This window comes from Asaia astilbis JCM 15831, assembly GCF_000613845.1.
Taxonomy (GTDB): Bacteria; Pseudomonadota; Alphaproteobacteria; order Acetobacterales; family Acetobacteraceae; genus Asaia; species Asaia astilbis.
Window position 1 is genome coordinate 1 of the sequence record NZ_BAJT01000014.1, and the last position, 57428, is coordinate 57428.

At 57.3% G+C, this 57428-nt stretch carries 54 protein-coding genes, 1 tRNA gene and 5 pseudogenes (1 of these 60 running past the window's edge); 35 read left to right on the forward strand and 25 right to left on the reverse strand.

From position 1 onward, the window contains the following. The 3 genes from JCM15831_RS18465 to JCM15831_RS10990 form a co-directional block, all read right to left on the reverse strand. A partial coding sequence (locus JCM15831_RS18465; RefSeq protein WP_035774354.1) for a hypothetical protein occupies positions 1-304 on the reverse strand: 304 nt, incomplete at its 3' end. A gap of 49 nt (positions 305-353) precedes the next feature. Further along, a complete protein-coding gene (locus tag JCM15831_RS10985; protein WP_156938841.1) occupies positions 354-728 on the reverse strand; it encodes a hypothetical protein in 375 nt (124 codons plus the stop codon). Beyond that, positions 728-1507, reverse strand: a complete 780-nt coding sequence (locus tag JCM15831_RS10990; protein WP_025824305.1) for a HesA/MoeB/ThiF family protein — start codon at positions 1505-1507, stop codon at positions 728-730. The genes JCM15831_RS10985 and JCM15831_RS10990 overlap by 1 nt, the downstream gene beginning before the upstream one ends. Before the next feature lie 266 nt (positions 1508-1773). On the opposite strand from JCM15831_RS10990, the gene JCM15831_RS10995 reads away from it, so the two are divergent. Further along, a complete protein-coding gene (locus tag JCM15831_RS10995) occupies positions 1774-2292 on the forward strand; it encodes a DUF2939 domain-containing protein (protein WP_035774365.1) in 519 nt (172 codons plus the stop codon). A 59-nt stretch (positions 2293-2351) separates the two neighbouring features. Here JCM15831_RS10995 and JCM15831_RS11000 read toward each other — a convergent pair whose 3' ends face one another. Both JCM15831_RS11000 and JCM15831_RS11005 read right to left on the reverse strand, forming a co-directional pair. Next, positions 2352-3464 carry a glycosyltransferase family 2 protein gene (locus tag JCM15831_RS11000; protein ID WP_084490666.1) on the reverse strand — a complete coding sequence of 371 codons (1113 nt, stop codon included), beginning with the start codon at positions 3462-3464 and terminating at the stop codon, positions 2352-2354. Positions 3465-3589: 125 nt separating this feature from the next. After that, positions 3590-3814 (reverse strand): DUF3126 family protein, encoded by a 225-nt coding sequence (locus JCM15831_RS11005; protein ID WP_025824308.1) that lies wholly within the window; start codon positions 3812-3814, stop codon positions 3590-3592. Positions 3815-3972: 158 nt separating this feature from the next. Between JCM15831_RS11005 and JCM15831_RS20340 the strand changes: the two genes are divergently transcribed. Then, on the forward strand, positions 3973-4458 hold the full coding sequence (locus tag JCM15831_RS20340; RefSeq protein ID WP_025824309.1) for a hypothetical protein: 486 nt from the start codon (positions 3973-3975) through the stop codon (positions 4456-4458). A 207-nt stretch (positions 4459-4665) separates the two neighbouring features. Continuing rightward, the gene (locus JCM15831_RS11020; RefSeq protein WP_156938850.1) at positions 4666-5154 is read left to right on the forward strand and encodes a hypothetical protein; all 489 of its coding nucleotides are present in this window, start codon (positions 4666-4668) and stop codon (positions 5152-5154) included. Here the strand turns inward: JCM15831_RS11020 and JCM15831_RS11025 are convergent. The 6 genes and pseudogenes from JCM15831_RS11025 to JCM15831_RS11050 form a co-directional block, all read right to left on the reverse strand. Then, positions 5135-5866: a pyridoxine 5'-phosphate synthase gene (locus JCM15831_RS11025; protein ID WP_025824311.1), complete on the reverse strand. Its 732-nt coding sequence runs from the start codon at positions 5864-5866 to the stop codon at positions 5135-5137. The genes JCM15831_RS11020 and JCM15831_RS11025 overlap by 20 nt on opposite strands. Then, positions 5863-6848 (reverse strand): annotated as a pseudogene (gene pdxA, locus JCM15831_RS18475) (4-hydroxythreonine-4-phosphate dehydrogenase PdxA). The gene JCM15831_RS11025 and the pseudogene pdxA overlap by 4 nt, the downstream one beginning before the upstream one ends. A gap of 68 nt (positions 6849-6916) precedes the next feature. Next, positions 6917-8317 (reverse strand): dipeptidase, encoded by a 1401-nt coding sequence (locus tag JCM15831_RS11035; RefSeq protein WP_025824312.1) that lies wholly within the window; start codon positions 8315-8317, stop codon positions 6917-6919. Further along, a complete protein-coding gene (locus JCM15831_RS11040) occupies positions 8301-11276 on the reverse strand; it encodes a glycosyltransferase (RefSeq protein WP_156938843.1) in 2976 nt (991 codons plus the stop codon). The genes JCM15831_RS11035 and JCM15831_RS11040 overlap by 17 nt, the downstream gene beginning before the upstream one ends. 18 nt (positions 11277-11294) lie before the next feature. Further along, positions 11295-11795: a protein-export chaperone SecB gene (locus tag JCM15831_RS11045; RefSeq protein ID WP_025824314.1), complete on the reverse strand. Its 501-nt coding sequence runs from the start codon at positions 11793-11795 to the stop codon at positions 11295-11297. A 153-nt stretch (positions 11796-11948) separates the two neighbouring features. Continuing rightward, entirely contained in the window at positions 11949-12239 is a 291-nt protein-coding gene (locus tag JCM15831_RS11050) for a hypothetical protein (protein ID WP_025824315.1), read from the reverse strand. 179 nt (positions 12240-12418) lie between these two features. Here JCM15831_RS11050 and JCM15831_RS11055 point away from each other — a divergent pair, with 179 nt between their 5' ends. From JCM15831_RS11055 to JCM15831_RS11070, 4 genes are all read left to right on the forward strand, one after another. Beyond that, positions 12419-12760, forward strand: coding sequence for a lipopolysaccharide assembly protein LapA domain-containing protein (locus JCM15831_RS11055; protein ID WP_025824316.1), 342 nt, complete (start codon positions 12419-12421; stop codon positions 12758-12760). 31 nt (positions 12761-12791) lie between these two features. After that, positions 12792-13496, forward strand: coding sequence for an orotidine-5'-phosphate decarboxylase (gene pyrF / locus JCM15831_RS11060; protein WP_035774355.1), 705 nt, complete (start codon positions 12792-12794; stop codon positions 13494-13496). After that, positions 13493-14137, forward strand: coding sequence for a phosphoribosylanthranilate isomerase (locus JCM15831_RS11065; protein ID WP_025824318.1), 645 nt, complete (start codon positions 13493-13495; stop codon positions 14135-14137). The genes pyrF and JCM15831_RS11065 overlap by 4 nt, the downstream gene beginning before the upstream one ends. Positions 14138-14154: 17 nt before the next feature. Next, positions 14155-14245 (forward strand) — tRNA-Ser (locus tag JCM15831_RS11070). A gap of 408 nt (positions 14246-14653) precedes the next feature. Here the strand turns inward: JCM15831_RS11070 and JCM15831_RS20345 are convergent. The 6 genes and pseudogenes from JCM15831_RS20345 to JCM15831_RS11100 form a co-directional block, all read right to left on the reverse strand. Further along, positions 14654-15046: a hypothetical protein gene (locus JCM15831_RS20345; protein WP_025824319.1), complete on the reverse strand. Its 393-nt coding sequence runs from the start codon at positions 15044-15046 to the stop codon at positions 14654-14656. A gap of 14 nt (positions 15047-15060) precedes the next feature. After that, positions 15061-16668: a hypothetical protein gene (locus JCM15831_RS18480; protein WP_198024306.1), complete on the reverse strand. Its 1608-nt coding sequence runs from the start codon at positions 16666-16668 to the stop codon at positions 15061-15063. Continuing rightward, positions 16611-17060 carry a hypothetical protein gene (locus JCM15831_RS11085; protein WP_035774356.1) on the reverse strand — a complete coding sequence of 150 codons (450 nt, stop codon included), beginning with the start codon at positions 17058-17060 and terminating at the stop codon, positions 16611-16613. The genes JCM15831_RS18480 and JCM15831_RS11085 overlap by 58 nt, the downstream gene beginning before the upstream one ends. An 807-nt stretch (positions 17061-17867) precedes the next feature. Further along, positions 17868-18388: pseudogene (gene infC, locus JCM15831_RS18485) on the reverse strand (translation initiation factor IF-3). A 196-nt stretch (positions 18389-18584) separates the two neighbouring features. Beyond that, positions 18585-20519 (reverse strand): threonine--tRNA ligase, encoded by a 1935-nt coding sequence (gene thrS / locus JCM15831_RS11095; RefSeq protein WP_025824322.1) that lies wholly within the window; start codon positions 20517-20519, stop codon positions 18585-18587. A gap of 39 nt (positions 20520-20558) precedes the next feature. Next, a complete protein-coding gene (locus JCM15831_RS11100) occupies positions 20559-21470 on the reverse strand; it encodes a glycosyltransferase family 9 protein (protein WP_025824323.1) in 912 nt (303 codons plus the stop codon). 151 nt (positions 21471-21621) lie between these two features. Here JCM15831_RS11100 and rbsK point away from each other — a divergent pair, with 151 nt between their 5' ends. Then, on the forward strand, positions 21622-22578 hold the full coding sequence (rbsK, locus tag JCM15831_RS11105) for a ribokinase (RefSeq protein ID WP_025824324.1): 957 nt from the start codon (positions 21622-21624) through the stop codon (positions 22576-22578). 27 nt (positions 22579-22605) lie between these two features. On the opposite strand, the gene JCM15831_RS18490 is transcribed toward rbsK, so the two are convergent. Beyond that, a complete protein-coding gene (locus tag JCM15831_RS18490; protein WP_198024307.1) occupies positions 22606-23337 on the reverse strand; it encodes a tetratricopeptide repeat protein in 732 nt (243 codons plus the stop codon). A 125-nt stretch (positions 23338-23462) separates the two neighbouring features. Here JCM15831_RS18490 and JCM15831_RS11115 point away from each other — a divergent pair, with 125 nt between their 5' ends. After that, positions 23463-24305, forward strand: a complete 843-nt coding sequence (locus tag JCM15831_RS11115) for an SDR family oxidoreductase (protein WP_025824326.1) — start codon at positions 23463-23465, stop codon at positions 24303-24305. A 122-nt stretch (positions 24306-24427) separates the two neighbouring features. Continuing rightward, positions 24428-25492, forward strand: a complete 1065-nt coding sequence (locus tag JCM15831_RS18495; protein WP_232228145.1) for a hypothetical protein — start codon at positions 24428-24430, stop codon at positions 25490-25492. A 31-nt stretch (positions 25493-25523) separates the two neighbouring features. Here the strand turns inward: JCM15831_RS18495 and JCM15831_RS21935 are convergent, their stop codons facing one another. Next, positions 25524-25757: a hypothetical protein gene (locus JCM15831_RS21935; protein ID WP_198024310.1), complete on the reverse strand. Its 234-nt coding sequence runs from the start codon at positions 25755-25757 to the stop codon at positions 25524-25526. Positions 25758-26157: 400 nt separating this feature from the next. Here JCM15831_RS21935 and JCM15831_RS18500 point away from each other — a divergent pair, with 400 nt between their 5' ends. The 9 genes and pseudogenes from JCM15831_RS18500 (at position 26158) to JCM15831_RS18510 (ending at position 33665) form a co-directional block, all read left to right on the forward strand. Beyond that, the gene (locus JCM15831_RS18500) at positions 26158-26547 is read left to right on the forward strand and encodes a hypothetical protein (RefSeq protein WP_306301844.1); all 390 of its coding nucleotides are present in this window, start codon (positions 26158-26160) and stop codon (positions 26545-26547) included. Between the two features lie 49 nt (positions 26548-26596). Further along, positions 26597-28740 (forward strand): annotated as a pseudogene (locus JCM15831_RS18505) (pyrroloquinoline quinone-dependent dehydrogenase). A gap of 127 nt (positions 28741-28867) precedes the next feature. Further along, entirely contained in the window at positions 28868-30049 is a 1182-nt protein-coding gene (locus JCM15831_RS11135; protein ID WP_025824327.1) for a glycosyltransferase family 4 protein, read from the forward strand. Continuing rightward, positions 30046-30234: a hypothetical protein gene (locus tag JCM15831_RS11140; protein ID WP_025824328.1), complete on the forward strand. Its 189-nt coding sequence runs from the start codon at positions 30046-30048 to the stop codon at positions 30232-30234. Before JCM15831_RS11135 ends, JCM15831_RS11140 begins: the two co-directional genes overlap by 4 nt. Positions 30235-30261: 27 nt before the next feature. Then, positions 30262-30555, forward strand: a complete 294-nt coding sequence (locus tag JCM15831_RS11145; RefSeq protein WP_025824329.1) for a putative quinol monooxygenase — start codon at positions 30262-30264, stop codon at positions 30553-30555. Between the two features lie 82 nt (positions 30556-30637). Further along, positions 30638-31189 carry a dCTP deaminase gene (gene dcd, locus JCM15831_RS11150; protein ID WP_025824330.1) on the forward strand — a complete coding sequence of 184 codons (552 nt, stop codon included), beginning with the start codon at positions 30638-30640 and terminating at the stop codon, positions 31187-31189. Positions 31190-31456: 267 nt separating this feature from the next. Continuing rightward, complete coding sequence (locus tag JCM15831_RS11155) at positions 31457-32098, forward strand: gluconate 2-dehydrogenase subunit 3 family protein (RefSeq protein ID WP_025824331.1); 642 nt, start codon at positions 31457-31459, stop codon at positions 32096-32098. Next, the gene (locus tag JCM15831_RS22830) at positions 32095-32589 is read left to right on the forward strand and encodes a hypothetical protein (protein ID WP_232228146.1); all 495 of its coding nucleotides are present in this window, start codon (positions 32095-32097) and stop codon (positions 32587-32589) included. Before JCM15831_RS11155 ends, JCM15831_RS22830 begins: the two co-directional genes overlap by 4 nt. A 17-nt stretch (positions 32590-32606) precedes the next feature. Next, a complete protein-coding gene (locus JCM15831_RS18510; RefSeq protein ID WP_232228147.1) occupies positions 32607-33665 on the forward strand; it encodes a GMC oxidoreductase in 1059 nt (352 codons plus the stop codon). A 27-nt stretch (positions 33666-33692) separates the two neighbouring features. Here the strand turns inward: JCM15831_RS18510 and murA are convergent, their stop codons facing one another. Then, positions 33693-34955 carry a UDP-N-acetylglucosamine 1-carboxyvinyltransferase gene (gene murA / locus JCM15831_RS11165; RefSeq protein ID WP_025824332.1) on the reverse strand — a complete coding sequence of 421 codons (1263 nt, stop codon included), beginning with the start codon at positions 34953-34955 and terminating at the stop codon, positions 33693-33695. Positions 34956-35062: 107 nt separating this feature from the next. Next, positions 35063-35692: a Crp/Fnr family transcriptional regulator gene (locus JCM15831_RS11170; RefSeq protein WP_025824333.1), complete on the reverse strand. Its 630-nt coding sequence runs from the start codon at positions 35690-35692 to the stop codon at positions 35063-35065. 273 nt (positions 35693-35965) lie between these two features. Between JCM15831_RS11170 and JCM15831_RS11175 the strand changes: the two genes are divergently transcribed. The 16 genes and pseudogenes from JCM15831_RS11175 (at position 35966) to JCM15831_RS11255 (ending at position 53323) form a co-directional block, all read left to right on the forward strand. Continuing rightward, positions 35966-36769 carry an OmpW/AlkL family protein gene (locus JCM15831_RS11175; RefSeq protein ID WP_025824334.1) on the forward strand — a complete coding sequence of 268 codons (804 nt, stop codon included), beginning with the start codon at positions 35966-35968 and terminating at the stop codon, positions 36767-36769. Positions 36770-36931: 162 nt separating this feature from the next. Next, positions 36932-39330 (forward strand): annotated as a pseudogene (locus JCM15831_RS18515) (TonB-dependent receptor). A gap of 131 nt (positions 39331-39461) precedes the next feature. Next, positions 39462-40559: a glycerophosphodiester phosphodiesterase family protein gene (locus JCM15831_RS11185; protein ID WP_025824335.1), complete on the forward strand. Its 1098-nt coding sequence runs from the start codon at positions 39462-39464 to the stop codon at positions 40557-40559. Positions 40560-40640: 81 nt separating this feature from the next. After that, positions 40641-41006 (forward strand): annotated as a pseudogene (locus tag JCM15831_RS24015) (HAD family hydrolase); the annotation flags it as partial. Positions 41007-41086: 80 nt separating this feature from the next. Then, positions 41087-41314 (forward strand): HAD family hydrolase, encoded by a 228-nt coding sequence (locus JCM15831_RS24020; RefSeq protein WP_232228149.1) that lies wholly within the window; start codon positions 41087-41089, stop codon positions 41312-41314. An 8-nt stretch (positions 41315-41322) separates the two neighbouring features. Then, positions 41323-41721, forward strand: coding sequence for an NUDIX hydrolase (locus JCM15831_RS11195; protein WP_025824336.1), 399 nt, complete (start codon positions 41323-41325; stop codon positions 41719-41721). A gap of 76 nt (positions 41722-41797) precedes the next feature. After that, a complete protein-coding gene (htpG, locus tag JCM15831_RS11200) occupies positions 41798-43666 on the forward strand; it encodes a molecular chaperone HtpG (protein WP_025824337.1) in 1869 nt (622 codons plus the stop codon). Positions 43667-44365: 699 nt separating this feature from the next. Continuing rightward, a complete protein-coding gene (locus JCM15831_RS11210; RefSeq protein ID WP_025824338.1) occupies positions 44366-45481 on the forward strand; it encodes a glycosyltransferase family 9 protein in 1116 nt (371 codons plus the stop codon). 21 nt (positions 45482-45502) lie between these two features. Then, complete coding sequence (rfaE1, locus tag JCM15831_RS11215) at positions 45503-46444, forward strand: D-glycero-beta-D-manno-heptose-7-phosphate kinase (protein ID WP_025824339.1); 942 nt, start codon at positions 45503-45505, stop codon at positions 46442-46444. A 163-nt stretch (positions 46445-46607) separates the two neighbouring features. Further along, a complete protein-coding gene (locus JCM15831_RS18525) occupies positions 46608-47324 on the forward strand; it encodes an ABC transporter permease (protein WP_051528466.1) in 717 nt (238 codons plus the stop codon). 174 nt (positions 47325-47498) lie between these two features. Continuing rightward, positions 47499-48164, forward strand: a complete 666-nt coding sequence (locus JCM15831_RS18530; RefSeq protein ID WP_025824340.1) for an ABC transporter ATP-binding protein — start codon at positions 47499-47501, stop codon at positions 48162-48164. Then, positions 48157-49578 carry a glycosyltransferase family 9 protein gene (locus JCM15831_RS11230; RefSeq protein ID WP_025824341.1) on the forward strand — a complete coding sequence of 474 codons (1422 nt, stop codon included), beginning with the start codon at positions 48157-48159 and terminating at the stop codon, positions 49576-49578. The genes JCM15831_RS18530 and JCM15831_RS11230 overlap by 8 nt, the downstream gene beginning before the upstream one ends. A 559-nt stretch (positions 49579-50137) precedes the next feature. Next, a complete protein-coding gene (gene rfaD / locus JCM15831_RS11240; RefSeq protein WP_025824343.1) occupies positions 50138-51139 on the forward strand; it encodes an ADP-glyceromanno-heptose 6-epimerase in 1002 nt (333 codons plus the stop codon). Then, positions 51139-51660: a D-glycero-beta-D-manno-heptose 1-phosphate adenylyltransferase gene (gene rfaE2, locus JCM15831_RS18535; RefSeq protein ID WP_051528468.1), complete on the forward strand. Its 522-nt coding sequence runs from the start codon at positions 51139-51141 to the stop codon at positions 51658-51660. The genes rfaD and rfaE2 overlap by 1 nt, the downstream gene beginning before the upstream one ends. Further along, positions 51644-52225 (forward strand): D-glycero-alpha-D-manno-heptose-1,7-bisphosphate 7-phosphatase, encoded by a 582-nt coding sequence (locus tag JCM15831_RS18540; protein ID WP_025824344.1) that lies wholly within the window; start codon positions 51644-51646, stop codon positions 52223-52225. Before rfaE2 ends, JCM15831_RS18540 begins: the two co-directional genes overlap by 17 nt. 9 nt (positions 52226-52234) lie before the next feature. Then, positions 52235-53323, forward strand: a complete 1089-nt coding sequence (locus JCM15831_RS11255) for an AGE family epimerase/isomerase (RefSeq protein WP_025824345.1) — start codon at positions 52235-52237, stop codon at positions 53321-53323. Between the two features lie 133 nt (positions 53324-53456). Here the strand turns inward: JCM15831_RS11255 and JCM15831_RS11260 are convergent, their stop codons facing one another. The 4 genes in view from JCM15831_RS11260 to JCM15831_RS11275 are tightly spaced (each overlapping or abutting the next) and all read right to left on the reverse strand, a layout consistent with a single transcriptional unit that may run on beyond the window. Beyond that, positions 53457-55016: a PepSY-associated TM helix domain-containing protein gene (locus JCM15831_RS11260; RefSeq protein ID WP_025824346.1), complete on the reverse strand. Its 1560-nt coding sequence runs from the start codon at positions 55014-55016 to the stop codon at positions 53457-53459. Next, positions 55013-55321 carry a hypothetical protein gene (locus JCM15831_RS21555; protein WP_025824347.1) on the reverse strand — a complete coding sequence of 103 codons (309 nt, stop codon included), beginning with the start codon at positions 55319-55321 and terminating at the stop codon, positions 55013-55015. The genes JCM15831_RS11260 and JCM15831_RS21555 overlap by 4 nt, the downstream gene beginning before the upstream one ends. Beyond that, positions 55318-55596, reverse strand: a complete 279-nt coding sequence (locus tag JCM15831_RS11270) for a hypothetical protein (RefSeq protein WP_025824348.1) — start codon at positions 55594-55596, stop codon at positions 55318-55320. Before JCM15831_RS11270 ends, JCM15831_RS21555 begins: the two co-directional genes overlap by 4 nt. Then, positions 55596-57428 carry the 3' portion of a TonB-dependent siderophore receptor gene (locus tag JCM15831_RS11275; protein WP_035774360.1) on the reverse strand. 450 nt of this gene lie beyond the right edge of the window, so the window shows 1833 of its 2283 coding nt (coding positions 451-2283); its start codon lies beyond the right edge, outside the window; the stop codon is at positions 55596-55598. The genes JCM15831_RS11270 and JCM15831_RS11275 overlap by 1 nt, the downstream gene beginning before the upstream one ends.

A 57428-nucleotide genomic window follows, 5' to 3' on the forward strand; every position in this document is an offset into this window, starting at 1 on the left:
CAGCGACAGCGCCTGCCGCCACGACAGCTTTCCCGGCGTGGTGGCGACCCGAAGGCCGAGACGCCCCTGCATGCGCCTCCGCCGTTGGCTGAGCAGCTTTGTGCTTCTTGCCTGCGGATTTGGTTTTCTTGTGATGGGCGGTGCTCTGATGAGACGAGGTCTTCGCCTTGCCAGAGCCCGCCTTGGCGGCATGTTTGTGATGGTGAGTGGCGTGTTTTGCCGTCTGTGATGCGGCTTCTGCCTGTGCGCCGAGCGGCAACAGAATCGTCAGCCCGATACCAGAGACGATGCGGAGTGTCTTCATGGGTGCATGGGTGCCAAGTTGTGACGCCTTGGGCAAGAGGGCGACGCCACTACAAGCTCAAAATCTGAGCGTCTGCGCTCCGTTCGAGAAAGGTGGTCACACCGCAAATACGCACTTCGGGGCAAAGATCATGTTCCGACAGGCCTGCGGCTTTCACACCGGCCTCACACGCCAGCACCTCGCCCCCAAGCTCGAAAATGGCCGATCTCAGGGTGTCGAACCCGGCCACTCGTCTCTCCTGAAAAACCTGGTTGAGTTCAGCGCCCTCCAGCCCCGACCAGTCGAGACGGAGCGCTTCGACGCTTAACCCTCCTGCAAAAAGAATGACCTCTCGCCCTAGAGCGAGCGCGCCTGCGGCAAGCACAAAAGCGTGATGTGCTCGCTCAAAGGACCGATCCGCCAGAATGATCGCCATCATCCGCATCAGAGTGCTCCCCTCCCGCAACAGGAACACGCCGGATCAGGCGGCAGATCGAAAGAACGAAAAGACGCGTCCAGCGCGCTCCAGACCAGAACGCGCCCTGTCAGACCTTTGCCGAGAGAGAGCAATTCCTTGAGCGCCTCTGTCGCCATCAACGTACCGATCACACCGGTGACTGCCCCAAAAATTCCAGCCTGCCCGCAGCTGAGCGCTGTCGTCTCATCGGCATCGGGATAAAGGCATCGGTAGCAAGGGCCTCCGCTTCGAGGGGAAAACGTGGAGAGCGTGCCCTCAAAGCGCTGAACAGCACCGGAGATGAGCGTTTTGTCCTGAGCCCAGCTGCAGTCTGCCACCGCGTAGCGGGTCGCAAAATTGTCGCACCCATCGCAGACCAGATCGTAAGACCCGATCAGCTCAGGAAGAGTCGTCGCATCCGCCCTCAGAGAGTAGGTCACAATTTCGATCTGAGGGTTCAATGCGGAGAGACGCTTTTCTGCGCTGGCAACTTTCGCCTGACCGATATCGTCACTGTCGAACAAAATCTGACGCTGAAGATTGCTCAACTCGACCCGATCGTCATCGACAAGACCGATACGACCGACACCGGCTGCCGCCAGATAGAGAGCAACCGGGCTTCCAAGCCCACCCGCACCGACGATGAGCACGGACGATTCGCGAAGCTTCGCCTGGCCGACTGCGCCAACCTCCGGCAGCAGAATATGCCGCGAATAACGGTTCAGATCGTCATCAGAGAAATCGAGATCAAAGGATTCGGGCAACATTATGAAGAGGCTTCTCAAAGAAGGAAAAAAACTTCGTTGGATCTCAGGATTCAGGTGACAAAAGCCCCTGCAATCCCATAGCATAAATCCATCAAGTCCAAAAAATTGAGGCATCCGACGCCCGAAACCGCCGTTGTAACAAGCTGACCGTCAGAAATGTGCCCGGGCCGTCCGTTAGCATCCCCATTTGCAAGTGACTGAGAAACCGCCATGAGAAACTCAGCAGGAATGTCTTTCGGCCTTTCAGCCTCTCGGAGCGTGTGAGAGTGCCGTCGCTGAGACGCACGCCTCATCTGGCTGGCGTCTTTTTCGTCGCGATGGCCTGCATCTACGCTGTGTCACCCTATCTCGCGCTGTGGTCCCTTTCATCGGCCTTCAGAAGCCATGACACGGCCACACTCTCTGAACACATCGACTGGAGTGCGCTCTCGACCAGCCTGAAGGCTGATGCAATTGACGCGCTCATCGGTCCGCCTCCTGCCGCAGACGATCTTCCCGATTTTGGAACGTCTTTCGCGTCAGACGCGGTGTCTCACGCCATCGATACGCGCCTCACACCCGAGCTGCTCATGACGATGGCGTCGCAGATGATGCCGGCACCCAAGGCTGCGCTAAGCTTCAGCCTCAGGCAGCTCTATGATCGACTTTCGGCTCATTTTGTCTCGCCTCTCTGCTTCGAGGCTGGCGTCATCACCACGCCCGGACGTCGGCCCACCATCGTTCACATGAAGTTCGAGCAATGGCGCTGGAAAATCACCGGCCTCGACATTCCCAGATCGGTCTAATCGCTCAGGTTGCGTTGAGAGCAGCCTTTCAGACGAAGGGCGTTACGCACCCGTAGCGTTCAACGACGCTGTCTGAAAGCGAAGCCCAGACGACGCGATATCCTCACAACCGCGAAAGGCAGGACCAGCGCCTTACGGGATCTGGAGCGTAAAACGAGCCGAAAAAGACGGAGTCTCATCCGGTCTTCAAAGCGCAGGCGTGTATGTGCGGCAATCACCGTCGCAAACTCATCCAGCATGTCCACCAGCTCGTCACGATGCCGGGCCATTCTGATCTCATGGTCATACCGCGCATAGTAGATCGCCCTGAACGCCTCGCCCGCAATCAGATTACAGAAACGAGGAAAAAGAAGCTCACGTACATAAATACTGCGACGCTCGGTATCTGCCGAAAACAGCAGACAAAGCTTTCGAATATAAAGCATCCGACTACGGCTCATCCGAATGCTGTAGGATGTACTGTTCTTGTTGATGCACCAGACTGTCACAGCCGTAGGAAAGAAATGATTCGTGTACCCGGCCCGAAAGAGCCTCAGGAACAAATCATCATCTTCATAGCCCATAAACTGAGGATCGAACCCGCCAACGGCCTCAAAAGCCTGCCTTGCAATAATCGAAGCAGAAGGCAGGATCATCATATCCTGCTTGAGTAAATCCTCGATCGACTGTTTCGGGTGTTTGCTATGACGCGTTGCAATCGACGTCGCGAGAATATAGCCATTCTCATCCGCCTCCATCAGCTCGCCATAGGCCCAGCCGAAATGGGGATCTCGTTCAGGGACCTGCTGCAAAAGGAGCTCGACGTGATTTCTGAGAAAAAAATCGTCCTGATCGAGAAAGCAAAGGTACTCAGCCTTCGTAAGAGAAACGCCCATATTGCGCGCGCTTCCCTGACCTCCATTTTCCTTGCGATGCACCGCAATGCCCAGCGCATCGGTGATTTCCAGGAGGGCAGCGGACTCTTCTGCCGATGACCCGTCATCGATGATAAGGAATTCGTCGACCGTGACGGTCTGGGCGAGCACACTGCGGATCGCCCGCTCGATGTATCTGGACCCATTATAAAAAGGAATGATGACGGCAACCGAATGACGCCCTGCCTCTGGCAAGCTCTTCGTCGCCGTGGATTTCGCCTTCGTCGTCACAGATTTCGGGCTTGCAGCTCGGGCCATGAAGACGCTTTCCTTTTATCATGCCGATCTCTCTTCGGCGTATCGCCGAAAGATTACCGGCATCACCCCGTCGGGCCGGGTCTAGAAGCACCCTCAGCACACGACGGCGTGAAACTCCAGCATTTTCAGGCTGGAGGGAGGTCTTCCTCGAGCACAGTGATATGGATGGCATAGGACACTTCGCCCTCATCCTCATCACGATGCACCGTACCGATCAGCTCACCATTGACGGCTAGCTCGACCGTATGACCAGCACGTGCCGGCGCATTGACAGTCAGTTGTGCAGAACCGAGCAGACGACGCAGGGTCGTTTGCAGACGGGTAAGCTCCGAAGCAGAGATAGTAGCCATGATGACTCCAGGAGTTTGAAAACCGGAGCGTTCTTTAGAGCATCCCGCGCGTGCGCGAAACCTCCTTAAAAGAAGCTTCTCTCCACTTTACGTGGCCTTTCTGCTGCCATCTTTCCTTCGCAGCCTCTTCGTTCAGCCTGTCCAGATCCGGAATCATCATGCGTTATGTCCTTTTCATTCTTGCGATCCTCGTTGCGGTTACGGGCAAAACGGCCTTCGCTGCCGGCGCACCAGCCCATCTCGCTGCGTCGCTGTCACGCCAGATCTCCAGTGAAGGCGCGCGCGCTGCTGCGTGGCAGCTCACACTGGACCACGGATGGCTGCGGGTGGAACGCGACGTCGCAACCAATAACCCGGCCCTGAAGGCCGCCGAACTCCGCGCGCTCCTCGATCACACACCCAGGCATGAGAGAGAGGCGATGCAACGGGCATTACGCGCTCGCTTGCAGATGAATACCCTGGCAGGGCTTGCGGCTCTCTCCCCGGTAGCACACAGCCCCTATTCCGGCGGCACCGTCTGCGGGGCCGGAGATGCTCACTGGAAACATCGCTTGCAACCGTCCCTGATCGCGGTTCACGACATTACCTATGCTCTTCAGAGAGAAGACTGCCTGAAAGCACTCCATCTGCATTCCAGACATTGAAACGATCTTTAAGAACGGTCACACAGAACTTCTTCGCTCCAGGACAGTTTCCGTCGTAGGTTCACCATCACGAACCCGTGACACACCATGCATCGAGGAATTTCTTTGGCTTCCACCCTGCGCTTCGCTCCGGGCGTTATCGCGCTTCTGAGCCTCTCCGGCTGCGGCTACTTCGACTCTCGGGAAGCCCATCGCGCTCAAATTGCCATGATCGGCATGACATCAAATGATCTTCAGGCCTGCGCCGGTATCCCGGCCTCGACCAAAGTGCTCAACGATACCACGCAGATCTATCAGTACGTGGGAACGATGAATCTCCCAACGGCAAGTGACTCGACGCTCATCCCCATTCAGCAATTCCTGAACATCGCCCAAGTCACCCTTGGCGGCGCAGGGACGAGCTGCAAAGCCGTGATCCGCCTCGATCACGATCGGATTTCGGAAGTGCATTACACCGGCGATGACGATGAGATCATCGGTTCGGACGGCATCTGCTCGATCATCACCCGTGGTTGCGCCAGACAGCCCGAGGCGAGCATGCGCAAGGTCAATGGCGGGCCATTCGGCCCGGTTTCCGCATTCCAGTCGCCTGCCGCGCCGAATCAGAGCACGACGGCCACCTATAACCAGCAATCGGGTCAGACGGTGCCCAATTACACCGATAAGACCAAGCCGGTTATCGTTCCACGGCCCTGAAGACAGCCCCGGTCGCGATCTCCCGCTTCATGCGCGAAATCGCTCCGGGCAGGCCTACGAGAATGGCCTCGCCAATCAGGAAATGCCCGATATTGAGCTCACGCAAACCGGGCAGGCCCGCGACACGACCGACATTGTCAAATGTCAGGCCATGACCCGCGTGGAGTTCAAGCCCGTGCGTTTCTGCTGCCAGAGCACCCTCATAAAGGCGGCGGAACTCAGCATCTTCTGGGTCATGCGCGTAAGCTCCGGTATGCAGCTCTACCACCTGTCCGCCGACCCGGGCTGACGCTTCAATCTGCGCTGGAACCGGATCAATGAAGAGCGACACGCGGATACCGGCCTCACGTAATCTGGCTATCCTGGCCTGCAGATCGGCTTGCTGACCGAGCACGTCAAGCCCCCCTTCCGTCGTCACCTCTTCACGCCGTTCCGGCACCAGACAGCAGGCATGAGGGCGCAGCTCACACGCCATCGCCACCATCTCGTCCGTCGCCGCCATCTCGAAGTTCAGAGGCACCGTCAGCTCGCGGCGCAGACGAATCATATCCTCATCGCGGATATGTCGACGATCCTCACGCAAATGCGCCGTAATGCCGTCCGCACCATGCTGGGCCGCAAGCAGAGCCGCGTCGACAGGGTCGGGATGCGTTCCGCCGCGCGCGTTGCGCACGGTTGCGACATGATCGATGTTGACGCCAAGTCTGATCATGAGAGTCTCTCCTTGCTTGCAACACGCTGCGTTCCCAGATCGCGTGCCATGCTCAGCGCAGCGAGCAGGCTGGCCGGGTCGCAAGGCCTTTCCCTGCAATCGAGAAAGCCGTGCCGTGATCAGGGGATGTGCGGATTATGGGCAGACCGAGTGTCACATTCACTCCCGTCGCCATATCCAGGGTCTTGAGCGGAATCAGGGCCTGATCGTGATACATGCACAAGGCAGCGTCATAGAGCGGTCTCGCCAGATCCGTAAAAAGCGTATCCGGGGGATAGGGCCCGGTCACGTCCACCCCATCACGACGGAGCGCCTCAATCGCGGGCTGGATGATCGTCTGCTCTTCCATTCCCATCACGCCCCCCTCTCCGGCATGAGGGTTCAGGCCAGCCACAGCGATGCGCGGCTGCGCCAGGCCAAAATCCTGACGCAGAGCCTGCGCCAAGGCACGCCCAACCTGCACGATGCGTTGGATCGACAACATCTCAAGCGCGTTACGCAGGCTGACATGGACCGTAACCGGCACGACACGGAGACGGGGTGAGGCCAGCATCATGATTTCTTCACCCGCAACGCCGCAGAGTGAGGCCAGAAACTCCGTATGCCCGGGAAATCCGAACCCGGCCTCCTTGAGAACGAATTTGCTGATCGGATTGGTGACGACAGCCGAAACGCTGCCTTCCAGAGCCAGACGCGTCGCCATCTCGATCGATCCGATAATGCCCGGTGCCATGGCACCATCGGGCTGACCCGGCACCACTGGCTTGGGGAGTGTGATCGGCATGACGGGCACGGCATCCCTGAAAACCGCCGCTGCCTCTTCGGGCGACAGCACGATCCTTACCGGCACCAGCCCCTTCAGGAGAACCGGATCACCGATCCAGAGAAAGGCATCGTTGCGTTCCTGCGATGCCTTCCAGGCGAGAGCTGTCAGCTCGGGGCCAATCCCGGCGGGATCTCCCATCGTGAGTGCAGGCAGCATGACGCCCCTCATCTGTTTGGTTCCAACCCGGGCAGATCGGTTTTGATCTCCAATCGCCCTCAAGGACATCAGCTCCGAGAGAACGCATCCAGAATACGAACCCAGGAACGGATACCCTTATGGAACGACTCAACGCCGTACTGCTCGTTGGGAGAATGAATCCGGTCATCATCCTGAGCAAATCCGACCAGCAACGAGTCCATATCAAGAGCTTCCTTGACCTCGGCCACAACCGGAATCGACCCACCACAGCCAATCGCCACAGCTGGAACGCCCCATTCCTCACTCAACGCCCCCAGAGCGGTCTGAAGCAAGGGGCCATTTTCCGGCACGGCAAACCCTGTGGACGCACCATGTTCGGTAAAGCTCACCTTGGCATCGGAAGGCAATACAGATCGGATATGGGCGCGAAACGCAGCACGAACCGCTTCAGGATCCTGACCGGGAACAAGGCGGAAAGAGATTTTTGCCATCGCCCGGGCGGGAAGCACTGTCTTGAAACCGTCGCCCTCATATCCGCCTGAAATCCCGTTGATCTCGTAGCTCGGACGAGCCCAGATCTGCTCGATAGCCGTGAAGCCCTCCTCACCTGCCGGATGCGTGAGACCGACGGGAGCCAACGTCACGGAGTCATCGGAGAAGATCTTCTGCCATTGGGCCCGCACAGCCTGTGACGGCACAACGACATTGTCATAGAAGCCAGGGAACGTCACGCGTCCCTTGTCGTCGCGTACCGTGCCAAGGGCCTTGCAAAGAAGCTCGATCGGATTGCGCGCTGCGTTGCCGAACATACCGGAATGCAGATCATGAGTCGCACAGATGATCTCGACTTCTTCCCCCACCAATCCGCGCAGGCCGGTCGTGATCGCCGGTGTCTTCCGGTCTGGCATCCCGGTATCGCAGATCAGAGCCACATCAGCCTTGAGCTCAGACGCATTGGCCTTGAGGAACGGCATGAGATTGGCTCCGCCACTTTCCTCTTCCCCTTCGATCAGGAGAGAAACCTTGACCGGAAGCGTTCCATGAACGGCTTTCCAGGCACGGCATGCCTCGATGAAGGTGAGCAACTGCCCCTTATCATCGGAAGCACCACGCGCCACGATAATCTTGCGGCCATCTGCCTCTGTCGTCACCGACGGCTCGAATGGGTCGCTCTTCCAGAGAGTAAGCGGATCGGTCGGTTGCACGTCATAATGACCGTAAAACAGCACGTGCAGCGCTGAACCTGCCTTTGGATCATGACCGACGACCATCGGATGTCCCGGCGTTTCACGCACGCTCGCCTCGAAGCCTAGCCCTGTAAGCTCTGCGCGCAGCCATTCTGCCGCTCTCCGGCAGTCATCAGCGTGCTTCGGTTGTGCCGAAATGCTCGGAATACGCAGCAGGTCGAAAAGACGATCAAGACTCTTTTCGAGGTCCTGATCGACCTGCTTCAATACTGGTTCCGAGCTTTCAGTCACGCACGTCATCCTTGACCTTATCCAGCCCGACGAGACGGGCCAGCGTTTCACGATAGGCCGCAGTCATCGCCGCCGCCTGGCGCGAGGCAGCATCCGCATGACGCCGCCATGTTTCCTCGTCCTGATAAAGCCTGATGATCGCCTCTGCAAACAGCCTTGCATCATGCGGGACTTCGAGCAGCTCCCGGCCAGGCTCTTCCCCTTCAATGACGCAAGGCAGACCGCAAGAGGCCGCTTCAAGACGTTCCAGCGAGACGTGACCCAGACTTTCTCCCGGAGAAATCATGACACGACAGGACGAGGCCAGCTCGGCAAAATCTTTCTGCCCTTCAGTCAAAGGGGCAACATGCCGATAATGCGTGATCATCGACAGATCGAGAGATTGAAGCGTTTCACAGGCAAGGATCAGGCGAGGCGTTTCAGCCAGACGGCCCTCAAGGCGAGACAACACCTCACGCACGAACCATTTCAGGAAGTGCAGCGTGTATCCCGGGGTTGTTGCAGGCTGAGCGGCAAAAAGAAGATCTCGCCTTTGAGCGTACTCAACACCCTGACGCGCGGGCACGTCGTCGCCAAGTACCGTGAGAGTCGTCAGCCCGGCGTCACGCAACAGCGATGCCTGCTCAATGTTTTGTACGACCACGTTACGACAGAACCAGGCGCGACCGACTTCCTCAGCCAGATGCTGTGTCATGACCTCCTCATCGACGAACACAGGAGATTTCCCCGCCCCCTGCTCATCAAGTCGATGTGACACCGTTTCGATTTCACGCAGATCGAGCGTAAACGCGTCTTCTGGAAGATGGCCTGCCTTTTCCTGCATCAGGTCAAAAACGGCGTTGAGCGTAAGGCCGCCGTAGATCCAGACGTGATCGAACCCGCGAACACGCTGCTCGATCAGACGACTCAAAATCTCAAGCCCGCCGCTTCGGTATTCAGTGCTTTCCGGCAGATCCAGCCCTGTCCTGTCATGGGCTCTGGCACCGTCGACAAGAACGAAAACCGTGACCTGACATCCCAGATCGATCAAGCTCTGGCTTAGCGCTTTCAGGCGGGCCCGCTGAGCCGATGCAGAAACCGACCCCGCTCGGGCCAAAATCAGCAGGCGTTTGCCCCAACGCGAGGAACGATAGAGCGTGTCAGCACTTTGGGGAGCCTGAGGGGGGTTGCCCCGCAACACCTCAGCAAAACACCGGCGCAAAATGAGCGCTTCCTGCACAATGGCACTCAGGCGTGCCTTGTTCCGCTCTGGCGCACGCACGGCAAAGCGAGGCTCATAAACGATCCTCCCCTTTGAATCGTTCTGGCGTAAACTCAGCCCCAAAGCTGCCCAGATCGACGTGGGCACGCGCAATTTCTGCAGATCGGGAAGTTGCGTTGGCAGGTCACGAAGTGCGTCGAGATGACAAAGAAGCGCCCCGCCACCTACAGTGTCACAAGGACGAACGAAATCGATTTCCGGTGCAAACGCCTCCATGCCTTCGGCATAAGAGACGCAACTGCCATCGCGAGCGACCATGAGGCCCGCTTCGATGACACGAAGGTCAAAACCCAGGCATTGCGGCGCAACTGCAATAACCCCATCCCGGTCCAGTTGAGCCAGGCCCGCATCCAGCGCGCCATAATAGAGGTGGCACCCAGCTTCGATCAGAAGAACGCGTGGCGCGTCAAGTTGAGGTACAGCACGCTGCCATCCCTGCTGCAACGTTGGGGAGTCGGGTCGCACGACCTCAACGCCGCGAGCATAACGTCCAATCTCGGCAGTCTCATCCTTTGCTCCTGAGTCGATCAGGACGACCTGGATCGTGCCGCGATTACCCTCGTGCAACGACACAAGCGTCTGGAGCAAAGCAAGGAAATCCGAGGGCTGCGCAATGACGACACTGAGCTCGGGTCTCCCAACGTAGCGAAAGTCGAGCGGATTACGGGAGAGCAGCGGAAGGAGCGTCTCCGCTCTTTGTGCCTGCAGTTGAGAGAGCTGACGGAGTGCCGGCGGTTCGACCACCACAGCCTCGACCGGCGAAGCCTGATGCTTCACCAGATCGATAAAGGCATTGTCACAGATCATCTTCCAGGTCGGTACAAAGCCGGGGTTGAGAACAGCCTTGAGCTCCACCCCATCGGCGTGGCTCCGTCCCTCGAACTGGCCGTGATGCACGAAATGATCGTAGCCGTTACGCATGGCTCGAGCACGCACCTGATCGTTCACATCAGGGTAGCGTTCCAGATAGCGCGTCTCGTCGAAAACCGGGTTCGGGTTGTAATGGGTCGGATTTTCGTTGGACAGATAATGATGCAGCGCCGACACGTAGACGCCGCTCGCAATCTGGGGCGCGACATCCTCGTAGGTTTGGAGATACCAGACCGGGTCGAAATACCAGGAAGTACGGAGCTCACGAGTGTCTTCTGACAGGATCAGCCGCGTAAATTCGCCAACTGCCGGATCGTACGGGAGACGCTGTTGCATCACACCAGCCCGTACCAGATCAGGCATCAGAAACGCCGAGCTCGCCCGACGTTCGACCTGCCCTACGGCAAGATAGTGGTCATAGCCATTGCTATAACCCATGTCGCGCACGGCAGCCGGAGTCAGGTCCGGGTTGAGCCGGAAATAATCGCTTTCAGAAAACAGCCAGTGGCATGACCGACCTCGATGCCCGGTCTCGCAATAATGCTGGAATCCTGAATCGAAGACGCCCATCCGGATGCCGCTCTCGACGTCGAAATTCTCGCGACGATACCAGATCTCGTCAAAATAGCGGTTCGGCGAGTGTGCATAGCGTGCGCCATCACGCAGCCAAAATTCGAAAAGACCGCGATCATCGGGCAGGCCACCCGTCATCTCGATCACCGAATCTCCATAGCGTTCACGATACCAGTCGGGGTCGAACATAGCCCAGAGCGGAGTATACGCCTTGGGCTCCTCCCCTGGGCCGAGTGCGCTGATTGTCTCTGATAGCAGATTCATTTTATTAGCCCGGATGTGTCAGGACTGAGCTCGTCTACTTTGCAAGAGCGCCTTGAAGTCAACGGGCTGGATATTGGCGACCGGAAAGCCGGCCTCCCTCACGAGAGTCAAAAGAAGGTGACGGGCAGACGGAAAGAGCTGACGAGGCGCCTCGATCAACAAAAGCGTCTCCAGCAATTCCTGTCGGGCATTCTGCACGGCAAACAGCCCCGAATAGATCATGTCCACTTTATACAGAATCTCAGGCTCTGGCGTCTCTGGCGTAGGCGCCACGCGATACCCCATGCCCTGCATGGCAAGACTGACTTCAAAATTCGGCTGATCTTCGCGCAACTGGCGCGCCGTGACATCGATACGCAAACCGATATGAGGTCGAGGCGGAAGATTGTAGAATACTTCCGGTGCCCCTACCGAGGCGATGCTTGAAGATTTCAGATACTGCGTCCCGGTAACCAGCAATGTCTCCAGCACTTCCTGGTCAGCACGCCCAGTTACGTCCTGGCTTTCCTGTTCCGACATTGCAATCTACTCCCTCAAGTCTTCATGAAGCTTTGCTTAACAGCGCAAAGCATATAGCGCCAAAGCTTGTGTCATGACTTGTGTGACAAGACCAGCCAGCCAAGGCTGAACCGTGCTGGTACGGGTCATTTAAAACGTAATGTCACGCAGTCTTCAAAAGGACGTCGTTCTCAGGAACCCGAGTGCAGGCAAAGGCGTCCAGCTTCTGGGGAGCTCGGCTCGCGCAATCTGCCTCAATTCGTAGCGCAACGGCACCTTTTGCTCCGACGCCAGAAAGTACCGATATTCGTGCACTTGCTGACTTCGCCAGACACGATCGGCTTCAGCCGCTTCCTTGCTCGCATGGACGTTAGCAATACGACTACGGTGACCTTGCCAGGCAATCACGGCCCAGAGCCGATCCGCCTTGGGCAACGGGGACCGAAACATCAATAACTGGGTCATGATGGGCACACCTTCCCTGTCATGGGCCATGCATAGACATCAGCGGATCACGTCTCGCGCTCAATCGTCAAGAAAAAGCAACAAACCTTGCCGCTTATCGGAACCCGGGGTAAGGCGATGCGATCAGTCTACGGCTCGAAATTCTTGCGCCGATAACCCGTTCAAGTGAGGTTTCTCTGATGGTGCGCCTACTCGTTATCGTCGTTTTTCTTGTCGCCCTCATCACATTTGCTTTGAGCAACCCCGACGCCCAGTCACTCTGGATCGTTTCTCTAAGCTGGCAACTCTCTGCGGGCACGCTGGCTTTGGGCCTTGGCGTCGGCAGTTTCCTGCTCGGTGGTCTGGTCATGTTTATCGGAGAAGTGAAGCAGCGCTCGCGCGCGAGGAAAGCCGAACAACAGGTGCGCTCCCTCGAGAGTCAGGTGTTGGATCTGCACCAGCGCCTCGACCGTCTGAACCTCGCGGCCGAAACCAACCGTCCAAGCCACGAAGCTTCGGCCACCTCGCCCGTGACCCCCTGACACCCTCTCAATCTGCCCTGAGTAAGACATCATGAAACGCACACGCCTGATTGCCGCCCTGGATACGCAAACTCTCGACCAGGCTCGCGACTGGGCTGAAACACTTGATGGTACGGTCGATGCCATCAAGCTGGGTATGGAGTTCACCTATGCGCAGGGTCTTTCGGCCGTGCGCGACCTTGCCAGAAACCGGACTTTGTTTCTGGACCTCAAGCTGCATGACATTCCCAACACTGTGGCCAAAGGTCTCGCCAGCCTTGCACCGATCGGCGCCTCGCTGCTGACCATTCATGCAGCAGGCGGCTCTGCCATGATCCGGGCCGCGCGTCAGGCGATCGATGCGACATATCCGCCTCTCCATCGCCCCGTTCTGCTGGCCGTGACGGTTCTGACAAGTCTGGACGCCCCGTCGCTCAATGACATCGGAGTGCCGTCCTCGCCGCGTGAACAGGTTCTACGCCTCGGACGTCTCGCCATGACAGCAGGAGCAGACGGTCTGGTCTGTTCGGCCGAAGAGATTGCTCCCTTGCGTGATGCTCTGGGAGAATCACCGACACTGGTCGTGCCGGGCATACGGCCTGAAGGAGCGGCAGCTGACGACCAAAAGCGTATCATGACCCCACGCCAGGCGGCGCTGGCTGGTGCGGACTGGATCGTCGTCGGGCGACCCATCACTCAAGCAGCCGACCCCAAGGTTGCGGCTGAGGCAATTCAGGCCGAACTCGCCTCGGCATGAAGTCCAAGGTCAAGATATGTGGCCTTAGAGACGAGGAAGGACTGCAAGCAGCCTGTGATGCAGGCGCTGACTGGATCGGTTTCGTTTTTTTCGCCCACTCGCCGCGCTTTCTGACACCGGTTCGTGCGGCCTCGCTTCTTGAGCGTTACACGCGCACGATGCCCCAGATTGTCGGCCTCTTTGTCAAAGCCAGCGACGACGTCATTGCCGAGACCCTGAGCTCGATAAAGCTCGACATTCTTCAGATCTATGACACGACCTCTCGGGCACGTGAAATAAAAGCCCGGTTCGATCTCCCTGTATGGCGCTCCTGCGCTGTCGAGACCGAAATGGATCTCCCGACAGAGACAGATCTGGACGGCTACGTCATCGAACCGCGTCAACCAAGCGACGCAACCCGGCCTGGCGGCAATGGTGTGCGCCTCGACTGGTCCCTCCTCAGTCACTGGAAGGCACCTGCTCCCTGGATGCTGGCTGGCGGTCTGAACCCCGGCAATGTTGCTCAGGCTATCAAGGCCAGTAACGCATCCGCTGTCGATGTTTCATCCGGCGTCGAGATCGCGCCCGGAGACAAATCCCCCGAATTGATCCGAAACTTCATCAAAAACGCCAGAAGCACTTGCGCGGCAGACCAAAACTGATATGTTCCGCCCGCGCTGGAGAGATGGCCGAGCGGCTTAAGGCGCACGCTTGGAAAGCGTGTGTGCGTTAATAGCGTACCGTGGGTTCGAATCCCACTCTCTCCGCCACCACCCCACTAAAATCGATCAAGTTATGAAGCTCGCATATTTGAAAGCGAGGGGGTCTCCAAACCTTTCTCAACTTTGAAAAAGCGTTCCTGCGGCGCTGTCACATGACCTCAGTCATGTCAGCTACGGCCCAATGAGCCCACCGCCTGGAGCAACAAGAGACACCGTTTCTCATTGCCCTGATGAGCGCATACGGTCGGTCACCATTCGTCATTTTCTCTGAGAGCTCGCCTTATCAAGACGCTCTCCACACTTTCTCAGTGTCCCTTCACAAAAGGTAGGGCGCGAGAGCCTGACTTTACGTTAAGTGATCGACACAAAAAATGGAGTGACGTCTTACCATCACCCCATTTCCTTTGATCTGATCATGAGGGCCGCTTCTCGCCCCCGAGCGATGATGAACAGCGATTAGCTGATCGTGAAATCTGATACCTTGAGATCTGTCACCCCGAGGAACGTTATCTTGGCCGTACCGTCAATCATGACTGACGTATTGCCACCAGAGACAGTGGCCGTATTCAAAATGCTCTGGGCCGCCGCATTCGAGTCGGCTGGCTTGTAATTATACAAGAAGAACTTGTTGTCCGCGGCTCGGAAATCAGTGATCGTGAAATTGCCAGCCGTGTGATTAACGAGCATTCCGAACAGGTTTCCTGCACCTGTGCCACCTGTAACCGTCGCTGCAGCTGTCGCTCCATCGACACCCTGGAAGGCCGTACCAAGGTAGAACTGATCGGAAGCCGAGCCACCGATAACTGTCTGTGAGCCTGCCCCGGTCCAAGCAGAGAGACCACCAGCCACGTTCCGGCCATCGATCAGCTGAGTGCCGGTCGTGTAGGCTGGTTTGCTGTGAAAAGCAGACGTGAAGGCGAGCTCAACGTCGCAGTCAGCTGATCTGCACCGAAAATTGTCGCGCTACCGGCAGAAATCGTCGTCTGACCCGTTCCCGAAATGAAGTTGAGGGCGCCCGTGACGCTGATATTCTGATTGCTTCCATGAACAACTTCGAGATCGCCAGCGGCTGTGATCGTATCACCTTGCGTACCAGTCACAGTTGCCGAACCCGACGTGACATTAACGACGGAAGACGACCCACCGAAAACCGAGCTATTATCACCAACCGTGATCTTGTTTCCTGTCGAAAGATCAATGACTGCCGCATTCGTCTTAAGATTAGCCGTTGAATTCCCACCTTGGAGCGACACAGTGTCAATGGCTCCGGCAGCGCCGTAAATAGTGTCGGTACCGAGCGACGTGACGTAATTGTTGGAACCACCGAGATAAATCAGGTTACTCCCTGCTCCACCTGTGATCGTGTTGGTGCCATTCGCGCCGTAGATTGTGTCGTTGCCCGCACCAGTGGCAATGCTCCAGTTTCCCGTCGAGCCTGTTGCATTGAAAACGTTATTGCCCTGCGTTCCGGCGAAGCTTCCTGAGCTATTCCCAACCTTAACATTGGAGCCGTATTGGTTGCCCGAAACAATGTTAAGATTACTTGCCGTGTTTTGGGTTGTGTCGAGCGTTACAGCCCCTGTCAGGGTTTCAGAGCTTGTTGAGGCAATCACGATGTTGGAGTAGTTCCCGGAGACACCGTAGCTACCCGCCGTATCAATGATCGCCTGCGAAGCCTTTTGGGACGAAACGAAGCTATTTGAACCTGGCGTCAGGATAGAGTTGTCGAGCGTCTCGGCCGCAATCAGCGACTGCAGGCTCGATGCGTAGCTTTTAGCCATCGTTCCAGCAGTGTCACCGGACGTATAGGGCACATAGACAGTGTTATTCACACCTTTTACGACGATGTTAGGCATGGTGACCTCTTCTGAAGCTGCTGTTGAAACGCTGGTATTGCCGGTGCCCTCTTTCGGCGTCATCGTGACGATCGGAGCAGTCCGGGATAGGTCTGAATATGATACTGTTTTGGATGTATCGTAAGTAAGCGTTGGGTCTTCGACGTTGTAATTACCGGTAACGTCCGTTGAAAGTCCTGTACCTATTGATTCAACGCCAATATACATTCCACTAAGATACCAGTTGCTCAGATCTTCGAGCTGTCCGGCTAGATCCGGATACACTGTGACCATTGCTTTGATGGCTGCCATCAAACCCTGGTTCAAGTCGATCGTCGTATTATACATGACGCCATCGGTGGAGGCATCTTTCGGGTTAATATAAGCCGCTTGCGATCCTGAGACGTTATAGATCGAGCCTCCGAGTGATTTCGGAAAACTGGCGTAGGCTTGCGGGATTCCCTTGTAATCGACGCTTTCAAACTGAAGAAACAGTCCAAAGCTCATTGTGGCGCTATGGAAATTGATCGTGAAATTGACGCCAGCCTGATAGACACCCGTGGTGCCTTGGTAGCCGCTTATGCCTTGAGCAAGGGACGCCGTAAGCTGGTGATTAAATGAATATTGGCCGTCCACCGCTTGATGGCAGAGATCTGCACGTCGAGAAAATGACCGCCCTGAGCAGCCATCTGATAAATGTAATGTCCGTTATCTGGATCGCGGAAAACATTATACGAAGTCTTTCCAGAGACGGACGTAGACGATCCCTGAGTCCAATGACCAACGGAATAACCAAAATTGTTATCCCAAACCTGAGTTCCATCTCCAGCCAACGGATCAAGTGCTGTGGCGCCGTTCCACTGTATTACGGCCCAGTCTGGCGATACCCCACCGTCAAGGTCGGAAATGGTATCGTTATAGACGATCTGACCATTGTCCACGTCCTGAGTGTTCATTTGGAGGTTAGGGCCATTCACACTTGGGTTGGTGTAAATGTCCGTCAGAGTCTGCTGGCTATTGGTGGTCATCTTAAATCCGACTCTCTATCAGCAATGGAGGCACTTGCGCGCTCGACAAGGAGTAGTTTGCAACTGGCGCCTTTAAATTCTCTTAATTCGGACACAAAATCATCACCGAAACGTGATCTGCATTTATATGCCATTACTGCAACGACACTCGAAATAACCATGTATAATTCTCTTATATTATATAAATAATATGCGTATTATTGTTATTTTAAAAAGATTAAGCGAAAGTTTCCGAGTATATCGAAATCATCAGGTTACAAATGTCAATTTTCGTCAAGAAATAGAAAAGGAGCTATCAATGAGCATTAAAAGACATCGCGTATATTTCAGGATATTTTAGGCACATTAAAAACGAGTAGTGTAAATTTGGGGTTGGTATTTGACGTAAAATCCAAGAATAAATGATACCGATTTCGTCTCAATTGTTGATTTCGCAAAATTTTGATAGTGAAAAAAGTCGTCTTTGACCCGATTCGAGGAATTTTTACGAACCGAAAGTCGAAATTAGGTCCTGAGAGGCTCATCTCATACCCCGGAACGACCCAGCCTCTCTCAGGTCTCGGTAGTTACGGTCTCCTAGAACGGATAACTGAGAATCACGAAGACCCATTAGCACAGCCACATAACCGGGCTCATTCTGCAACTACTCTCATTGACTGGTTGGATGGCCCATAGATGGACAGACTGCCGTAAGCGCAGAACAGGTCAGTACGCGCATTCGCATACAGGTCACGCTGACGGCACAAAAAAACCCGGCAGAGCCGGGGTTCAAGTGGACGTCATCACGTCTCGCTAGAGCGCAGAGGCTCAGCGCGGTGCAAGCACCATGATCATCTGGCGGTTTTCGAGCTTGGGCATCTGCTCGACCTTCGCCTTTTCTTCCATCTCGATGCGGATACGCTCCAGCATCTTGATACCCAGTTCCTGATGAGCCATTTCACGGCCCTTGAAGCGCAGGGAAACTTTGACCTTGTCGCCCTCGGCAAGGAAGGAGTTCATGGCGCGAAGCTTGACCTGGTAGTCATTTTCATTGGTGCTGGGACGCACCTTGACTTCCTTGATCTCGATAACCTTCTGCTTTTTACGTGCCTCGTTCTTCTTCTTTTGCTGTTCGTATTTGAACTTGCCATAGTCGAGGATCTTGACCACCGGCGGCTCAGCCGTCGGGCTGATTTCCAGCAGGTCGAGCCCGACCGAATAGGCGCGAGCAAGAGCGTCGCGTGTTGTCATGACGCCGGCCATTTCGCCATCGGCGTCAATCAAGCGCACCTGAGGAACACGGATCTCCTCGTTAACTCGGGGCCTTCACGGGTAGGTGCGGCCTGCATCGGTGGTCTAGCTATGGTCGTCTCCTGTCGACGTTTTCGAACAATCTGCTTGTCGGCGCTTCAATACGCAGAACGCGATCAGATATTTCATCACCGTAGCGTGATGAAATAAGGACCTAGCTTGCGGCGACGCCGGTGCCCCGACATAGGCGCGGAACTCCGGAATTGCAAGGTTTTCGCGCTGAGTCGCACCAAATCAGCCGCGCGCGCGGCGCATGTCCGGTGCCTGAGCCTCAGCAGCCAAAAGCGACAGCGTATCGTCGAGAGACAGAATCTCCTGAGCGGCCCCTCCGAGGCGACGAAGCGCGACTTTGCCTTCTTCCGCCTCGCGACGCCCAACCACAAGGATCACGGGCACACGGGCCACTGAATGCTCGCGGATCTTCGCATTGATCTTCTCATTCCGACCATCGACGTCGACCTGAAGACCAAGATTCCGCAACTTCGCAGCAACTTCCTGCGCGTAAGGCTCAGCATCAGTCACGATGCTGGCGACAACGACCTGAGTCGGTGCGAGCCAGAGCGGGAACTTGCCAGCGAACTGCTCGATCAGAATACCGATGAAGCGCTCGAAGCTGCCGAGAATGGCACGATGCAGCATCACCGGACGGTGCCGGGCACTATCCTCACCGATATAAGAGGCATCGAGGCGCTCCGGCAGGATATAATCGACCTGCAACGTCCCGCACTGCCAGTCACGACCGATGGCATCGGTCAGCACGAATTCGAGCTTCGGCCCGTAAAACGCTCCCTCGCCCGGATTCGTCTCGAAAGAGACGCCCGCAAGACCGCAGGCCTCCTTGAGCGCTGTCTCGGCCTTGTCCCAGGTTGCATCATCCCCGGCACGTGCTTCCGGACGATCGGAGAATTTGACGCGGAAATTCTCGAAGCCGAGATCGCGATAGACTTCGTCCAGCATGGCGACAAAAGACGCCGTCTCGCTCGCAATCTGCTCTTCCGTGCAGAAGACATGGGCATCGTCCTGCGTGAAGCCACGCACACGCATGATACCATGCAGGGCGCCAGACGGCTCGTAGCGGTGACAGGCCCCGAATTCAGCCATGCGCAGCGGCAATTCACGATAAGAACGCAGCCCATGGCGGAAGATTTGCACATGGCATGGGCAGTTCATCGGTTTGAGAGCGAGGGTCTTGTCCTCGTCTTCAACCGTCGCGATGAACATGTGCTCGCGGTACTTGTCCCAGTGACCTGAAGCTTCCCAAAGCGCGCGATCTACGAGCTGGGGCGTCCGGACTTCCTGATAGCCATGACGGGTCTGAAGACGACGCATGTAATCTTGCAGGACCGTGTAGAGACGCCAGCCCTTGGCGTGCCAGAAGATCTGGCCCACGGCCTCTTCCTGAATATGGAAGAGATCCATCTCACGACCGATCCGGCGGTGGTCGCGCTTCTCGGCCTCTTCCAGCTGGAGCAGATAGGCATCCAGCTCTTTCTGATCACGCCAGGCAGTGCCGTAGATGCGCGTCAGCATGGGGTTGCGATGATCGCCACGCCAATAGGCCCCCGCGACTTTCATGAGCTTGAAGGCCGTACCGATATCGCCCGTACCGCGCATATGCGGACCACGGCACAGATCGAGCCATGCGCCCTGACGATAGATCGAAATAGTCTCGCTCTCGGGCAGATCGCGGATCAGCTCGGCCTTGAAGCGCTCACCCTTTTCTTCGAAGAAAGCAATGGCCGCGTCACGGTCCCATTCCTCTCGTTCGAACGGCGCATTGGCTGCGATGAGCTCACGCATCTTGCCTTCGATCGCTGCGAAGTCTTCTGGCGTGAAGGGCTGATTGCGGAAAAAGTCGTAATAGAACCCGTCCTTGATCGACGGACCGATGGTCACCTGCGTGCCGGGCCAGAGCGCCTGAACGGACTCAGCCAGCACATGGGCCGTGTCATGGCGGATCATTTCAAGGACGATATCGTCCTTGCGCGTGATGAAGCGGATCGCGGCGTCTTCGACAATCTCGGTCGACAGATCGACCAGTTTGCCATCAAGGCTCATCGCAACGGCAGCACGCGCCAGACCGGGACCGATCGAAGCCGCGACTGCCGTGCCAGTCGTGGCACCGTCGAACGTGCGAACGGAACCATCGGGCAGGGTAATGGCAGGCATGGACTTGCGCTCCTGGCGTAAGAAGTAGGTTGAGTTGCTCTAATGGCCCCAGTTCAGGCAGGCCGCAACCCTGGAAACGCTGAGCTGCCTCAGATCATCTTCTACAAGAATCCGGACCTGACCCGGCCGCACACCATTGGGAGCGGTCAGACGGGGGTTGCTCTCTCCCGAAAACAGCACAAGCGAGGGACATCCCATCGCAGCCGCAAGATGCATCGGGCCTGTATCATTCCCGATTGAGAAAGCAGCGCGAGCCAAGACCCCACCCAAGTCGAGAAGGGTCGTCCGACCTGTCAGGTCCGATGCGTCAGGAACACGCGCGACAATTTCCGCCGCAAGCGAACGCTCTGCCTTGCTCCCTGCAATGACGATGCCCAGCCCCTGCTGCTTCAGGATCTCTGCAAGCGCTGCGTAATAATTGACAGGCCAGCGCTTGGCTGGACGATGCGGCGCCGCCCCTGGAACCAGCACCGCATAGGGGGCGGCGAAATCGGGGCCGCATCGACGGAGCCATTCAACATCGACTGACGCAATTTCAGGCACCCCAAGGCGCGCCAACTGTTCTCTCTGACGCGCCACACTATGCATGGCATCGCGATGCGGATTGTCGTGAGGAAACGTCCCACCCCGTGCAATGCCACTCCAGCGCTTCTGTCCCGCCAGACGGAAATATCCCGTGCTCCGCGTCGAAGTCTGCAGATCGATCACAAGATCATATCCCCTCACCTGTCGCCTGAGGGCCAGCATCCCTCGCGGATCGGTCCAGCGCGGCCGCTCATCTACGACAACGTCATCGAAGAAAGGGCTGGCCTCAGCCAGCTCGCGAAATGGCGCGGTGGTCAACAAGGTTATTTTGGCTTCAGGCCAGTGCGCCCGGATAGCAGCAAAAGGCGGAAAAGCCTGAATAACATCGCCGAGCGCACCAAGCTTGATCACGAGAATACGAAGCATAAGAAGTCCCTGAGCCCTGATCCGGTCATACGGCGTTCGATGCGACGCTCGCCACTTCGCTGGATGGTATCGCCTGCCAGCCTGACGCTCTAGCCGAGCTCGCGTTGCGATGATACGCCAGCTCTTTCTTCTGCAGGCTCGGAAGGCCATCATGTCCGACAGGCATCCCCAGATACTCTCCTTCGGTAGCGTCAATATCGACATCACTGCGCGGGCCGAACGCATTCCGCATCCCGGCGAGACAGTGCATGCTGAAAGCTACGCCACAGGGCTCGGTGGAAAAGGCGCAAACCAGGCTGCTGCCGCCGCCCGTCTGGGACAAGGCTGCGGGCTGCGTGTCGGCATGGCCGGTCGTACGGGCATCGATCAATTCGGAGCTCTGGCGCGCACTCTGCTCACGCCCTTTGGCGTCGATCTTTCCGCGCTGCGCGAAGATAGCGCCCACCCGACCGGCGTGGCACTCATCACGGTCGATTCAAAAGCAGAAAACATCATCACCGTAGCGGGAGGCGCCAATATGGCGCTGGACCTGACAGATATCGATGCTCACCGCGCACTGATCGAGACTGCCTCAACGCTGCTTCTACAGCTCGAAATACCCCTCGATATCACGATCGCCGCTGCCGAAACGGCAAGGCGCGCCAACACCCTAGTCATTCTCGATCCGGCTCCGGCACCTGCTCAAGGTCTGCCCAAAGCGCTCTGGCAGGCGCTCGACGTCGTTACCCCCAATGAAACCGAGACACATCTTCTCACAGGCATCTTCCCCGAAAGCCAAAACGAAGCGGCTCAGGCCGCGCTCAAGCTGCAGGAACTCGGCGCCACCCATGCGCTAGTCAAAATGGGCGCGCGGGGTGTCTATTACCGCAGCGGCTCGGAAGAGGGATTTGTGGCGCCTTACAAGGTCAAGGCAATCGACACCGTTGCAGCCGGCGACTGCTTCAATGGAGGGCTGGCCACTGCACTCAGCCTCGGCAAGCCTTTCGCCGAGGCTGTCCGCTACGCTGCCGCCAGCGGTGCTCTTGCCACGACACGCCTTGGGGCAGCCGAATCGGCTCCCAGCTGGCAGGAGGTCATCACCTTGGTCGAAACAGGAAAATCTGACTGAATTCCGGGGATAACGCCTATCCCAGGCTCAGTTCTGATCCGGATCGGCATCCAGAACAGCTTCATCCTGACGGGCAAGATAAGCTGCCTGTCCGTCAGGGGAGAGGGCAATAACCCGATCCCAGTCCTGACGGGCCTGAGCATAGCGGGTCAGACGCGCTTCGAGGATACCCCGCTCCAGCAGGGCATCGACATCTTCGTTCTGCAAAGAGAGCGCCCGATTGACATCCTCAAGCCCTTTTTCGTTCTGACCCAGCTGACGATAGGCGTTTGCCCTGACGACCAGAGCCTGAACCAGAAACGAGTCGACGGGCGCAGCTGATTGGGCTTGCCGTGTGAGAGACCCCAGAGCTGTGATGCTCCCCTGGAAATTGCCCTGCATTGCCAGACTACGGCTGAGCAACACCCGTAAGCCCAGACGGGCAGGGTCATACGTCAAAGCCTGCCGAGCAGCGCTTTCAGCGGCCTTGCCATCTCCCGCAAGCAACCAGGCACCCGCCGCCTGTTCTGCAAATGTCTGGGAGCTATTTTTTTCACTGTGACCATTGGCAGACTCGCGGCCTCTGTCTGCCGCCGCTACCGAAGCGAGTGAGTCGTATTCCTGTGCCGCTTCGCGATAGGCGCCCAGAGCGAGATCGGCCTGCGCCAGGCATTCATGAGCGTCTCGCCCCCCTCCATGCCGTATCCAGTCCTGAGCCGTCTCCTGCACCAGATCGGGCGCATCCGGGAGAGTCCCCACGCATTGGGCTAGGTTTTGCACCGACGCGTGTCCATACGCCGTTCCCATCCACAATGCGCTTCCTATCGCCAAGGCACCAAAAGCATGTTTCATACGCTGTGATTGACGCGGCCTCGCGTCATCGGTCAAGCGCGAATGGAGCTTTCATGCCACCTCACCTTGTCATTCTGGGCCAGGGCTACTCGGCGAGTACCGTCGCCCTCCTCGCGCAGTCCCGAGGCTGGCGAGTCACGGGCACCAGACGCCAGCCCGAACAGGGCTCGCCGCTCCTGTCTTTCGACAAGGTCGGACCGGAATTACAAAACGCCACGCATGTGCTCATCAGCGCGCCCCCTGAGGAGTCGGGCGACCCTGCGCTCAATCTCTACGCTTCCGTTCTGGAAGACGCGCCCAACCTGCAATGGATCGGCTATTATTCCACGACCGGCGTTTACGGAGACCGTAACGGCGCAAGCGTCAATGAAGCGACACCTGTCGCTCCGGGCCAGACGCGCAGTCAGGCCCGCGTCAAAGCCGAGCAGGGCTGGCAGGATCTCGCACGTCGAACAGGACGAGCCTGCGACATCATGCGTCTCGGGGGTATTTATGGCCCAGGCCGCTCGGCTTTCGATACGCTGCGCGCGGGCAAGGCGCGGCTCATCGACGCGTCCGATCATCTTTTTAGCCGCATCCATCGCGATGATATCGCAGGCGCAACCCTCGCTGCGATCGACACAGCCCATGCCTGTCGCATCCTGAATTTCGTCGACGATACGCCAAGCCCTCAGGCTGCCGTCTTCGAGGAAGCGGCCCGCATCAGCGGATACCCCTTGCCGCCCCGCCTTTCTCTTGAAACGGCCTGGGAGGGGCTCAGCCCGATGGCCAGAAGCTTCTGGTCAGAACGCCGCGTGGTCGAGAGCCATGCGACGAAACTGAGCCTTCGCAGAGACTGGACTTACCCCAGCTACCGCGAGGGTCTTGCCGCGATTTTCAAAGGCGAAGATCTCTGAACCCCTGAACCGGCAAGGTTCGGCCATTTCATCATTTCTGCATGAAAAAACATTCATTCCGGGCTGGTCGCGCTGAGGAAGGATACGCTAAGCCTTGCAGACGACGCCAAGCCTTGGGGCTCATGACCATCTCACGCTTTTACCTCTTGGCCCTGCGCGCCCTGACACTCGGCCTGCTGCCCTGTCTGGTCTCCGGTTGCATCACGATCGGACCGAGCCGCCTTTCTCACGACCAGCTCGATTATTCCCGCGCCCTCGGTGAGGCCGAAAAACATGCGATGCTGCTCAACATCATCCGCATTCGCTATGCTGACCCACCAACCTTTCTCGATACGACCCAGGTCATTGCAGGATACCAGTTCAACCGCTCGGTGAATGGCGGTTTCAACGCCTTCCCGTCAGGGATCGGAAGCTATCTCTCTGGAGGAAGCACGGCGACGCTGCAGGAAAGTCCGACTTTCACCTACCAGCCGGAAACCGGTCAGCAATACGCCGAAAACGTTATCCGACCGATCTCTCCGGTTGTCATCATGCCGCTCAGCCTTGGCGGCCTCCCGATCGATACGCTGCTGCGTCTGACCGCCCAGTCGATCGACGGACTGTCGAACGTGCGCGCCCTTGGTGCCGGCCCGACAGGCGGTGGCTCTGTGCGGTTTTATCTGCTGCTGCACGATCTGCGGCAACTGCAGATCGCAGGCGCTATGACGATCCGCATCGCGACAGATGCCTCAAAGCCCCCCGTCGACCAGCCTCCGTCAGGTTCAGCCAATAAACCCTCCGGCACGCAGCCAGAACATGCCTATCTGGTTCTGACCGCCACCTCTGACCCGGCCCTCACAACAATCCAGGCCGAAGTGCGCCGCCTGCTCCACCTTGATCCCCATGCGGAAGAAGCCGAAATCGTTTACGGACCCTATCCGAAAACACCCGGACAGATCGCCATTCTCACGCGCTCGATGTTCGCCATGCTTTCCCAGATCGCCTATGAAATGGACGTCCCGGAAGAAGACATCAAAGCAGGGCGCACGCTCCCTACCATCAGCCTGTCGGTATCGAGACCCGCCCCGACGTCGTCATCCACTCAGGCAAGTCAGAGCCAGAACATAATTACGATTCGGTGCGATATCGGGGCCGTTGGTACTGGATCAACGACGACGATTTCCGCAGCAAACTCAGCTTTACCATGATGCAGATTCTCGCAGCCCTTGCTGCAACCAGTCATTCACCGGGCGCTGTCATCACGATCCCGGCTGGTTGATCCGTCTCGGGTCTCGGTAACAATCTGATCAGGCGCCCCGTCAGAGCTCGGCGTTTCCAGAGCTGGGTCCGGCCTCCACCAAGCGAATGATAATACCGCGCCATCGCGTTCTTTCCGAACGCGATGAACGGTGTGCTGTAACGCGACGGTGACCTCATTCCCTTGCAAGAAAAGACATCCGAGATGCGTTGCAAGTCTCCGTCCTTCAATCAGAGGAATTATCAACAATGATCCGAAACAACAGTAGCGCTTACGCCTTCCCTTTTTCGTAGCTCGACCTCCTCAACTTTCAGACTCGTTCTCCGCGTCCGGACGATGAGCAGATCTATCGGTGACAAAGGGAAACGATTACATTGGCAATTAAGTCCGCTCTCATAGCCTTGCGTGATCGTAAAGATATCAGGCAGTCTGAGTAGCTGGCAGACTATGCAGACCCGCAGTGCAGACAGTTTTTCACTTGTGCATTTTCGGCACTATTTCGCGATAACGAAACTACACATATCAAAAAACGTATCATACTTTTCACCAATATGTGTTGCCCTGTTCAGTCCGGCTTGAGGATAGAGGTTGCACAGTTCGTCTCTAGGAGGTTCCATGACGTCTCGTTCCCGGCCCAGACGCGTAGGCGACTGGGCAACACTGGGTCTCGCGATCCTGATCGTTCTCTTCGGCGTGATCTTCGTCGGTGGTGGTGGCTATCTTCTGAGCCTCGGTGGCTCGCCCTACTACCTGCTTTGCGGCATCGTCGTGCTTGCGTCGGGCGCTCTTATGGCCATGGGACGCCTGCTGGGCGCTATCTTTTCCTTCTCGCCTGGGCTGGCACACTCGTCTGGACCATCTACGAAAGCGGTCTGGATTTCTGGGGCTGGCTGCCACGCCTGTTTGGCCCGACGCTCATTGCCATTCTGGTGTTGCTCAGCCTGCCGGTTCTGCGTCGTCAGGATACCGTCCACCCCGTCTCACGCGGAGCCGTCTGATGCGTAAACCTGCTCTTTTTGCGGCAACCATCCTGACGGGCGTGTTCTCCGCCTCGATGGCCGTTGCCCAGATCCCTCCTTCGAACGAAACGCCGGGCGAAGACGCCACACCGGCAGCCGAAGCCCACAAGGCAGGCGCCGGACGGTTCGGAGGCCCCTCGCCCTCCGCCCCTCAGGCCCCTGGGGTCAACGCAGCCAACCTGCCTGATATTTCCGAAATCGGTGTCAATGAGCTCCCTGCCGCAGCGCCGCAGCTCGAAGCGTCGCCAGCACGCGAGGACTGGCCAGCCTATGGCCGCGATTCCAGCCAGAACCGCTATTCGCCTCTGGATCAGCTGACTCCGGCTAATGTCGGGCAGCTCAAACGTGCCTTCGTCTATCACACAGGTAGCAAGCCCGGACCGGGACAGGCGAATAAGTGGGCTGCAGAAACCACGCCGATCAAGGTGGGCAACTCGCTCTACATGTGTTCGGCCATGAACGACATGATGCGGATCGACGCCGCCACCGGCAAGGAAATCTGGCACCACCATGCCGGGGTCAAATATCAGTCGATTCCGTATACGGCAGCCTGCAAGGGCGTGACCTACTACACGTCCTCGACCGTTCCCGAAGGCCAAGCCTGCCATAACCGCATCATGGAAGCCACGCTCGATATGCGGCTCATCCAGGTCGATGCCGAGACCGGCAAGCTCTGCGAGGGCTTCGGATTTGGTGGTCAGGTCAACCTGATGCAGGGCATGGGTGAATCGGTACCGGGCTTCGTGTCGATGACCACCCCACCGCCCGTCATCAATGGCGTTGTGGTCGTCAATCACGAAGTCCTCGACGGGCAGCGCCGGTGGGCACCGTCCGGCGTGATCCGTGGTTACGACGCCGAGAGCGGCAAGTTCGTCTGGGCTTGGGATGTCAACAATCCCGACAACCATCATCAGCCTGAAGCAGGCAAGTTCTATAGCCGGGGAACTCCCAACTCCTGGGCAGCCATGACCGGTGATGACGAGCTCGGCCTCGTCTACGTCCCGACGGGCAACTCTGCGGCAGATTATTACAGCGCCATGCGGACGGACAAGGAGAACGCCGTCTCCTCCGCCATCGTCGCGCTCGACGTCAAGACCGGTGAGCCGCGCTGGGTCTTCCAGACCGCCCACAAGGATGTCTGGGACTACGATATCGGGTCGCAGGCCACCAAATTCGATTATCATCATGAGAATGGCACGGTCACCCCGGCTCTTCTGGTGCCGACCAAACGGGGTCAGACCTTTGTGCTCGACCGGGCAACCGGCAAGCCGCTTCCGGAATTCCCGGTTGTTGAAAAGCCTGCTCCAGCCAGCACCATGTCAGATGACCCGCGCAGCCCGACCCAGCCCTGGTCGCCTGCTTTCCCGCGCCTTGCTTTCCCCGATCTGAAAGAAAGCGACATGTGGGGCATGTCCCCCATCGATCAGCTTTTCTGCCGCATCAAGTTCCGCAAGGCGCGCTACGTCGGTGAGTTCACACCGCCTGCGCTCGACAAGCCGAATATCGAATATCCCGGCTATAACGGCGGCAGTGACTGGGGCAGCATGGCCTATGACCCGGAGACGGGCATCGTCATCGCGAACTGGAACTCAACGCCGATGTACGATCAGCTCATCACCCGCAAGAAAGCGGACGCGCTGGGTCTGAAGCCGATCGACAACCCCCATTTCACCTCTGGTGGCGGCGGTGCCGAGGGTAACGGTGCTCAGGCAGATACGCCTTATGGCATCGTCGTGACCCCGTTCTGGAACCAGTACACGGGCATGATGTGCAACAAGCCGCCCTACGGCATGATCGAAGCCATCGACATCAAGACCAAAAAGGTCCTCTGGTCGCGTCCCCTTGGCACGCTCGCGCCAATGGTCCGTGGAACACGCCGACAGGCCTGCCGCTCAATATCGGTACGCCAAATAATGGTGGCTCCGTCATCACCAAGGGCGGTCTCGTCTTTGTTGCGGCTGCAACCGATAACCAGATCCGTGCCATCGACATCAAGACAGGCAAGGATGTGTGGTCTGACGTGCTGCCGGGCGGTGGTCAGGCAAACCCGATGACTTATGAAGTCAACGGCAAGCAATATGTCGCCATCATGGCTGGCGGTCACCACTTCATGATGACGCCGGTCACCGATCAGCTCGTTGTCTACGCTCTGCCCGAAACGGCAGACCAGAAACACTGAGAGTCGAACCAGTAAACATCACTGCATGACCTGATGAAGGGCCGGGGTAAACACCCTCCGGCCCTTTTTTATTGAGAGCGCTTTCTTTCCTCTCCCTGAGTGCCTCGCTTCATGCTACCGGCAACGCATGTCGCGTCTCTGCCCCAACATCCTGCAAGTTCTTCCGGCCCTGGGCACGGGAGGGATCGAGCAGGGCACAGTGGAAATGGCTGAGGCGATCATTGCCGCAGGCGGACGCGCCTTCGTTGCCGGAGCCACCGGCTCTCTCGTACCCAAACTGCTCTCATTAGGCGCGCGCCATATCGACTTGCCTCTTGGACAGAAATCGCCCTTCGCCATCAGGCGCAATGCCAAGTCCCTGATACAGCTTATCCGCAATGAACGGATCGATCTCGTCCATGCCCGCTCGCGTGCGCCTGCATGGGCAGCATGGCATGCGACCCGCCGTACGGGAACCCCCTTCATCACCACCTGGCACGGCGTACACAAAGCCGGCTTTCCGGGGAAGAAACGCTATAATTCCGTTCTGGCACGCGGCGCACGTGTCATTGCCATCAGCGAGTATATCGCCACCCGGCTGAGAGATGAGTATGCCGTCGGCACGGACCGCCTGCGTCTCATCCCCCGCGGCGCTGATATGACCCGCTTCGATCCGGCCCAGCTTCTCGGCCCCCGCATGCAAACCCTTGCCGAGCAATGGCAGGTCAACCCCGGCGAGCCGATCGTCATGCTGCCCGGACGACTCACACGCTGGAAAGGGCAGTTGCTGCTCATCAAGGCGATGGTTCATCTGCAAGCGTTGATGCCCGGTCCATGGGTCTGCGTCCTGGTCGGCCCCGCAGACCCCAAAGACCGCTACGTGCAGGAAATCGAAGAGACAGCGCGACGTCTCGGCCTGCAAGACCGTCTGCGTTTTGCCGGATTATGCCAGGATATGCCTGCGGCCTATGCGCTGGCCGATGTCGTGGCCGTTCCCTCCCTCCGCCCCGAGCCCTTCGGGCGGGTCGTGATCGAGGCGCAGGCGATGGGACGGCCTGTCGTGGTCTCGGCCCAGGGTGGCGCCATGGAAACGGTCATCCCCTACCGAACAGGTCTGCTCATCCCACCGGATGACGCCAATGCTCTTGCCGACGCGCTCTGCCAGCTTCTGACCCTCTCGGAAGGCGCGCGCGACCTGCTGGCCGAGACCGCCCGCCATCACATTGCTGAAACCTACACCACCCGGCAGATGCAAACGGCCACGCTAGCTGTCTATGATGAGCTGCTCGGTGGTTGTCTGTCAGACCGCTTTCTGGAAACCTGCACATGACCACGCCCTCACCGCCGCATCTGACCGGAAAAGCGCAAGCCGATCTGGAAAAACGTCAGGCACGCGAGGCCGCCGCCTTGCGCGCCAATCTTCTGCGCCGCAAGGCACAGGTGCGCAATCGCGCCGTCAAGGCACCCGAAGATCAGGAAGCGCAGGACTCACCGCAACCTGCCTCGTCTTCCTGATCCCTCTCTCCTGAAAGGAACAATTTCATGTCCAAGGTTCTTTATGCGACCATGCGTGCCCTGCCCGGCAAGCGCGAGGAAATCGCCCGTCTGCTCACCGCCCTGGCAGATGATGTGCGAAATGAGCCCGGGAATGAGCGCTTTGTCGTCTACACGCTTCAGGACGACCCCGATTTCTTCCATGTTGAAGAGACCTATCGTGATGAAGACGCTTTCAAGGCCCATATGGGCATGGAGCATGGCCGGGTTTTCAACGATGCCATCAAAACCCTGGTTGAAGGCGGCGGCTCCAAGGTCGTTTTCCTGACCCACATCGCCTGACATCGTTCCACGGTTTGCAGAGCCGGGGTCCTGACGCTAGACCTGCAAACCGTCCCTTTCTCACCGTACTGGAAATGTCGCCATGCCCATCATGCCAGATAGCTGGATCCGTCAAATGGCCCAGGAAAAGGGCATGATCGAACCGTTCGTCGAAGCCCAGAAACGCGAAGGCGTCATCTCCTACGGCCTGTCTTCCTACGGATACGACGCCCGCGTCGGTGAAGATTTCAAGATCTTCACCGATGTCGACAATGCCGTTGTCGACCCAAAAAACTTCGCGGCTAACAGCTTCGTCACCCGCACGGGAGACATCACGATCCCGCCCAACAGCTTTGCCCTCGCTCATACGATCGAATATTTCCGCATCCCTCGCGATGTGCTCGTCGTTTGCCTGGGTAAGTCCACTTATGCGCGATGCGGCATCATCGTGAACGTGACCCCGCTCGAACCCGAATGGGAAGGTCAGGTCACGATCGAGATCAGCAACACCACCAAACTGCCCGCACGCATCTATGCCAATGAAGGCATCTGTCAGTTCCTGTTCTTCCAGGGCGCCTCGCCTTGCGAAATCAGCTACGCAGATCGGGCTGGGAAATACATGAACCAGTCAGGCGTCACGACGCCCCGCCTCTAAGGCAACCTTCAGAGCTGGCATCCCTCCCCGTTTCAGAAGCTCTCCGGCTTCTGGAACGGGCGCGAGGAACGGATTTGGATGCCCCTTTGGGGGGCAGACCGTCCCCTACCCAAATACCCACTTTCGAAGCCTTTTCCCTGACAGGGTTGAACACCTTCTGAAGATGATTTTGAGAAGCATTCTCAAAGACTTACCCCGAGGCCCGCAAAGGCAACTTTAAGGGGGGCGGGCATGTTAGAAGCCCCATCACGGTTTTGGGAATGCACCATGAGCCAGTCTTCACAGCCCCCTGCTATCGAGCCGGATTATCTGGCGCTCCTCGACTCCGATCGTATCTCGGGGCGCACCCGACAGGTCATGGAAGAGCGCGCCCAGACCAGCGATGCGGATTATAAACCACGTCACCTTTCGCCCACCGCCTATGAAGTCCTCATTGCTCTGGCGACGCGGGTCTTGCCGCAATCATCGGTCTTGCCTGAGGCGACCATCAATCTCGCCGCGCGCATCGACGCCCGTCTCGGTACGCCGGGCGATGGCTGGCGTTTCGCCACCCTTCCCCCTGACCGTGAAGCCTATGAGCTGGCGCTTACCGGCATCGACAAGCAGGCACAACACCGCGATGGGTCAGCGTTCAAGGATCTGAGCCCTGAGCAGCAGGACGCGCTGATCCACGTCATGGCCGATGGAGAGCTGGCCACGGACTCCCTCGACGCGACGCAAATGCAATCCTGGTTTGGCGATCTGCGCGCCGATTGCGTGCAGATCTTCATCAGCCACCCTGCGGTTCAGGCCCAGCTCGGGATCGATGCGGTCTTCAATGGCGGTGACGGCGTTTTTCAGGGTTTTGTGAAAATGGGTGAAGGTGTCAGCGAAGACTGGGAACCTGCCGGCAAGGAATTGGATCGATGAACACACGTCGCTTTGACGATCACGAAGTGGTCGATGTCGTCGTTGTCGGCACCGGCGCCGGCGGTGCTCCTCTTTTATCGGAGCTCGCGCGAGCCGGGCTGAAAGTGGTCGCCCTTGAGGCTGGCCCTCGCTTCGACCCGAAACAGCATACGCCTGACGAGGCAACTGCCTCCGAAATCTACTGGCTCGAGGAACGTCTCTCCGGCGGCAATAACCCGATGGCCTTCGGCGGTAATAACAGCGGCACCGGCGTGGGCGGCTCAATGCTGCATTTTGGCGCTTCATGCCCCGCCTCGACCCGCGTGACCTCCGCCTTCACTCCGAGACCGGCAAAGGCGTCGACTGGCCTTTCGATTTCGAAACGCTGCGTCCCTATGTCGAGAGGGTCGAGCGGGAGATCGGCGTTTCGGGTCCGGAAAACTATCCCTGGGATCCAGAGCGCCGCTACGCCTATCCGCCGCCGCAGCGCAATGGTGCCGCTAACGCGATGATCCGCGGATGCGATGCCTTGGGCATTCGTAACGCCGATGGCCCCACCGCGTTGATCACGCGCGACTGGGGCGACCGCAAGGCCTGTGTCGGCTGCGGTGCGTGTCATCAAGGTTGTCGTAATGGCGCCAAATCGGGAACTGACGTCACCTACCTCCCTCTTGCCGTTTCGGCAGGCGCGGAAATTCGTCCGAACTGCTTCGTTCATGGCATCGAACGGGACTCGTCAGGTCGCGTCACAGCGGTCGTCTATCAGGAGAACGGACAGGACCGTAAACAGCGCTGCGCTGCACTCGTTCTGGCTGCTGGAGCGGTGGAGACTGCCCGCCTCTTGCTGCATACCGGGCTTGCCAACCGCAGCGGTCAGGTCGGGCGCAATTACATGGCGCATATCTCGACCCAGGTCTGGGGGCGCTTCGATGAGATCATCCGCCCCAACAAGGGCTATCCGTCACTGACCCTCACCGAAGACATGATGCGTCCCAAAGACGCGGATTTCGTTGGCGGTTATCTGATACAGTCTCTGGGCATGATGCCGCTGACCTGGGCAACAGGCGTCGCTCGAGGCCGCGGTCTGTGGGGCGAGGCGCTGACACGATATCTACGCGGCTATAACTATATGGCGGGCATCGGCGCGCATGGCGACTGCCTGCCCTATGAGGGCAATCTGGTTACCCTGTCTGACGAGATCGGCCGAGCCGGGGTGCCCAAGCCGAAGATCAATTTCAGCTATGGTCAGAATGAACAGGCCATGCACGAACATATGGCACGCACCATGACAGCCATCTGGGAAGCCGCAGGCGCCAAGGACATCTGGTCCATGGATCGTGCCGCCCACATGATCGGCACTTGCCGCATGGGGACCGATCCGGACGACTCAGTCGTCGATCCTGTCGGTCGTAGCCATGACATCGATAATCTCTGGATCAGCGATCACTCGATTTTTCCGAGTGCTACAGCGGCCAATCCGGCCCTCGCCATCATGGCGCTCAGCTCCGCACCGCAGAGGCAATCAAGGCGGGATAACTCTCGCGGGGCTTTACGCCCCGCGCCCGCAGGACTGGGCGAGCCCCTTTGACAGGGATCAGGGCGAAACGCCTGATCCTTATTCCCGGATACGCTCGATGTCAGCGCCCACGGCCGAAAGCTTGCGATCAACGGCTTCGTAACCCCGATCGAGGTGATAGATGCGGCTGAGTGTCGTCTCACCTTGCGCACCGAGACCCGCAAGAATCAGCGAAAACGACGCACGCAGATCGGTGGCCATGACAGGCGCACCAGACAGATGATCGACGCCACGGATAATGGCGGACGAGCCATGCACGTTGACGCGTGCCCCCATACGATTGAGTTCCGGCACGTGCATGAAGCGGTTTTCGAAGATGGTCTCCGTCACCATGGAGGCCCCTTCAGCAACCGCCAGCATGGCCATGAACTGGGCCTGCATGTCTGTCGGGAAACCAGGATAGGGTTCGGTCATGATATCCACGCCCTTGAGCGCTCCGGTGCGGCGCACGCGGATGGCATTTTCCTCTTCCAAGACTTCGACACCCGCCTCTTCGAGCGTTCTGACAACGGCACCCAGATCGCGCACACGACCGCCGATCAGGCGCAGATCGCCTCCGGTGATACCCGCCGCACAGGCATAAGTGCCACATTCGATGCGGTCGGCCATGATCGCGTGCTCGGCGCCGGTCAGCGCCTCAACCCCGTCAATAACGAGGGTGCCGGTGCCCGCGCCGGCAATACGCGCGCCCATGCGATTGAGACACTCAACCAGATCGCCAATCTCCGGCTCGCGCGCCGCATTGACGATCTCGGTCCGTCCCTTAGCCAAAGTCGCTGCCATCAGGAGATTTTCTGTCGCGCCAACTGAGGCGAACGGCAGAAGAATACGATCGCCAACCAGCCCGCCGGGCGCGCTCGCATTGATGTAGCCATTTTCGAGCCTGATCTTGGCACCGAGGGTTTCAAGCCCCTTCAGATGCAGATCGACCGGACGCGTACCGATGGCGCACCCACCGGGAAGAGACACGCGCGCCTCGTGAGCGCGGGCCAGAAGCGGGCCGAGCACAAGAATTGACGCGCGCATTTTCGACACGATGTCGTAAGGCGCCTCAACCGAGGTAATGTCTCCGCCGATGGAAAGGGTCCGCCCGTCCGCATCGACCGGATCCGCCGCAATGCCATGCTGCCGCAGCAGGGTCTGCATGGTCTCGATATCGGCAATTTTTGGGACATTCGACAGAATGAGCCGCTCGGACGTCAGAAGCCCCGCGACCATGAGTTTGAGACCGGCATTCTTGGCGCCGCCGATCACGATCTCGCCTTCAAGACGCCTGCCGCCACGTATAATGAAACGGTCCATGATCTGTCGCTCCTGAAGGATATGGCTCTCGCGGGAAAGGTTCTTCTCTCCCGCGTCATCATGCGACGTCAAGGCATCAATTGGGCAGATCGGAGAAGGTCTGAAAATCAGCCGCCGCGCGCCAGAATCTCCAGAGCTGGCAAGTCGTTCAGGGTAATTTGCGTCACCTGAGCAATCGAGATCAGTTTCTCCCGCTGCAAGGCATTGAGCGTACGACTGACAGTCTCGATGGTGAGGCCGAGATAATCCGCAATATCGGTACGACTCATGGGGAGCTGGGTCACCCTTGCCTTGGTAAGGGAGCGCTGATGCTGTTCGAGAAGGAAGCTTGCCAGACGCTCCCGCGCCGTCTTTCGACCTAAAAGCAGCATGCTTTTCTGAGCCTGCACCAGCTCACACGACGCTTCTTCCATTAAACGGTTTTCAAGCTTGGGAAATTCCCGTCTCAGCGTGCTCAGTCCTGTGCGCGAAAAACGGCAGAGCGACAGCGGCCCCAGTGCTTCGGCACTGAACGCATAGGTGGCGCCGCTCGCGAGCCCGAGAAAGTTTCCCGATTGCGCAAAACCGGTAATCTGACGGCGCCCGTCTGGCATCAACGCGAAGAGTTTGGCGTGACCCGAAGTAACGATGAAAAAATCACTCGCTGCCTCGCCTTCCTGAATGAACGTCTTACCTGACGTTATCACAAGTCTGTGAGAGTACTGATCGAGGAGGCTCATGTGTTCAGGGTCGATCACAGAACAAATGCTTCGTGATCGTGCCTCACAATGAAGGCACTGCGCGCAGGTGCCGCAAGGTCCGATCGCAGTGATACTGTCCCTCATCTGGACAACCATAATGAACCTGATCCTTTATCTATACTCTAATCTTCTATTTATTAAAAATAATACATAAACCGTTGCCCAATCCCCACAGTCATTATCAGCTTTACGCTATCTTGATATGGATCAAGGCACGTCATCATAGCGCGTGGTGAGTGTGCGTCACTGTTTTAATAACGGATGGCGTCGATGAAGATCTCTTGCAAAATGACTACCGCGCTACTGACCGGCTTTGTTGCTGCCGCCTTCGCAACCCCGAACGCGCAGGCACAGTCTGCCCCTGTCGTGAACGCTCCCGTTTCCACGAATATGGTGCTCGCCCCACAGGCACAGGCCATGGCCGCCCCCCGTTCGTCCAGCGACACATGCGGCTTGTTCAAGACATGCTCCAGCACCAAGATCGGTCTGGGCAAAGGCGATTTCATTATCCGCCTGTCAGCTCTTGGCGTCCTGCCACAGGATCGTGACAGCAAGGTCTGGTTAAATGGTGCAGCCATCCCCGGTCGCATCAAGGCGACCAATCAGGTCATGCCGGAACTCACTTTCGAGTATTTCTTCACCGATCACCTCTCGATCGATCTGATCGCCGCCAGCACACGCCATGAAGTCGCGGCCAAAGGCACACCGCTTGGCAATATCGATATCGGCAGCGCCTGGGCTCTCCCCCCGACACTCACGCTTGCATGGCATTTCCGCCCCCATAAGCGCTTCAATCCTTATGTGGGCGTCGGTGCGACACTGGCCTGGTTCCACAACGTCTCACCTGCTGGCGGATTGGTGCAAAAGCTTAATGTCGGCATGACGGGCGGTCCCTCGGTCAATGTCGGCTTCGATTATCAGCTCGTCGGCAACTGGTTCTTCAATATGGATGCCAAGCAGATGTTCCTGCGCATGCATGCCTGGGCCAATGACCGCGGGTCGGGCGCTTTCATCAAGGCTCATGACTCCCTCGACCCGACAGTGGTCGGTGCCGGTATCGAATACCGCTTCTGACCTTCCCTCTCCGGGAAGAATGCAAAAAGGTCGCCCAAAGCCCGGGCGGCCTTTTTTGTTCATCAATCTGTAATGGGCAAATCACCGAAGCTTCACACACCGTAACGAACTCTCCGCATAGGGTGCGCCGCAATTCGGCCTCCGTTAAAGGAAAGTTTACCAATGAAGCTCTGCAAACAGCGCCTCGGTCTTACGCTGTCTCTCTTCTGCTCTCCTTTAGCTCTGGTCAGCGCTCAGGCGAGCGCGGCAGAGGCCACACCTCATTCAGCTCCGACCCATCGGAGCAGCACCCCGACGCCCAAGGCGAAGGCCCTCGTCTCGAACGCCCCGGCAGAACAGATCATCGCAACCGCTCGTCGCTCGCGTTCCGAGCAAAGCGTCAGTCACACTCAGTTGCAGCGTATCCTTCCGGGCCTGAGCCCGCTCAAAGCGCTCCAGATCCTGCCGGGTGTCGTCTTCAACAACGCTGATCCCTGGGGCAATAACGAGCAGAACTCGTCGCTCTTTATCCATGGCTTCAACCAGAATCAGCTCGGCTACACGCTCGATGGTATTCCGCTGGGCGATCAGGCCTACGGAAACTATAACGGTCTGTCACCGCAGCGCGCTGTCATCAGCGAAAACATCGGCAATGCGACCGTCGCAACCGGGTCGGGCTCGCTCGGCACGGCTTCCACCTCGAACCTCGGCGGTACGCTGCTCTTCTCGTCGCAGGACCCCAAGGAGAAGATGGGTGGCCAGCTGGGCCAGACTTTCGGCAGCTTCTCGACGTTCCGCACCTTTGCACGGTTCGATACCGGCAATTTCGGCAACGGCAATTCAGCCTATATTTCCTGGGCACGTCAGGACGCCAGAGCCTGGGATTTCGCCGGTCATCAGGGCGGCAATCAGGTCAATGCCAAGTTCGTGCACAAGGGCAGCAAGGACAAGATTACCTATTTCTTCGACTGGTCGGACAAGGTCGAACCCAATGAAGACGGCATCGTGCTGCCCGCCGGATATGGCACTTATGTGCGTCCGTTCACCTACCCGGACTTCAACTACGCCAAGTCTTATCTGAACTCGCCTGCATATACGAAGGCCGGTCTCAACTACCGCAACTACTTCTCCGCCGCGCAGCGTCAGGACTTCCTGACCTATCTGTCATGGCAGCACGACTTCAATTCCAATCTGCATTGGGACAACAAGTTCTACTACCATCACAATCTCGGTGAAGGCATCGTTGCTGGTCCGATCACCGCGGCAGGCCTGCCGACCCTGTTCGGCGCCTACTTCCCCAATCAGAGCGCCAGCCAGCTGAGCAATGTGTTCGGCGGCTCGGGCTATGCCACACGCACCACCGAATACTGGGATAACCGCGGCGGTCTGCTCTCGACACTCCGCTACAAGCTCGGCCATCACGATCTTGAGGTCGGGGGCTGGTACGAGCGCAACAACAACACCCAGGCGCGCCGCTGGTACCCGCTGGATGTGAATAACCCGACAACGCCTTACGAGCGCCAGCAAGGCGCGCTCATCAAGCAGTACACGAACTATTTCTATACAAATACCTTCGTGACCCATCTGCAGGATAGCTGGAAAGTCTCCAAGAACTTCACGCTGTCAGCCGGATTCAAGTCCGAGCTGGTTTACACCAACGGCACGCTGCCCGTTGCCGGCAAGAAGGGGTCGCTTTCCCCCGCCACAGCCGTCACCGTGCCCGGCGGCACGATCGATGCGGTCAAGCCGTTCCTGCCGTCATTCGGTGCGCTGTGGAACATCACGCCCAACGAGCAGTGGTTTGCCAATATCCAGCAGAACATGCGCTCCTATCAGAACGCCGGTTACGGCAATGCCACACCCTGGGGTGCGACCAGCCAGGCTGCATTCGATGACTTCAAGAAGAACGGCAAGGTCGAAACCTCGTGGACCTATGAAACGGGTCTGCGTACCCATCACCGTGTGAACCTCGGCCCGCTTAGCGATATCTCTGCTCAGGCCGAATACTACCACGTCCACTTCTCGAACCGTCTCGTGGCGATTGCCACAACCCAGACCCTGTCTTCCATCATCGGCTCGGCAACGACGCTCGCCAATGTGGGATCGGTCACCACCGACGGTATGGATTTCTCGTTCACCGCGCAGTTCGGCCCGCATTTCTCCCTGTATAACGGCCTGTCGTATAACAAGTCGGTCTATAACGATAACTACGCCTCGGGCACCTCAACCATCCGCATCGCCGGGAAAAACGTTGCAGGTCAGCCTGACTGGACAGAGAAGTTTGTCGCCACGACCAACTGGGGCAATTTCTACGGTCAGTTCATCGGCGATGTCATGGGCAAGCGCTACACGACATACACCAATGATCTCTGGCTTCGCCGGTTACGCAGTTCAGCATGAATGCTGGTTATACCTTCCATGGTATCCCCCATATTCCTGCCCTGCACGTTCAGGGTAACATCACCAACCTGACCAACACCCGCGGCTGGTCCACGGTCAGCACCAACCAGACTTCGGGTCAGTTCACTGCCTATCCTGTCGCTCCGCGCATGTATTTCCTGACTGTCAGCGCCAACTGGTAATTCTGCCCCTTCAGGAGCAGACTCAACTCCCGATCCGCCAGGATCGGGAAACCTGCCCCGAACCCCTGCCTAGACAATCATAAATCCGGCTCATCGCCGCCCCGCCCGGAGGACACTCCAGGAGAGCCGATATGCTTTCTCGTCGTCACGCCCTGTTCCTCGGTATGGCCGGGATCTGCTCACCCGCCTTCGCGGCTCCCTCTCTGGCACCCAAACCTCTCGTCTTTTCCCATCGTGGCGCCTCGGCTCTGAGGCCTGAGCACACGCTGGCCTCCTATGCCAAGGCCATGGTCGATGGTGCCGATTACATCGAGCCCGATCTGGTCATGACAAAAGACGGCGTGCTGATCGTGCGCCATGAGAGCAACATCGCCGATACCACCGATGTGGCCTCACATCCCGAATTCGCCTCGCGCAAGCGCAGCCTGACCATTGATGGTCAGAAGGAAACCGGCTGGTTCACAACCGATTTCACGCTCGCTGAGCTCAAGACCCTACGTGCCAAGGAGCGCCTGCCGCAGCTCCGCCCGCATAACACACGTTATGATGGGCATTTCGATGTCCCGACCTTCGAAGAAGTCATCGATTTCGTCGCTGCTGAATCGGCGGCTCGTGGCAAGGTGTTCGGCCTGATCCCCGAGATCAAGAACTCCACCCATTTCCACGCCCTCGGTCTCGACCCGGAAACCGCATTCCTGCGGACCATCGCGGCCCATAACTACACACGTCAGGCACCGCTCGAGCTGCAGTCTTTTGAAACCGGCAATCTCAAGGCCATTGGCCAGAAGACCCGCGAGATCAATCCTCAGGCGCGGGTCATGTTCCTGATGGGCGAGCCCGGACAGACACCTCCCGATCTGCTCGGCAAGAGCAACGCCAGGACCTTTGGTGATTTCATGAAGCCCGAGGGGCTCCGGGAAGTGCGCCGCTTTGCTGACGTCATCGGTCCGTCGAACACGGATCTTATCCCGCGCAAGCCCGATGGCTCCTGGGGGACGCCAACCACACTCATCTCCGATGCCCATGAGGCCGGACTGCTGGTCCATTCCTACACGGCACGGCCGGAAAACTACTGCCTGCCGAAAGAGCTGCGCGATGGCGGGGCGCTCAATGCCCGCAATCCAAAGGGCATGATTGCCGAAGTGAAACGCTATCTCGATATGGGTCTGGACGGGTTCTTCACGGATGATCCAGCCCTTGGACGTCTCGCGGTCGACACGCCGGGTTGATCGCTCGTCAGCTTGCCTGAGTTAGAGGGGTCATGCAGGGTCGGCATCCTGTGTGACCCGTTTTCATGATGGAGAAGTCTCTTGGCCGAGCATGATCTTTTTCCCGGTAAATCCTTCGACGCCTTCCTGTTCGACATGGACGGCACCATCCTGACATCGATTATCGCTGCGGAGCGGGTATGGACCCTCTGGGCTCAGAAACACGGTCTGGACGTCGCCAAATTTCTGCCCACCATTCATGGCGTACAGACGATCGAAACCATCCGTCGCCAGAAACTGCCGGGCGTCGACCCGGTCGCAGAAGCACACTGGATCACCAGCCGTGAGCTGGAAGATACGCAAGGCATCGACCCCATTCCCGGTGCAACGGCCTTTCTGAAAAGCCTGCCCGAAGATCGTTGGGCAATCGTCACCTCGGCCTCTCGCGATCTTGCCCTCAAGCGTATCCAGATCGCTGGCCTGCCTCTGCCGAAAATCCTCATCACGCTGAAGATGCGCCGAACGGCAAACCGGCCCCCGACTGTTTTGTGCTTGGCGCACAGCGTCTGGGTTTCGAAGCCAAAAACTGCGCCGTCTTCGAAGATGCTCCTGCCGGAATTCAGGCTGGTGAGGCCGCAAACGCAAGCGTTGTGGTCATCACCGCCACACACAAGCATCAAATCGAAATCTCTCACCCAGCCGTGCCCGGCTATGACGCGCTCAAGGCGCAGCAAAATGGCGACGGACGTCTGAGCATTCTGGGCAGCACACGCTGACACCAACGATGTCAGTCATTTATATTGCGGCGGCCCTCCTTCACGACAAGGCAGGGCGGCTGCTTCTCGTGCGCAAGCAGGGCACCAAGGCTTTCATGCAGCCGGGTGGCAAGATTGAGCCAGGCGAAACCCCGGTGCGGGCTCTTATCCGGGAGCTGAGCGAAGAACTCGCCCTGCATGCAGACCCGGACTCATGCCGCTATCTCACACAAATCGAGGCACCGGCAGCCAATGAGCCGGGCTGTACGGTCCGGGCTGAGCTTTTTGCCCTGCGCTGGACAGGGCGTGTCACCGCTGCAGCAGAGATTGCCGAAGCGCGTTGGGTAACACCTGACGAGGCACGCTCCCTGACTCTCGCCCCCCTGACACGCGATTGCGTTTTGCCCTTATGTCCCTGCAACTCTTGAAAAAAGAGCCGGGCATTTCTACTTTTCCCTGCAAATCGGTGCCATTGCGGCACCATCACAGTCTTGAGGGATCTCCATGACCGAGAACACAGAAAAAGATCAGGTCCAGGGCGCCGAAAAGCATGAATTCAGCGCCGAAGTCGGGCGTCTTCTCGACCTCGTCGTTCATGCACTCTACTCCGAACGCGAGATCTTCCTGCGCGAGTTGGTGGCCAATGCGGCCGATGCGTCGGACAAGCGCCGCTTCGAGGCCCTGACCGATGCCGCCAAAGCGCTCCCCGCTGACGCCTCAATCCGCATCAACCCGGACAAAGACAGCCGCCTGCTGACAATCAGCGATAATGGCGCAGGCATGAGCCGTGAGGATCTGGCCAGTAATCTGGGCACAATCGCCCGCTCCGGCACGCGCGCTTTCGGTGAGAAGCTAAACAGCGCCAAGCCCGAAGACCGTCCGAGCCTCATCGGTCAGTTCGGCGTCGGCTTCTATGCCGCCTTCATGGTCGCCGACAAGGTCGATGTGATCTCGCGTCAACCGGGTTCGGATCAGGCCTGGCAGTGGTCATCCGACGGCAAGGGCGCCTACACGATCGCGCCTGCAACCCGCGAGCAGCCCGGCACCGACATCATTCTGCATGTCAAAACCGATGCGGACGAGTTCCTCGATGCCTGGCGTCTGCGCTCGATCATCCGCAAATGGGCCGACCACATCTCATGGCCGATCACCCTGCGTGAAGGCGACGAAGACAAGTCGGCCAATGAGGGCACGGCGCTGTGGCGCAAGTCGAAATCCGACATCACGCCTGAGCAGTACACCGAGTTCTATCGTCACGTAGCCCACCAGTTCGACGAGCCCTATGCCACGCTGCACTGGAGCGCCGAAGGCACGACCGAATTCACGGCCCTGCTGTTCATTCCGGGTGCGCGCCCGTTCGACTTCATGGAGCAGTCGCGTGAGAGCAAGGTGCATCTCCATGTGCGCCGCATGTTCATCACCGACGAAGCCGCCCTTCTCCCGGCCTGGCTGCGTTTCGTCCATGGCGTTGTCGACACCGAAGATCTGCCGCTGAACGTCTCGCGCGAAATGCTGCAATCCACCCCGGTTCTGACACGCATCCGCAAGGCTGTGACCAAGCGCGTGATGACAGAAATCAAGAACCGCGCCAAAGACACCGAGAATGCCGAAGGCTTCGGGACATTCTGGGAAAACTTCGGTCCGATCATCAAGGAAGGAATCTGGGAGGACTCGGAGCACCGTCAGGAACTGGCTGCCCTGTCACGCTTCCGCTCGACGGCATCGGACGAGCCGACCACACTCGACGCCTATCTGTCGCGCATGAAACCCGGCCAGGACGCCATCTATTATCTGACCGGCGAGAACGCCGAAGCGCTTGCCGCCTCGCCTCAGCTTGAAGGCTTCCGCGCCCGCGGCATCGAAGTGCTGCTGCTTTCCGACCAGGTCGACAGCTTCTGGCCCGATCGTCTGTCTTCCTACGAAGACAAGGGGCTGAAATCGATCAACCAGGCCCATGGCGATCTGGAGAAATTCGAAGCGCCCACGCCTGAAGGCGACGCTGCCGATCTCGAGAAGCTGGTTCCCGCGTTGAAGGAAGCACTGGGCGAAAACGTCAAGGACGTGCGGGGCACCGTGCGTCTGGTCGGCAGCGCCGTGGTGATCACAAGCGAGGGCGGACCGGATCTGATGATGCAGCGTCTCATGCGCCGCTCAGGTCAGGGCATGCCGCCAAGCGCCCCGATCATGGAGATCAACCCGCACCATCCGCTCATCCGCGATCTCGCAGCACGTGTGGAAAAAGGCGAAAGCGTCGCCGACTATGCCCGCGTTCTACTGGATGTCGCCCGCATTCAGGACGGCGAAACCCTGCCTGATGCAGCTGGTTTCGCACAACGCCTGACCGCCATGCTCACGAGCGTCGCAAGCGCTTAACCAAGGGACCGTCCATCCAACCTGTTTCCGGCAACGCTCAGGACAGCTGTCATGAGCGTTGCCGGAAAGAGCCCTGAATACCCAGCTGACCCTTGCATAATTTCGCCCACCCAAACCTCTACGCCATCAATGGAACGCCTAGAGCTTGAGACGCGAAACCTGAGCAATTTCTGAACCACTCAGCATTTTCGTGCTGGCACCTGTCGAAAGCAGTGCCGCACGGAACATCAGAGTTTTTTGAAACCTGATCGTCGTCAGCTCGGCCCTGTTTCCCGAGAACGCACGCACACCGACCTTTGTTTGGCCACATAACTTCGTTAGCCATCAGTATCAGAATTGTCATCGTTTCTCTCATCACCATGACGAAAAGACTGGAAACAGTGAAGTCCAGAGGCCAAAAGCATAGTGCAAGAAAAGCCACTTATACCCCGCTACGCAACCTCCCACATACCATTCAGCTGTGGCGTTATCAGGCTTCAAACAAGACCCTATTCGTCAGAAATGAGTCCTTGCTTGTGCTAGTGGCAAAATCTTGGCATTATTGGTTTACCTATTTTCTTCAAAATCCATTGAAGTACACCTAGATCTGATGTCTTTTTTTTTTCGCGAAACTACTGTTTTACAGAGCAAGGAGACTCTTTCTTCAGTTCCACGAAGTTAGAAAAACCTCCCATTCTTCATTGATTGGTCTTATTTTTATTGCTCGATTCGTCGGAAAACGCAGAAGCTATCTCTTTCGGCATCTCAGGGCGCGAAGCCAGAATCTCCAGCCCACAGACTTTCCTGAACGTGAAATCTTCACTATCCATAAAGATCGTTGGGGGTATTGGCGACTACATGATTGCGATGCGCTTTATCGCTGATCTGGCCCTCGCCTCTGAACCCTTCAGCGTCGACATCTATTGTGGCCAGCCCGACGTAGTTGAGTGGGTCTTCAAAAGCGTCAAATGTTTCAATACTGCCCGTTCGGAATTTCTTTTCGATCGTACCGCGCAGCATTACGACGCCAGCGTGTGGCTCTCTCACGCGATAGTCATTGACGTGCCGGATTTCGCGTCACGACATCTGGTTTCTGCGCCTCGTCTGAGAGAGGCTCTCCTCACGGCTGTCGAGCGATCCAAGCCTCTGAAAGAGTTTGCATTCAGACGACCTGTTCCAGACAATCAGATCGCCCGTCTGGCTGTACGTGCCGGATGCACAAGAATGACATTCTCTCATTGGATCTTCGGTATCGATCCAACGAATAGTCAGCACAAGCTGCACGTTGAACGCAGTGCCACAAGCCGTTTCGGTCTCGACGCTGTGCCCTATGTCACAATACACAACGGGCATGATAGAAATGTTGTCCTGCTGGGGCAGACTTCCACCAAATTCTACCCACGATTTTCTGAAGTGGTTTGCAAGGTACGTCAGGAGTTTCCGCACATAAAGTTCCTACAAGTTGGCACTAAAGACGACATACGCATAGAGAATACCGATTTCGATCTAAGAGGGCAGACATCACTCCCCGAGGTCGCAGGCCTGATCGACAAGGCCCTGTGCCACCTGGATGTGGAGAGCGGCCTCGTTCATATGGCTCATTGTCTGGAAACCCCAGCCGTCGTGGTGTTTGGCCCGACGCCGGTTGATTATTTTGGTTATCCTGATTATTCAGCAATTCCACCGCAGGCGTGCGGGGATTGCTGGGCGACCCAGGATACTTGGATGGCCTTGTGCCCACGCGGACATAAAGTACCGGTCTGCACGCAGCAATCTCCCGATTTGATTGCCCAGGCGCTCAGCGCACGTCTGGCAAACATGACCAGCTCAATGTAACTCTTACCCTCGGAAGTCTGAATGAGCGTGACCTCTCCCCGCGATTTCTCCTCTGTCCGCCTCTTGGTAATGGGCGACGTCATGCTGGACCGCTACTGGTTTGGAGATAGTAACCGGCTATCACCTGAAGCACCCGTTCCAGTGGTCTTGATCGAGGATATCCGTGACACGCCCGGCGGAGCAGCGAACGTTGCGCTCAACGTTGCCAATATGGGCGCGCAGATTGCACTTTTTTCGGTTCTGGGGCGGGACCACGAGGGAGACATCCTACGCGAGCTTCTGGAACGTCAGAATGTCGAATGCTCTTTTTCCTACAACGAGGCTTTTCGGACGATCGTAAAGCTCCGGATCATTGCCCGGAATCAGCAGATTGTGCGCGCCGATTTCGAACGCAAACCTGATCGCGAACTTCTTAAACCAGTCGTGGAAAAGTTTCGTGAGGCCCTCCTCCCGACAGATACTGTTATCCTCTCAGACTATGGCAAGGGCGGCCTCAGTCATGTCTCAGACGTATTGGCCATCACCCGGGAAAAGAACGTCAAGGTTCTGATCGATCCCAAGGGATCGGATTATTCCGCCTATCGTGGCGCGACCCTGATCACGCCTAACCGCGCCGAGTTTGCGCAGGTCGTTGGAACCTGGTCAAACGAGGCCGAATTTGAGCGGCTCGCCTTCGGTCTGCGCGACCGACTGGAACTCGAGGCCCTCCTCGTAACACGGTCCGAGGAGGGGATGAGCCTTTTTGTGGGCGATCGCCATATTCACATTCTTGCCGAGGCCAAGGAAGTCTTCGATGTTTCCGGTGCTGGCGATACAGTGATTTCCGTGCTCGCCACAGCGCTCGGCGCTGGATATTCCCTTGAAGAGGCCACACGTCTTGCCAACTCCGCTGCAAGCGTGGTTGTGAGCAAGCTTGGAACAGCTCCAATCACACGCGACGAGCTGAACTCTCTGAAAACCTGACCTCAAACCGCGACTGTCTCCCGGCTATTGCCCAGCTCCCGAGGAACTCTCTATTAAGATGATTGTGATCGACTCAGCCTTGCACCAGCTGCGCTAAGACCCTCCACTTTTCATGAAACAGATATGCTCGGCCCCTCGGGCCACTGGATGTGAGGCATGCTGAATGCTTAAAGAAAGTCTCTCTTCATTCCTCCGAGGATGCCGCACCTGGAGGCTATGGACCCTTCTCGGGTGGCTGGATATTCAGCAGCGTTATGCTCGATCAAGCCTGGGACCATTCTGGATCACCCTGAGCATGGGCGTCATGGTTGGTGCCATGGGATTGGTCTATGGCACTTTGTTCGGGCAGGATATGAAAAGCTACCTGCCGCTTATCGGCTCGGGCTTCGTACTCTGGGCGCTCATCTCGGGGATACTGAATGAGTCGTGCTTCGCTTTCATAAACAACGCAAATTTCATTCGCCAGAGTGACGTCAGCTTGTGGGTTTATATCTTCCAGGTTCTCTGGAGGCAGATGATCATCCTGGCGCATAACGTCGTTGTTATCGTTGTCTTGCGCATCGTCTTTAATGTGAAGGGCTACGATCACCTGCTGCTTTTCATTCCGGGTCTTCTTGTCTTGCTGCTCAATCTCACCTGGATGTCTTACATGGCTGCGATCTGGTCCGCGCGTTATCGCGATGTTCCGCAGTTGATCGCTTCATGTCTCCAGATACTATTCTATATCACACCATTGATGTGGTGGCCGCACATGCTGAAGAAGCATCAATGGATCATTACCATCAATCCCTTCAGCAGTCTCGTCGATCTCGTTCGTGCTCCGGTTCTGGGAGCATACCGCAGCCAGCTAGCTGGGGTGTTGCCGCTGTTCTTGCTATAGTAGGGTGGACACTCGTGCTCATTACTTCCGTGCGGGCCAGCCGCAACGTCGCTTATTGGGTCTGACCGGGATGACAATGCTCAGCTCGACAGCGTCTCGGTTACCATCCCCGTTTTCGAGATCTCAGGACGATCGCTTCGTAAAGCTCTGGCACGCATCGGGCAACGTAATGAGATGGCCGAAGCCGGAGACGGCGCAATTCAGGTCCAGTGCCTCAAAGACATCAACCTCTCCCTCGATAAAGGCGACCGGCTTGGACTGGTTGGCGAGAATGGTGCGGGCAAAAGCACCCTCCTTCGTGTCATGGCCGGTATTTACAGACCTCAGGAGGGTTGCGTGAAGCGTGAGGGGAAGACGGTGCCGCTCCTCGACATCTCTCTCTGCCTTGATGACAATGCGACCGGTCGCCAGAATATTCGCCTGCGAGGCCTTTTCCTCGGCCTGTCTTCAGAGCAGATTTCGGCTCACGAGCAAGAAATCATCTCGTTTTCCGAGCTGGGCGATCATATCGATATGCCAGTTCGAACCTATTCTACAGGCATGAGGATGCGACTGGCGTTTTCCATCTCTATGGCTGTAGAGGCTGAAATCCTGCTTCTGGATGAAGTTCTGGCCGTGGGCGATAGTGCGTTTCAGGCCAAGGCCACCGCTCGCTTGCGAGAAATTTCGGATCGGGCCGGCATCGTCGTGATGGCACTCCACTCCAGTCCTGCCATCATGAAATTCTGTAACAAGGTCGCCTGGTTACAAGACGGTGCGGTCCGGATGTTGGGCGAATGCCACGAAGTCATCCGAGCCTATGATCAATTCATGCACTCAAAAGAAAAGACCGATGCCTAAATCACCGGCCCCCCTAGAGAAGATCAAGATTGCTCGTTTCCGTGAACATGAGCAGCGCAACTTCCAAGCGACCTCCTTGCCAGTGCGCGCCTTGCGTTACTATCGTGGGCTTGCAGCCAAGCATCCGCCGCACATCGTCTGGTACCATGTGATGACCCGCGTCGTGGCCTCTCTGCGCAACAGACTAGGAACGAAGTTCGGAAAAAAGCAGACTGAAGACGTTGCCGTGGCTGATCCTGAAGCGGGTTTTAGCGCAGCTCAGGACGCGCTCATTCGTGACCTCATTGCCCGCGTCGAAAAGGGCATAAGCCTCCAACAGCCCCTGCTCTTCGCTGTACGTATTACTGGCGGGATTGGTGACGCACTGATCGTCGCGCGTCTCGTTCGCGACCTTCAGGCCGAACTCGGCAACGATGCGATGTTCGATGTTTATTTCGAGTCGCATAAGATCATCGAACCCTTCTTCAAAAGCTGCCCAGGCTTTCGAAACAGTCTCAATGTCCGACTTTTCGAAAGATCACGCTCCCATTACAGTTTCGCCCTTCTAGCAAATCAGTTCGTAACATTCGATAATGAAAATATCGACTGCGAAACGCTTCTTGACAAGAAACCAGAAGTGCTGAATCTCTTCAGTCAAATTGAAAAAGCGCGCGTTTTAGTGGACCGCTATATAAGCAACCACCCATTTCTTGATGGAGCATTTGCCGACATAGCCGTCAGAAAAGGCTCTCAACGCTATACTTATCTGCATGAGATGCTTGGGCTGGCTTATGGGGGTGACCGCTTACAAATCGAGGTTGATCACGAGCTGCCTGGCAAACTCGGGTTGTCAGCTGGAAAATACGTTACCATCCACGACGGCTGGGACGGAAAGTTCAAGATTGCCGGCCCCCGTCCGACGAAAGCCGTCCCGAAGAAAACTTGGATAGAGATCGTTCGCAACCTCAAAGCGACACGCCCGGATCTCGTCATTGTTCAGTTGGGTGGAGAGACCGGAGACCACATTCCCGGTGTCGACATCGATCTCAAGGGTTCTCTCTCCTTTATGCAATCGGCTGCAATCCTCGCCAACGCGGCTGCTCACATTGACGCTGAGTCAGGACTCGTTCATTTGGCAGCCGCACTGGGAGTGCGCAGCGCTGTCATGTTCGGTCCCACAAATGTGGCATGGTTTGGCTATCCGCAAAATGCGAATATCCCGCCAAAAGAATGCGGCAATTGCTGGTGGTCGACTGACACCTGGATGGATTCCTGCCCGGTCGGACACGAAAAGCCGATCTGCACCTCCAACATCAATGCCTTGGAAGTCGTCACCGAAGCTCTGAAGCTCGTCGACACTCCTTATACCGATCAATCACTCACTGCTTCCTCGAGCTCGAATGATATTGCCGCAAAACTAAAGACCGCAGGGTGACAATGACTGCGCGAGAGCTCCCATTGGATCGCGTCAGATATCTGGATGTATGCGCTGAACGTGGTCAGCATGTGCCTCAGTTGGTTAGCACGACAGCATGCCTTCCAGCTCATCGACGCAGTATCCTCTCTCAGAATAGGACCACCTCCACAGTCGACAGTGAATTTTCAGCTCATGCTCGCCGCGCTCTGTATCTTTATCGCGGTGATGCGTCTGCGCTTCCTTCATGCTCTCTTTGAGACGCAGCTGTTCCAGTTCTTGGGACGATACTCTTTCGCTCTATTCCTGGTGCATTATCCAGTCATCCGTTTCATCGGACTCTACATCGCACGGATCGATCCTGAAGGTCTCCGTAGCCCGGATATATATGGGGCGATGGCAACACTGCTCTCCATCACAGTGTCTTTCCTTATCGCTGGTTTTTTCACCTGGATTGACACAGGGTCGATTAGAGTGTCCCACAGGATCAGAAATTTGCTCTCCTTCTAGATCGGCCAGACGACGACCTGATCGGGAAGAAAGAGTACCAAAACTGCAATTGTCACTACTGGATTAAACCATGTCTAAACGTATTATTGTTACCGGCGCTGCCGGATTTATCGGATGCAATATTGTTCGTGAGCTTAATGCGCGCGGATACACTGACATCATTGCTGTCGACAATCTGTCAAAATCAGAAAAATTTCATAACCTTGTCGATTTGGGCATCAGCGACTTCATCGACAAATCTGCCTTCTACGACTCATTCGCCGCAGGACGCTTTGGGAAAGTCGAAGCAATTTTTCATGAAGGTGCGTGTTCCGATACAATGGAGCATGACGGTCGCTACATGCTTGCCAACAACTATACGACCAGCAAAACTCTACTCGAAACCTGTGCCACGACCGGAACACGTCTCCTTTACGCTTCCAGTGCCGCCACCTATGGCGGATCGGCAGACTTCGTCGAAGAGCCTCGCTTCGAGCGTCCGCTCAATGTCTACGGCTATTCCAAACTTCTGTTCGATCAGGTGGTGCGCCAGACGCTTCCGAAGATGAACAGTCAGGTCGCTGGATTCCGTTACTTCAACGTTTATGGGCCCAATGAGCAGCATAAAGGACGTATGGCGTCCGTGGCGTTCCATAATTTCAACCAGTTCCGAGCTGACGGTCGAGTTAAACTCTTCGGTTCCTATGGAGACTATGGCCCCGGTGAGCAGGTCCGTGATTTCGTCTTCGTCAAAGACGTCGTGGCCGTCAATCTCTGGTTTTTTGATCACCCCGAGCGAAGCGGTGTCTTCAATCTCGGATCAGGCAGAGCGCAGGCTTTCAACGATGTCGCGCATGCAGTCGTGAACACCATGCGTGCTACACAAAATCATCCTGAGCTCACTCTGGACCAGATGGTGACCCAGGGCCTAATTGAATATATCGACTTCCCTGAGGCGCTGGTCGGGAAATATCAGTGCTTCACTCAGGCGAACCTGAGTAACCTTCGAGCAGCTGGCTGCGATCACCAGTTTGACGATGTCGCAACAGGAGTAGCTTCCTACGTTCGCCACCTCCTGCAAAAGGCATCCTGATGACCACCCGCAGCGACGGCAGCACCGCACGGTTCGTGTCTACAGAACGCAAATTCATAAGAGACTGGGCGGCGCTGAAGGATGCGACTGACAACCTGCATCCGCTGGTCTTCACAAATGGCGTATTTGACATACTCCATCGAGGCCATGTTCACTCTCTTGAAGCCGCACGGGCTGAGGGCGCGTATCTTGTCGTTGGCGTCAACAGCGACGCATCCGTAAAGCGCCTTGGCAAAGGTGACGATCGGCCTATTCAATCCGAAAATGATCGAGCCTGCATTCTGGCAAGCCTTGCCTGCGTCGACTACGTGACGATTTTCGACGAAGACACGCCAGCAAAATTGATCGAGGCGATCACTCCTGACGTGCTCGTCAAAGGTGGAGATTATCGTCTCGATCAAATTGCGGGCGCCGATACGGTGCTTGCGCGTGGCGGACGCGTCAAGACAATCGACTTCGAGCATAGCCGGAGCACCACCGGGATTCTTGGCAGGATCAGAGAGCATGCCCCGAAGCAGTAATGTCGTCTTGATCCATCGTCCCATCGAGACAGGCAAGGCAGCCCTCTTCCTGGACCGGGACGGAGTCGTCAACATCGATACGGGATATCTATCCGACCCCGATACAGTAGCCCTCCGCCCTGGAGCCGCAGCAATGATTGCGGCTTTCAGCGCTGCGGGCTGGCCGATCATCATCGTCTCCAATCAGAGCGGTCTGGGTCGGGGATATTTTGATCGTTCTACGATGATCGCAGTGCAGGAGCGGATCGAGACTCTTCTATCCCAAGAGGGCGCCAGTCTGGATGCGGTTTTCCTCTGTGGTGCAGCTCCCGACGACAGCCACGAGCTATCAGAATGGCGTAAGCCCGCACCCGGAATGCTGCTGACTGCCGAGAAATTGTTCGGAATCGATCTCGCACGCAGCGTTCTTGTGGGCGACAAAGTCAGCGACATACAAGCGGCCGCCGCTGCGGGGTTGTCATCCGGGTATCTTGTCGATACGCCGCTTCCAGTCACGCCATTTCCTTTTTCGATGCCGGTCAACGCAGTGCACGACCTCGCAAATGTTCGCCCTAGCTTCTCATAAAGAACCTCGATGCCCGACGATCTACTGACCTGGCTGACAACTCGTGCCTGGCCGCTCTGGCTGGAATACGGGGTCGACAGAAAAGCCGGCGCGTTCAACGAGAGCTTGACGCTGGAGGAGTATCGATCAACGGCGTCGTTCCGAAGACTGCGCGTACTGACCCGTCAGATCTACGTCTTTTCGAAAGCTGCCGAACACGGGCTCGCCGGAGCAGCAGACACCGTCGAGATGGGACTGACGTTCCTGCTCGGTCGCGCTCGTCATCCTGACGGTGGTTACGCATGGCGTTTCGATCTGGATGGAAACGTGATCGATGATCGTCGGGATTTATACGATCACGCCTTCGCCCTTTTGGCGTTGGCTTCAAGCAATAAGCTATTGCCCAGCCATAATTGTCATGAAGAAGCCCGATCGCTGAGCGAGTTCATCTCCACCCGATTGCGTCATCAGCAGGCTGGTTTTGTAGAATCATTACCGCTCTCTTTGCCTCGTCGGCAAAACCCGCACATGCATCTGCTGGAAGCTTATCTGACAGCGGCCGAGAGCTTTGGAGACGCACTCTTCCTCGATCGCGCGAGCGAGCTTATCGATTTATTCGCCGAGCATCTCCTCGACAAGAAGACCGGAACACTTCCCGAGTATTTCAGTGATGCTCTTCTTGTTGAGACAACGGAAAATCGTCATGTCTGGGAACCAGGACATCATTGTGAATGGATCTGGCTCTTGAGCTGGTACGAGCGCCTAACCGGTCCATCACATCGTCTGGAGAACGCGCAAGATTTACTCTGGCAGAGCGTCAGAAATCACGGTGCCATCGATGACGATCCGACGTTGATCGATGAGGTCTGGAGCAATGGCGATGTCAAAAAAGGAACAGCGCGTCTGTGGCCCCAGACGGAGCGGCTGAAATCCTCACTGGCTATACGGCACAAATCACCAGGAGAACGTGCGCGGGCTGAAGCCGTTCTCAAATCCTGGCTGCGCCCGGATGGGACCTGGCACGAACGCCGTAATGCCGAAGGCCGCCTGACAATGGAGCCTATCCCGGCGAGCAGCCTCTACCATCTGACATGCGGCATCCTGTTCGAAGCTTCATAAGATCGGAGGCGGTCGAGCCTAGGATACCCATCGATCGGGCGGTGATCCTGCGTGCCCTCTCCCGCTCTGACGCTTCACAAAAAAGTTGATACCGGCTCAAAACGGCCACGCTCAGTCAAGATACGCGCGCAATTCATCGAGCCGTAGCTGAATGTGACATGTCCGCTTGGCGGGTCAAACTGAAAAGCCACAATGTCAAAACGAGCGCTATCGCGGCAACACTCCAATTCGTGACGTCTGACTGACCTCCTTTATAAAGCACGACGACTGCAAGCGCACCATGAACACATGTTGCCAGCCAAAGTGCCAACTTTGTGCCCCAAGGCGCTGCTAGCGCCACGAGCAACATCGCCCAGAAAACGCCGTGATAAAGAAACTGCGCCTGACTCCCGCCGAGCGTGAGGGGAGCAAGCAACGCCCCTCCCAATAAAGCTGCAATGCCTGTCATGCAGCCCAAACAGCATCCCGTCGTCAACCGCGACAGGAAAAGAGTGCCCCGTGTCTCTGTCTCAATCCCTGTCGCTTTTTCCTTTCGGCGTCGGACGGCAATCCAGAGCCTGTTACCCGTGTAGAAAAGAAACGCTCCGGCGAAGCCGAGCACAAGATAGGCCCAGCGTATGGGCGCACCGCCATAGCTCCCGAAATGCAGCGCGAAAAAGCTCGTCAGGGCACCAAAGCCCGCTGATTGATAACCCGGTAGATAATCGCGCCAGAGCAAACGACCCGTATAAGGATCCATTGCCGTGAAGCCGCTATTGGGGCCACGCATGACATGGGCCGGATCGTGTCCGGCGATGCGCAGCATGAGAGGGGCACCTGCGCGATGGCTATATTCAAGCGTATCAGGCGTAAACCCAGGTGCCTCGCGCCTCAGAATCGTGACAATTTCTGCGGGAGCCAGCACTCTGTTTTCTGAAGCAGAATGCATCGTCTGCTGGTGACTCCCCATTGCTCTCTCGTCGCGTCGGCCCCCATGAACCTCTCCCTGTTCATGGGATAGAAACTCCGCCTGCACCGTAAAAATGACGTCGTGAAAGGCAAAAACGACGGAAGTAAGCGCCATGACGATGTGGAAAGGCAAAGAACAGAAACCGAGAAGATTGTGCAGATCCAACCATTTGCGTCTGACACTGCCCTCAAGTCGGACCGCAAAAATCGCCCGTGCCAGAGCAGGTAGAAAAACCAATGTACCTGAGACAAGCGCCACCGCGTATCCAAGCACGATAAACCCCATGACGATCATCGCAATTTCATGCGGCAGGGGAAGCCCCATTTGCTGGTGAAGAACGTCGATCACCTGCGCAACGGAAGATGGCCTGTGCTGTGTCGTTATCACCGAACCTTGCGTGTCCAACGCTGCCATCACGACAGACTGGGAACCATGCCCGTGATGAGACGCCGTTAGAGGCCAGACCATGCGCGCAGGGTGATCCGGGTCAGGCGACACGACAATCGTATAAGCCTTGCGGCTTTCGGGATGAGCCGCGAAAACTTTTTCCATGAGCTCGGGCGTACGGTCGAGCGAAACAGCGGGCGGTAAAGTAACGTGCGGCGTCAGCCATATTTCGAGCGCGGGCTCGAACATGCTGATCGCGCCTGCATAAAAGGCGATGAACAGGAACAAACCCGCCACAACGCCCACCCAGCTATGGATCTCGCGATAGAGTTTCGCGATGTCGGCGCGCAGTTTCATGACCCCCCCGCAGCATTGAACCCGCTCATCAAGGTGTTGATGAGCCAGACAAGACAAGCGAGCCAACCGAAACAGAGCCAGGCGCCCAATCCCGTCCGAAACAAAAGGCAGACGTTGAGACACACAACCCAGACGAGAGCTGCCAGCCACATCAGCCATTGGGCTGACAGGGTCATCGGGTTGCCCGTGCTGCCACAAACATGCCCCAGAAGGACCATCACCCCCAGAGACAACGCGGCCCCGGGAATGAGACCGGCAAGCGTCTTGAGGGCCCACCCTTTATTGGTAAGAGGACTCTCTTTCATGATCGCCTCTTCTGGACGACGAGCGCGATCAAAACAGGGCTCAGACTGAGGACGAGCATCAACACGACACACGCCATGAACAATCCGACCAGAAGGCTTGTTGCAGTACATAAAGCCAGACAGGCGAAAACCGCCACGACGCTCGCGCTCAGCACACAGGGCCTGAGAGAGGCCCGATGCCGCAAAATCTGCTGCTGATGCGACGCCAGATAAAGCAGACCCGCTGCCCCCGAGATCAACACCGTCCCCAGCAGAATGAGCAGCGACGCAGCCATTACCAGCGATATTCCAGACGCATCGTCAGACTTCGACCCTGCCCGTAATAGCAGGCTGAGACGGCGGTGCAGGTCGCAACAAAGCGCTTATTGGCGATATTACGCATATTGAGCGAGAAAGAGAGACCGTCGTAACGCGGACGGGCTACGCCAAAATCATAGCGCAGGAACATGTCGTAAAGCGTGTAACCGGGGATGGAGAGCGTATTGGCCGTGTCCCCATAGGAATGGCCGGTGTACCGCACACCGCCGCCAAACCCGGCCCCCCGCATTGGCCCGTGAAGCAGACGCTGGTCGACAAAAAGCGAGGCCATCCATTTTGGAGCGGCGTTCATATAATTGCCGATCTGGGACAGGGTATTGGACTCGGTGATTTTCGCATCGCTGCGCGTGCCGGTGAAAATGACCGCCATATCCCAGGGCAAGGTCGCGCGCCCTTCCAGCTCGAGACCGCGTGCGCGCATCTCCCCTGTCTGCACGAGACAGGTGGTTGTCCCGCAAAGCACCCCGCTCGGTGCAGGCGTCGTCACATTGCGCTGCTTGATCTGATAGGCCCCGAACGTGACGTAAATGCTCTTGCCATATTGATAGCGTAAACCGGCTTCGTACTGATCGCCCGTCGTCGGCTTGAAGGGCTTGTTATCGAGAGCCGTCGACGGATCGGAAACCTGAGGCTGAAATGAGGTCGCGTAGCTGAAATAGGGTGCAAGACCGATTTTCGTCCGGTAGACAGCCCCGGCTCGCCAGGTAAAGCGATCATTATTGTTGAGATAGCGCTTCTGGGTCAGGATATTGAGCGTGTTGTCACGCGCCCAGTCCTGCCGTCCCCCGACAGTAATATAAAGATCGCGTATCCTGATCTGATCCTGAAAGTAGATGCCATTTTGCTGTGATTCTGTGGCACCATAAACCTGCGGTGCCAGTCCAGCGCTGTACCCTGTCGTCCCACGCGCTACCGGATCGAAGATATTGAGCATTGACAGAACCAGCGCCGAATTCACCAGATCGCGGGAGCTTTCCCAGTTGGTGTAGAAATAATCGGTTCCGAAAAGCAGTGTGTGCCGTGCGATGCCGGTCTTTGCCTTGACCTCAAGCTGGGTATCCGTTGCGACACCCTGTGAGCGTCCACGACCTTCGACCGCACGACGATTGACCGTCTCATACGGCACGCAGCCCTTTATGGCTGCTGTGCATTTGGTCAGTGTATCGCCAGAAAGCACGGTCGAGCGATAAAGATTATCGAGATAGGTGTATCGCGTATTATTGCGCAGCGTGAGAACGCGAGTAAAGCGATGCTCCAGAAAGGAGCCGGCCAGCGCCTGTGTCCGGTCGAAATTATTCCAGTCAGGCTCACCAATATTGGCGTCATTGGCAATGTACCGTCCCTTGGACGGTAGAAGCGTGCCCGTCATCGGCAGAAACTGAAAGGTCGAGCCTCCCGTGTCACGCTGGTATTGCGCGAGCAGGGTCCAGCTCGACCCGGGCGCATAGGCCCAGGTCAGACTGGGCGAAACGTAATAACGGCCACTTTTCACATCATTGACCTGCGTGCCGCCATAGCGCGCTACCGCAACGATACGTCCTCGCACAGTTCCGGATTTATTGAGCTTTCCCGACACGTCTCCCGACGCCTGTCCCTGCCAGTTGCCCAGCTTGGTATAGCCGATGGTTTGCAGGAAAAACTCGCCATGGCTCTCTTCGGTAGGGCGCTTGGTCGTCAGATTGACGATGCCTCCCGGTGCTGTCTGGCCATAAAGCGCACCGGACGGTCCCTTGAGCACCTCGATCTGCTGGAGCGCAAACGGGTCGAATGAAGTGCGCGTCCACTGCCC

Bases quoted from the DNA above. Each gene is read 5' to 3' on its own strand.
- JCM15831_RS11005 (WP_025824308.1), bottom strand. From the start codon at position 3,814: ATGGCTACTATCTCTGCTTCGGAGCTTACCCGTCTGCAAACGACCCTG.
- JCM15831_RS11230 (WP_025824341.1), top strand. From the start codon at position 48,157: ATGCCTAAATCACCGGCCCCCCTAGAGAAGATCAAGATTGCTCGTTTC.
- JCM15831_RS11020 (WP_156938850.1), top strand. From the start codon at position 4,666: ATGATCGGCATGACATCAAATGATCTTCAGGCCTGCGCCGGTATCCCG.
- JCM15831_RS11045 (WP_025824314.1), bottom strand. From the start codon at position 11,795: ATGTCGGAACAGGAAAGCCAGGACGTAACTGGGCGTGCTGACCAGGAA.
- rfaE2 (WP_051528468.1), top strand. From the start codon at position 51,139: ATGACCACCCGCAGCGACGGCAGCACCGCACGGTTCGTGTCTACAGAA.
- JCM15831_RS10985 (WP_156938841.1), bottom strand. From the start codon at position 728: ATGCGGATGATGGCGATCATTCTGGCGGATCGGTCCTTTGAGCGAGCA.
- JCM15831_RS11035 (WP_025824312.1), bottom strand. From the start codon at position 8,317: ATGACGTGCGTGACTGAAAGCTCGGAACCAGTATTGAAGCAGGTCGAT.
- JCM15831_RS11195 (WP_025824336.1), top strand. From the start codon at position 41,323: ATGTCAGTCATTTATATTGCGGCGGCCCTCCTTCACGACAAGGCAGGG.
- pyrF (WP_035774355.1), top strand. From the start codon at position 12,792: ATGAAACGCACACGCCTGATTGCCGCCCTGGATACGCAAACTCTCGAC.
- JCM15831_RS11115 (WP_025824326.1), top strand. From the start codon at position 23,463: ATGCCACCTCACCTTGTCATTCTGGGCCAGGGCTACTCGGCGAGTACC.
- JCM15831_RS11065 (WP_025824318.1), top strand. From the start codon at position 13,493: ATGAAGTCCAAGGTCAAGATATGTGGCCTTAGAGACGAGGAAGGACTG.
- JCM15831_RS22830 (WP_232228146.1), top strand. From the start codon at position 32,095: ATGAACACACGTCGCTTTGACGATCACGAAGTGGTCGATGTCGTCGTT.
- rfaE1 (WP_025824339.1), top strand. From the start codon at position 45,503: ATGAGCGTGACCTCTCCCCGCGATTTCTCCTCTGTCCGCCTCTTGGTA.
- JCM15831_RS11055 (WP_025824316.1), top strand. From the start codon at position 12,419: ATGGTGCGCCTACTCGTTATCGTCGTTTTTCTTGTCGCCCTCATCACA.
- thrS (WP_025824322.1), bottom strand. From the start codon at position 20,519: ATGCCTGCCATTACCCTGCCCGATGGTTCCGTTCGCACGTTCGACGGT.
- JCM15831_RS21555 (WP_025824347.1), bottom strand. From the start codon at position 55,321: ATGAAAGAGAGTCCTCTTACCAATAAAGGGTGGGCCCTCAAGACGCTT.
- JCM15831_RS18525 (WP_051528466.1), top strand. From the start codon at position 46,608: ATGCTTAAAGAAAGTCTCTCTTCATTCCTCCGAGGATGCCGCACCTGG.
- JCM15831_RS20340 (WP_025824309.1), top strand. From the start codon at position 3,973: ATGCGTTATGTCCTTTTCATTCTTGCGATCCTCGTTGCGGTTACGGGC.
- murA (WP_025824332.1), bottom strand. From the start codon at position 34,955: ATGGACCGTTTCATTATACGTGGCGGCAGGCGTCTTGAAGGCGAGATC.
- rfaD (WP_025824343.1), top strand. From the start codon at position 50,138: ATGTCTAAACGTATTATTGTTACCGGCGCTGCCGGATTTATCGGATGC.
- JCM15831_RS18540 (WP_025824344.1), top strand. From the start codon at position 51,644: ATGCCCCGAAGCAGTAATGTCGTCTTGATCCATCGTCCCATCGAGACA.
- JCM15831_RS18495 (WP_232228145.1), top strand. From the start codon at position 24,428: ATGACCATCTCACGCTTTTACCTCTTGGCCCTGCGCGCCCTGACACTC.
- JCM15831_RS11085 (WP_035774356.1), bottom strand. From the start codon at position 17,060: ATGACCACCAATAGCCAGCAGACTCTGACGGACATTTACACCAACCCA.
- JCM15831_RS10990 (WP_025824305.1), bottom strand. From the start codon at position 1,507: ATGTTGCCCGAATCCTTTGATCTCGATTTCTCTGATGACGATCTGAAC.
- JCM15831_RS11185 (WP_025824335.1), top strand. From the start codon at position 39,462: ATGCTTTCTCGTCGTCACGCCCTGTTCCTCGGTATGGCCGGGATCTGC.
- JCM15831_RS11025 (WP_025824311.1), bottom strand. From the start codon at position 5,866: ATGATCAGACTTGGCGTCAACATCGATCATGTCGCAACCGTGCGCAAC.
- JCM15831_RS11000 (WP_084490666.1), bottom strand. From the start codon at position 3,464: ATGGCCCGAGCTGCAAGCCCGAAATCTGTGACGACGAAGGCGAAATCC.
- JCM15831_RS11050 (WP_025824315.1), bottom strand. From the start codon at position 12,239: ATGACCCAGTTATTGATGTTTCGGTCCCCGTTGCCCAAGGCGGATCGG.
- JCM15831_RS11155 (WP_025824331.1), top strand. From the start codon at position 31,457: ATGAGCCAGTCTTCACAGCCCCCTGCTATCGAGCCGGATTATCTGGCG.
- htpG (WP_025824337.1), top strand. From the start codon at position 41,798: ATGACCGAGAACACAGAAAAAGATCAGGTCCAGGGCGCCGAAAAGCAT.
- JCM15831_RS11255 (WP_025824345.1), top strand. From the start codon at position 52,235: ATGCCCGACGATCTACTGACCTGGCTGACAACTCGTGCCTGGCCGCTC.
- JCM15831_RS11140 (WP_025824328.1), top strand. From the start codon at position 30,046: ATGACCACGCCCTCACCGCCGCATCTGACCGGAAAAGCGCAAGCCGAT.
- JCM15831_RS11100 (WP_025824323.1), bottom strand. From the start codon at position 21,470: ATGCTTCGTATTCTCGTGATCAAGCTTGGTGCGCTCGGCGATGTTATT.
- dcd (WP_025824330.1), top strand. From the start codon at position 30,638: ATGCCCATCATGCCAGATAGCTGGATCCGTCAAATGGCCCAGGAAAAG.
- JCM15831_RS11175 (WP_025824334.1), top strand. From the start codon at position 35,966: ATGAAGATCTCTTGCAAAATGACTACCGCGCTACTGACCGGCTTTGTT.
- JCM15831_RS18530 (WP_025824340.1), top strand. From the start codon at position 47,499: ATGGCCGAAGCCGGAGACGGCGCAATTCAGGTCCAGTGCCTCAAAGAC.
- JCM15831_RS11260 (WP_025824346.1), bottom strand. From the start codon at position 55,016: ATGAAACTGCGCGCCGACATCGCGAAACTCTATCGCGAGATCCATAGC.
- rbsK (WP_025824324.1), top strand. From the start codon at position 21,622: ATGTCCGACAGGCATCCCCAGATACTCTCCTTCGGTAGCGTCAATATC.
- JCM15831_RS11040 (WP_156938843.1), bottom strand. From the start codon at position 11,276: ATGAATCTGCTATCAGAGACAATCAGCGCACTCGGCCCAGGGGAGGAG.
- JCM15831_RS11135 (WP_025824327.1), top strand. From the start codon at position 28,868: ATGTCGCGTCTCTGCCCCAACATCCTGCAAGTTCTTCCGGCCCTGGGC.
- JCM15831_RS11270 (WP_025824348.1), bottom strand. From the start codon at position 55,596: ATGGCTGCGTCGCTGCTCATTCTGCTGGGGACGGTGTTGATCTCGGGG.
- JCM15831_RS18500 (WP_306301844.1), top strand. From the start codon at position 26,158: ATGACGTCTCGTTCCCGGCCCAGACGCGTAGGCGACTGGGCAACACTG.
- JCM15831_RS11145 (WP_025824329.1), top strand. From the start codon at position 30,262: ATGTCCAAGGTTCTTTATGCGACCATGCGTGCCCTGCCCGGCAAGCGC.